The sequence below is a fragment of the Thauera propionica genome (genome assembly GCF_002245655.1).
Taxonomy (GTDB): Bacteria; Pseudomonadota; Gammaproteobacteria; order Burkholderiales; family Rhodocyclaceae; genus Thauera; species Thauera propionica.
Genome location: NZ_NOIH01000007.1, coordinates 1 through 57671, shown reverse-complemented (window position 1 = coordinate 57671; position 57671 = coordinate 1). Strand labels below are relative to the sequence as shown.

The 57671-nt window shown below is 68.0% G+C and carries 52 protein-coding genes (1 of these 52 running past the window's edge); 35 read left to right on the top strand and 17 right to left on the bottom strand.

Annotation, left to right across the window (positions count from 1 at the left end; translation table 11 throughout):
- A protein-coding gene (locus tag CGK74_RS06220; protein WP_094267635.1) for a sensor domain-containing diguanylate cyclase crosses the window boundary here: on the bottom strand, positions 1-326 show its 5' portion. 934 nt of this gene lie to the left of the window's left edge; the window shows 326 of its 1260 coding nt (coding positions 1-326); the start codon lies at positions 324-326; its stop codon lies beyond the left edge, outside the window.
- Positions 327-740: 414 nt separating this feature from the next.
- Between CGK74_RS06220 and CGK74_RS06215 the strand changes: the two genes are divergently transcribed.
- The 21 genes from CGK74_RS06215 to CGK74_RS06120 all read left to right on the top strand — a co-directional run bounded on the left by CGK74_RS06215 (position 741) and on the right by CGK74_RS06120 (position 24756).
- Positions 741-2300, top strand: a complete 1560-nt coding sequence (locus CGK74_RS06215; protein ID WP_094267634.1) for a phage tail sheath family protein — start codon at positions 741-743, stop codon at positions 2298-2300.
- Between the two features lie 12 nt (positions 2301-2312).
- Complete coding sequence (locus CGK74_RS06210; protein ID WP_048709282.1) at positions 2313-2837, top strand: phage tail protein; 525 nt, start codon at positions 2313-2315, stop codon at positions 2835-2837.
- A gap of 8 nt (positions 2838-2845) precedes the next feature.
- The gene (locus CGK74_RS06205; protein WP_094267633.1) at positions 2846-3553 is read left to right on the top strand and encodes a hypothetical protein; all 708 of its coding nucleotides are present in this window, start codon (positions 2846-2848) and stop codon (positions 3551-3553) included.
- 593 nt (positions 3554-4146) lie between these two features.
- Positions 4147-4353, top strand: a complete 207-nt coding sequence (locus tag CGK74_RS06200; protein ID WP_133091796.1) for a hypothetical protein — start codon at positions 4147-4149, stop codon at positions 4351-4353.
- Positions 4350-5660, top strand: a complete 1311-nt coding sequence (locus CGK74_RS06195; protein ID WP_094267631.1) for a Pvc16 family protein — start codon at positions 4350-4352, stop codon at positions 5658-5660. The genes CGK74_RS06200 and CGK74_RS06195 overlap by 4 nt, the downstream gene beginning before the upstream one ends.
- On the top strand, positions 5657-7594 hold the full coding sequence (locus tag CGK74_RS06190; protein WP_094267630.1) for an ATP-binding protein: 1938 nt from the start codon (positions 5657-5659) through the stop codon (positions 7592-7594). Before CGK74_RS06195 ends, CGK74_RS06190 begins: the two co-directional genes overlap by 4 nt.
- An 8-nt stretch (positions 7595-7602) precedes the next feature.
- Entirely contained in the window at positions 7603-7854 is a 252-nt protein-coding gene (locus tag CGK74_RS06185) for a hypothetical protein (protein WP_133091794.1), read from the top strand.
- Positions 7851-9029, top strand: coding sequence for an eCIS core domain-containing protein (locus CGK74_RS06180; RefSeq protein WP_094267628.1), 1179 nt, complete (start codon positions 7851-7853; stop codon positions 9027-9029). Before CGK74_RS06185 ends, CGK74_RS06180 begins: the two co-directional genes overlap by 4 nt.
- An 11-nt stretch (positions 9030-9040) precedes the next feature.
- Entirely contained in the window at positions 9041-9457 is a 417-nt protein-coding gene (locus CGK74_RS18670) for a hypothetical protein (RefSeq protein ID WP_106408398.1), read from the top strand.
- The gene (locus CGK74_RS18665) at positions 9454-10155 is read left to right on the top strand and encodes a YkgJ family cysteine cluster protein (RefSeq protein ID WP_106408397.1); all 702 of its coding nucleotides are present in this window, start codon (positions 9454-9456) and stop codon (positions 10153-10155) included. Before CGK74_RS18670 ends, CGK74_RS18665 begins: the two co-directional genes overlap by 4 nt.
- A complete protein-coding gene (locus tag CGK74_RS06170) occupies positions 10152-10805 on the top strand; it encodes a hypothetical protein (RefSeq protein WP_094267626.1) in 654 nt (217 codons plus the stop codon). Before CGK74_RS18665 ends, CGK74_RS06170 begins: the two co-directional genes overlap by 4 nt.
- The gene (locus CGK74_RS06165) at positions 10802-11164 is read left to right on the top strand and encodes a hypothetical protein (RefSeq protein WP_094267625.1); all 363 of its coding nucleotides are present in this window, start codon (positions 10802-10804) and stop codon (positions 11162-11164) included. The genes CGK74_RS06170 and CGK74_RS06165 overlap by 4 nt, the downstream gene beginning before the upstream one ends.
- A complete protein-coding gene (locus tag CGK74_RS06160; RefSeq protein ID WP_094267624.1) occupies positions 11157-12296 on the top strand; it encodes a hypothetical protein in 1140 nt (379 codons plus the stop codon). Before CGK74_RS06165 ends, CGK74_RS06160 begins: the two co-directional genes overlap by 8 nt.
- Positions 12293-12802, top strand: coding sequence for a phage baseplate assembly protein V (locus tag CGK74_RS06155; RefSeq protein WP_004252127.1), 510 nt, complete (start codon positions 12293-12295; stop codon positions 12800-12802). Before CGK74_RS06160 ends, CGK74_RS06155 begins: the two co-directional genes overlap by 4 nt.
- A gap of 1 nt (position 12803) precedes the next feature.
- Positions 12804-13124 carry a hypothetical protein gene (locus tag CGK74_RS06150; RefSeq protein WP_094267623.1) on the top strand — a complete coding sequence of 107 codons (321 nt, stop codon included), beginning with the start codon at positions 12804-12806 and terminating at the stop codon, positions 13122-13124.
- 2 nt (positions 13125-13126) lie between these two features.
- Positions 13127-13495 carry a GPW/gp25 family protein gene (locus CGK74_RS06145; RefSeq protein WP_094267622.1) on the top strand — a complete coding sequence of 123 codons (369 nt, stop codon included), beginning with the start codon at positions 13127-13129 and terminating at the stop codon, positions 13493-13495.
- Complete coding sequence (locus tag CGK74_RS06140; RefSeq protein ID WP_094267621.1) at positions 13492-16062, top strand: putative baseplate assembly protein; 2571 nt, start codon at positions 13492-13494, stop codon at positions 16060-16062. The genes CGK74_RS06145 and CGK74_RS06140 overlap by 4 nt, the downstream gene beginning before the upstream one ends.
- Positions 16062-18869 carry a baseplate J/gp47 family protein gene (locus tag CGK74_RS06135; protein WP_094267620.1) on the top strand — a complete coding sequence of 936 codons (2808 nt, stop codon included), beginning with the start codon at positions 16062-16064 and terminating at the stop codon, positions 18867-18869. The genes CGK74_RS06140 and CGK74_RS06135 overlap by 1 nt, the downstream gene beginning before the upstream one ends.
- Positions 18866-21046 carry a hypothetical protein gene (locus CGK74_RS06130; protein ID WP_094267619.1) on the top strand — a complete coding sequence of 727 codons (2181 nt, stop codon included), beginning with the start codon at positions 18866-18868 and terminating at the stop codon, positions 21044-21046. Before CGK74_RS06135 ends, CGK74_RS06130 begins: the two co-directional genes overlap by 4 nt.
- 12 nt (positions 21047-21058) lie before the next feature.
- A complete protein-coding gene (locus tag CGK74_RS06125) occupies positions 21059-24250 on the top strand; it encodes a DUF6519 domain-containing protein (protein WP_094267618.1) in 3192 nt (1063 codons plus the stop codon).
- An 11-nt stretch (positions 24251-24261) separates the two neighbouring features.
- The gene (locus CGK74_RS06120; protein WP_094267617.1) at positions 24262-24756 is read left to right on the top strand and encodes a tail protein X; all 495 of its coding nucleotides are present in this window, start codon (positions 24262-24264) and stop codon (positions 24754-24756) included.
- 29 nt (positions 24757-24785) lie between these two features.
- Here the strand turns inward: CGK74_RS06120 and CGK74_RS06115 are convergent, their stop codons facing one another.
- The 4 genes from CGK74_RS06115 to CGK74_RS06100 are packed head-to-tail and all read right to left on the bottom strand — an operon-like array spanning position 24786 to position 28861.
- Positions 24786-26126 carry a DASH family cryptochrome gene (locus CGK74_RS06115; protein WP_206186195.1) on the bottom strand — a complete coding sequence of 447 codons (1341 nt, stop codon included), beginning with the start codon at positions 26124-26126 and terminating at the stop codon, positions 24786-24788.
- 1 nt (position 26127) lies between these two features.
- Complete coding sequence (locus CGK74_RS06110) at positions 26128-26289, bottom strand: DUF2256 domain-containing protein (RefSeq protein WP_206186194.1); 162 nt, start codon at positions 26287-26289, stop codon at positions 26128-26130.
- Positions 26290-26305: 16 nt separating this feature from the next.
- Complete coding sequence (locus CGK74_RS06105; protein ID WP_094267615.1) at positions 26306-27826, bottom strand: cryptochrome/deoxyribodipyrimidine photo-lyase family protein; 1521 nt, start codon at positions 27824-27826, stop codon at positions 26306-26308.
- Positions 27827-27862: 36 nt separating this feature from the next.
- Positions 27863-28861: an NAD(P)/FAD-dependent oxidoreductase gene (locus tag CGK74_RS06100; RefSeq protein ID WP_094267614.1), complete on the bottom strand. Its 999-nt coding sequence runs from the start codon at positions 28859-28861 to the stop codon at positions 27863-27865.
- A 161-nt stretch (positions 28862-29022) separates the two neighbouring features.
- Between CGK74_RS06100 and CGK74_RS06095 the strand changes: the two genes are divergently transcribed.
- Positions 29023-29481 (top strand): DUF3429 domain-containing protein, encoded by a 459-nt coding sequence (locus CGK74_RS06095; RefSeq protein ID WP_094267613.1) that lies wholly within the window; start codon positions 29023-29025, stop codon positions 29479-29481.
- A gap of 10 nt (positions 29482-29491) precedes the next feature.
- On the opposite strand, the gene CGK74_RS06090 is transcribed toward CGK74_RS06095, so the two are convergent.
- Positions 29492-31453 (bottom strand): DNA repair helicase YoaA, encoded by a 1962-nt coding sequence (locus CGK74_RS06090; RefSeq protein ID WP_094267612.1) that lies wholly within the window; start codon positions 31451-31453, stop codon positions 29492-29494.
- Positions 31454-31659: 206 nt separating this feature from the next.
- On the opposite strand from CGK74_RS06090, the gene CGK74_RS06085 reads away from it, so the two are divergent.
- From CGK74_RS06085 to CGK74_RS06030, 12 genes are all read left to right on the top strand, one after another.
- A complete protein-coding gene (locus CGK74_RS06085) occupies positions 31660-32187 on the top strand; it encodes a type II secretion system protein N (RefSeq protein ID WP_094267611.1) in 528 nt (175 codons plus the stop codon).
- Positions 32188-32313: 126 nt separating this feature from the next.
- The gene (gene gspD, locus CGK74_RS06080) at positions 32314-34419 is read left to right on the top strand and encodes a type II secretion system secretin GspD (RefSeq protein ID WP_240498640.1); all 2106 of its coding nucleotides are present in this window, start codon (positions 32314-32316) and stop codon (positions 34417-34419) included.
- A complete protein-coding gene (gspE, locus tag CGK74_RS06075; RefSeq protein WP_094267609.1) occupies positions 34416-35891 on the top strand; it encodes a type II secretion system ATPase GspE in 1476 nt (491 codons plus the stop codon). The genes gspD and gspE overlap by 4 nt, the downstream gene beginning before the upstream one ends.
- The gene (gene gspF / locus CGK74_RS06070) at positions 35888-37087 is read left to right on the top strand and encodes a type II secretion system inner membrane protein GspF (protein ID WP_094267608.1); all 1200 of its coding nucleotides are present in this window, start codon (positions 35888-35890) and stop codon (positions 37085-37087) included. The genes gspE and gspF overlap by 4 nt, the downstream gene beginning before the upstream one ends.
- Before the next feature lie 8 nt (positions 37088-37095).
- Entirely contained in the window at positions 37096-37575 is a 480-nt protein-coding gene (gspG, locus tag CGK74_RS06065) for a type II secretion system major pseudopilin GspG (RefSeq protein WP_276206044.1), read from the top strand.
- A complete protein-coding gene (locus tag CGK74_RS06060) occupies positions 37563-38066 on the top strand; it encodes a prepilin-type N-terminal cleavage/methylation domain-containing protein (RefSeq protein ID WP_133091792.1) in 504 nt (167 codons plus the stop codon). The genes gspG and CGK74_RS06060 overlap by 13 nt, the downstream gene beginning before the upstream one ends.
- Positions 38063-38428 (top strand): type II secretion system minor pseudopilin GspI, encoded by a 366-nt coding sequence (gspI, locus tag CGK74_RS06055; protein ID WP_094267606.1) that lies wholly within the window; start codon positions 38063-38065, stop codon positions 38426-38428. The genes CGK74_RS06060 and gspI overlap by 4 nt, the downstream gene beginning before the upstream one ends.
- 3 nt (positions 38429-38431) lie before the next feature.
- The gene (locus tag CGK74_RS06050; protein ID WP_094267605.1) at positions 38432-39004 is read left to right on the top strand and encodes a type II secretion system protein GspJ; all 573 of its coding nucleotides are present in this window, start codon (positions 38432-38434) and stop codon (positions 39002-39004) included.
- A 47-nt stretch (positions 39005-39051) separates the two neighbouring features.
- Positions 39052-40260 carry a type II secretion system protein GspL gene (gspL, locus tag CGK74_RS06045; protein ID WP_094267604.1) on the top strand — a complete coding sequence of 403 codons (1209 nt, stop codon included), beginning with the start codon at positions 39052-39054 and terminating at the stop codon, positions 40258-40260.
- On the top strand, positions 40257-40769 hold the full coding sequence (gene gspM, locus CGK74_RS06040; RefSeq protein WP_094267603.1) for a type II secretion system protein GspM: 513 nt from the start codon (positions 40257-40259) through the stop codon (positions 40767-40769). The genes gspL and gspM overlap by 4 nt, the downstream gene beginning before the upstream one ends.
- Positions 40770-40918: 149 nt before the next feature.
- Positions 40919-42940 (top strand): PhoX family protein, encoded by a 2022-nt coding sequence (locus CGK74_RS06035; RefSeq protein ID WP_094267602.1) that lies wholly within the window; start codon positions 40919-40921, stop codon positions 42938-42940.
- A complete protein-coding gene (locus tag CGK74_RS06030; RefSeq protein ID WP_094267601.1) occupies positions 42940-43671 on the top strand; it encodes a type II secretion system protein GspK in 732 nt (243 codons plus the stop codon). Before CGK74_RS06035 ends, CGK74_RS06030 begins: the two co-directional genes overlap by 1 nt.
- A gap of 4 nt (positions 43672-43675) precedes the next feature.
- On the opposite strand, the gene zapE is transcribed toward CGK74_RS06030, so the two are convergent.
- From zapE to CGK74_RS05975, 11 genes are all read right to left on the bottom strand, one after another.
- Positions 43676-44788, bottom strand: coding sequence for a cell division protein ZapE (gene zapE, locus CGK74_RS06025; protein WP_094267600.1), 1113 nt, complete (start codon positions 44786-44788; stop codon positions 43676-43678).
- Between the two features lie 103 nt (positions 44789-44891).
- A complete protein-coding gene (gene lpdA / locus CGK74_RS06020; protein WP_094267599.1) occupies positions 44892-46316 on the bottom strand; it encodes a dihydrolipoyl dehydrogenase in 1425 nt (474 codons plus the stop codon).
- 84 nt (positions 46317-46400) lie between these two features.
- Positions 46401-47591: a 2-oxoglutarate dehydrogenase complex dihydrolipoyllysine-residue succinyltransferase gene (odhB, locus tag CGK74_RS06015; protein WP_094267598.1), complete on the bottom strand. Its 1191-nt coding sequence runs from the start codon at positions 47589-47591 to the stop codon at positions 46401-46403.
- A gap of 24 nt (positions 47592-47615) precedes the next feature.
- Positions 47616-50468: a 2-oxoglutarate dehydrogenase E1 component gene (locus CGK74_RS06010; protein ID WP_094267597.1), complete on the bottom strand. Its 2853-nt coding sequence runs from the start codon at positions 50466-50468 to the stop codon at positions 47616-47618.
- Between the two features lie 161 nt (positions 50469-50629).
- Positions 50630-51925: a citrate synthase gene (gltA, locus tag CGK74_RS06005; RefSeq protein ID WP_094267596.1), complete on the bottom strand. Its 1296-nt coding sequence runs from the start codon at positions 51923-51925 to the stop codon at positions 50630-50632.
- Between the two features lie 60 nt (positions 51926-51985).
- Complete coding sequence (locus tag CGK74_RS06000) at positions 51986-52222, bottom strand: succinate dehydrogenase assembly factor 2 (RefSeq protein WP_048709222.1); 237 nt, start codon at positions 52220-52222, stop codon at positions 51986-51988.
- 15 nt (positions 52223-52237) lie between these two features.
- Positions 52238-52948: a succinate dehydrogenase iron-sulfur subunit gene (locus tag CGK74_RS05995; RefSeq protein ID WP_094267595.1), complete on the bottom strand. Its 711-nt coding sequence runs from the start codon at positions 52946-52948 to the stop codon at positions 52238-52240.
- Positions 52949-52967: 19 nt separating this feature from the next.
- Positions 52968-54761: a succinate dehydrogenase flavoprotein subunit gene (sdhA, locus tag CGK74_RS05990; RefSeq protein WP_094267594.1), complete on the bottom strand. Its 1794-nt coding sequence runs from the start codon at positions 54759-54761 to the stop codon at positions 52968-52970.
- Between the two features lie 2 nt (positions 54762-54763).
- Positions 54764-55111 (bottom strand): succinate dehydrogenase, hydrophobic membrane anchor protein, encoded by a 348-nt coding sequence (sdhD, locus tag CGK74_RS05985; RefSeq protein WP_048709219.1) that lies wholly within the window; start codon positions 55109-55111, stop codon positions 54764-54766.
- A complete protein-coding gene (gene sdhC / locus CGK74_RS05980; protein ID WP_094267593.1) occupies positions 55105-55494 on the bottom strand; it encodes a succinate dehydrogenase, cytochrome b556 subunit in 390 nt (129 codons plus the stop codon). Before sdhC ends, sdhD begins: the two co-directional genes overlap by 7 nt.
- 111 nt (positions 55495-55605) lie before the next feature.
- Entirely contained in the window at positions 55606-56334 is a 729-nt protein-coding gene (locus tag CGK74_RS05975) for a GntR family transcriptional regulator (RefSeq protein ID WP_094267950.1), read from the bottom strand.
- Between the two features lie 235 nt (positions 56335-56569).
- On the opposite strand from CGK74_RS05975, the gene CGK74_RS05970 reads away from it, so the two are divergent.
- Entirely contained in the window at positions 56570-57559 is a 990-nt protein-coding gene (locus tag CGK74_RS05970) for a malate dehydrogenase (RefSeq protein ID WP_094267592.1), read from the top strand.
- Positions 57560-57671 lie beyond the last annotated feature (112 nt).

Genomic DNA, 57671 nt, shown 5'->3' with positions numbered 1-57671 from the left:
TCGTCGTCGCGGACAGGCGAGATGTTCCAGCGCACGATGTAGCTCGAGCCGTCCTTGCGGTAGTTGGTCGTGGTGCCCTCGAAGAACCGGGCCTCCCGCAGGCAGGCACGAAGATGGTCGATCACCGCAGGATCGGTGTCCGGCCCCTGGAGCATCTTCAGGGGCCGGCCCCGCAACTCGTCCAGCGAATAGCCCGTCATTGCGCAGAACGCCGGATTGGCGATCTCCACGCAGCACCCCGCCGCCAGGTCTGCGTCGGTGATGACGATCGCATTCCAGGACTGCATGACTGCCGACTGGAACAATTGCAGTTGTGAGGTACTCATTGCCACGCGGCCCCGAGTTCAAAGTGCAGGAGCTTAACAGCCCCTGCGGAGGTTGGCCGCGACGGGGATCGCCAGGATAGCGATCCAGGCATTTGCGGTCCGGGCAGCACCTTGAATTACTAATCCATCGACATAAGTGCAACCGCATTTGCATTCGTAATGACGTGATCTAGATTGGTAGCACTGACGGCCCCATCGGGCAGTCGAGCAGCAGCACCGCGCATGAGGTCCTGTTTCTCCCGCTCGACCTGCAGGAACGGCACCCCATGCTGGTTCCCCGTACGACCCGCAAGAGCAGCGGCCATCGCCGCAGTCGGGATCGATCGGGGTGTTTCGAGGCCGGCCCCGCCAACGCGCCCGATTCCTTGAGGCACGCGGCTCCGCCCGGCCATGCACAGCCGAGGAGTAGCGTCCATGCCGTCAGTCCTGAGTTACCCCGGGATCTATATCGAGGAGATTCCGAGTGGCGTACGCACGATCACCGGTGTCGCCACATCGATTACCGCCTTCATCGGTCGCGCCCTGCGCGGAGAGGTCGACCGCGCCATCCGCGTACAGAGTTTCGCCGAGTACAGCCGCCTGTTTGGCGGGCTGTCGCGTTCGAGCACGATGTCCTACGCGGTCAGTCACTTCTTCCAGCACGGTGGCCGTGATGCGCTGATCGTGCGCGTGTTCAATGGCGATGCCGACACCGACACCGCGACGATCACGCTGGCGACCACCTCCGGCAACCTGGTACTCGAGGCCGCGAGCCCCGGCACCTGGGGCAATCGCCTGCGGGCGCGGGTCGACCATCTCACCCGAGACACGTCGGACACGCTGCTGTTCAACCTGACGGTGGAGGAACTCGACCGCGCCGGCGGCACCACCGTGGTCGCCTCGGAACCGTTCCGCAACGTCTCCGTCAGCCCGGGCAGCGCGCGCTTCGTGGATACGGTGCTGAAGGCGCAGTCCGCCCTCGTCAGGGTAAGGACATCCGCCCCGGCCGACGAGAGTCCGGTCGATGGCACGGCGAACGCCACCACCACCGCTACCGACGGCGGCGCCATCATCGACACCCAGATCGCCGGTGACCGCGACGCGCGCACCGGGCTGTACGCGCTCGAGGCGGCGGACCTCTTCAACCTGCTGTGCATTCCGCCGCCCTCGTTCGACGCCGACCTGGTGGCCGCGACCTGGGCGACTGCCGCCGCCTACTGCCAGGAACGGCGCGCGATGCTGATCATCGATGCGCCAGCCGCATGGACCGCGAACGCGAGCACCGCGATCGCGACCGCCGAAACCGGCGTCAACGGCCTGCGCGCCACGATCGGCAACGACGATGCGATCAACGCCGCAGCCTACTTCCCGCGCCTGCGCATGCCCGACCCGCTCAGCGAGAACCGCCTCGCCGACTTCGCGCCCTGCGGTGCGGTCGCCGGCATCATCGCCCGCACCGACGGCCAGCGCGGCGTGTGGAAGGCGCCGGCCGGCCTCGCGGCCTCGTTCTCCGGGGTGCAGGGTTTCACCTACACCATGACCGACGCGCAGAACGGCGTGCTCAATCCGGTCGGACTCAACTGCCTGCGCAGTTTCCCGGTCACCGGCCACCTGTTGTGGGGCGCACGCACGCTGGCCGGCGCCGATGCACTGGCGTCGGAATGGAAGTACCTGCCGGTCCGCCGGCTGGCGCTGTACATCGAGGAAAGCCTGTTCCGCGGCACGCAGTGGGTCGTGTTCGAGCCGAACGATTCGCCGCTGTGGGCACAGATCCGGCTCAACATCGGCGCCTTCATGCAGGACCTGTTCCGCCAGGGAGCCTTCCAGGGCAGCAGCCCGCGCGACGCCTACTTCGTCAAGTGCGACGCCGAAACCACCACCCAGAACGACATCGACCGCGGCGTCGTGAACATCCTGGTCGGCTTCGCGCCGCTCAAGCCGGCCGAGTTCGTCGTCATCAAGATCCAGCAGATGGCCGGACAGATCGAAGCCTAAGGAGAGACCGTCATGGCACAGTTCAGCGTCAACGCGCAGCGCTTCGATCCCTACAAGAACTTCAAATTCCGCGTCAAATGGGATGGTCGCTACGTCGCCGGCATCAGCAAGGTGGGCGCCCTCAAGCGCAGCACCGAACTGGTCGAACACCGCGAGGGCGGCGACCCTTCGACCTCGCGCAAGTCGCCGGGCCGTACCCGCTTCGATGCGATCACCCTAGAACGCGGCGTCACCCACGACCGCGAGTTCGAGCAGTGGGCGAACAAGGTGTGGAACTTCGGTTCCGGCCTCGGTGCGGAAGTCTCGCTCAAGGACTTCCGCAAGGACCTGATCATCGAGGTCTACAACGAAGCCGGCCAGCTGGCGATCGCCTACAAGGTGTATCGCTGCTGGGTTTCGGAGTACCAAGCCCTGCCCGATCTCGATGCCAACGCCAACGCGGTCGCGATCCAGACGATCAAGCTCGAGAACGAGGGCTGGGAGCGCGACTACGAGGTCGGCGAACCGACCGAGCCCAGCTTCAACGAACCGGCCTGAGCATCACCATGCCCGCCCTGAGCGCCGCACAACTGCTGTCGGTCTGGGAGCATGGCGCTCGGCGTCATCCGCTGGACCGCGCACTGCTGCTGTTCGCGGTGGCCGAGCCGGGGCTGGCGCCCGACGCGCTTGCCGATGCGCCGCTGGGCGCCTGCAATGCCGCGCTGATGCGGCTGCGGCGCGACTGTTTCGGCGCTGCGATCCCGGCCTGGACCGACTGTCCGGCGTGCGGGGAACGCATGAGCTTCGAGCTCGACCTTGCGCAACTGCCGGCCATGACGCCGGTTCCCGATGTGATCGAGGTCGAGGGACATCGCTTCCGCTGCCCCGGTACGCGCCAGCTGGCCGCGCTGGCCGACTGCCCGGACGCTGACGAAGCCTCGCGCCAGTTGCTCCTCGGCTGTGTCGCCGGGGACGCGCGACTGACAGCGGACAACGCGATGCTCGACCAGCTGCTGGTGCATGCGGAGCATGCCATCGAAGCAGCCGATCCCTGGGCCGACCTGGCGGTGGGCTACCGGTGTCCCGCCTGCGGGCATGCGGGCGAGGCCGCCTTCGACATCGCCAGCTACCTGTGGGAGGAGATCGAAGCCCATGCCAGCAGGCTGCTCGACGAGGTTCATCTGCTGGCGAGCAGCTACGGCTGGCGCGAGGAGGAGATCCTCGCCCTCGGTGACCTGCGAAGGGCCGCCTACCTCGCACGGGTGACGCCATGAGCGGATCGGGCGGAGGGCTCTTCAGCCGGCTGGCAAGGCGGGCCAGCGGGACGCGCGAACCACGCCTGCATGCGCCCGCACGCCTGCCCTTCCACGCGCCGCCGGCACTGGCGACGCCAGAGGAAACTGCGGACGCTTCTTATGGAGCGCGTGCTGTTTCGGCCAGCGCCGAAACAGCCGGACACGCACGGACGGCCGGCGCGACGACGATCGCCGCACCGCAAGCCTCGTTTGCCCGCCCCGCCGCAAACACGGGCCGACGGGAATCCGTTGCCGCTTCCGAAAGTGATGCGTCCGGCAGCCTTGCAGCGTCGGTCACCAACCTCCCGCAGGGCCTTCCCGCCCCCTTGCTGGGCCCCATCGCGCGTAAGCCCGGACGTTCAACAGAGACTGCAGACGCCCCAGCGCAGTCACCCGGTGCTCGGTCGCCACGCCGCGAGTCGAGCGGGCAAGCGACTGCCCGGCCTGCCGCACCATTGCCGGAGGTCTCGGACCCGGCGTCGCTGCCCGCTTCAGGCGTCGCGCCTGGCGCCGGGCCGTGGTCGCGCATCGCGCCTGCGCCACCGAAACCGGCGCGTGGCGGCGGATTGCGCTTGCCAGGCGCGTCGTCTGCATTCGATGCTCGCCCGCAACCCGGTCAGGCTGGTCCGGCGGCCACTGACGAGATCCACATCCACATCGGCCGCATCGAGGTGACGGCGGTGCAGGAAGCGGCCACCCCCAGGGCCCGCGAGCGCGCCGCCACGGCGCCGATGTCGCTCCAGGACTACCTCGACCGCCGCAACCGGGGTGGCACATGAGCACCGCGCTCGCCATCGCCGGGGTCACCGCCGTGCTGCGCGACCGGCTCAACGATGGACTGGTCAACCACAACGTGGCGGGACTGATCGGCAACACGGTCACGGTAAGCGTACGCGCACCGGATCGCGTCGTGCCGGCCGACGGTGCCGAGTCGAGCCAGCTCAACCTGTTCCTGTATCGCGTCGCACCCAACGCTGCCTGGCGCAACGCCGGCCTCCCGGCCCACGATCCGGACGGACGCCATCGGGTCGGCAACCCGCCACTGGCGCTCGACCTCAACTACCTGCTTTCTGCCTACAGTGGTGGCGACTTGCACGCGGAGATCCTGCTGGGCTACGCAATGCAGTTGCTGCACGAGTTCCCGGTCCTCACGCGCGAGATGATCCGTGCCGCGCTGACGCCCTCGCCCGACGTCGGCGTGTTGCTGCCGCCGGCGCTGCGGGCACTGTCCGACTGCGGCCTGGCCGACCAGCTCGAGATGTTGCGCATCACGCCGCTGACGATCGACACCGAGGAGGTGTCGCGCCTGTGGTCGGCGACACAGTCGAGTTTTCGGCCCAGCGCCGCCTACCAGGTTTCGGTGGTACTGATCGAAGCGACCCGGTCTACGCGCGCGCCGCTGCCGGTGCTGACACGCGGCGAGCGCGACCCGATTTCCGGGCGCGAACGCGGCGTGGTGGTGACCCCCGATCTCGTCCCGCCGCTGCCCGCAATCGAGGCCGTGCTGCCGGCCGCCGGCCAGCCCGCGGCGCGACTGGGCGAGGCCGTCACCCTGCAGGGCCATCACCTGGATGGCAGCGCACGCGAAGTGCTGCTCGCCAGCGAACGCTTCGCCGTGGCGGAGACCTTGCCGGCAAGTGGCGCCAGTGAATCCGGGCGCATGGTGTTCAGCATCCCCGCATCGCGCGCGGCCGATTTCCCGGTCGGTGTCTATGAAGCACGCGCGCGGCTCGTGCGCGCGGGCGAGCCGCGCCCGCGTGACAGCAATCGCCTCGGCTTCACCCTCGCCCCGGACATCACCAACCTGCCGCAAACCGTGGCACGCAACCCGGCGGGCGATGTCCTCGTCACCATCACTTTCACGCCCGAGCTGCGCGCCGGGCAGCGCGCCACGCTCATCGTCGGCCAGCGCGAACTCGCCCCTCAGGCCTACACCGCGCCGACCGCCACCCTCGACTTCGTCATCGACAATGCCGAGACCGGCGCGCATCTCGTGCGGCTGCGCGTCGATGGCATCGACAGCCCGATCATCGACCACGGCGTCGTGCCACCCCGCTTCCTCGACCTTCGGCTGACAATCACATGAACGCGCCGCTCGACCTCGACTGGAGCACCGCCAACCAGCGACTGTTGGTACTCGAGTTCGCCCGCCTGCATGCCTTGCTGGGCGACGAGCCAGCCCGCGCCGACGAGCTCGATCGCCTGCAGGTCGAAGCCGACGCCCTTCGCGCCCGGCAGCCCGCGCCGCCGGCCATCGACGTGCTGGCGCAGCGCTTCGGCCTCAGCCCCTTCGAGCGCGACATCATCCTGCTGTGCGCCGGGTGCGAGATGGACGGCCGGCTCGCCGTACGCTGCGCCGAGGCCCAGGGGCAGGCCGCCCCCTGGCCCAGCTTCGGCCTGGCATTGGCAGCACTGCCCGAGCCGCACTGGAGCGCGCTGGCGCCCCAGGGTCCGCTACGGACATGGCAACTGGTCTCGGTCGACGACGGCGCCGGACTGACGAGCGGTCGGCTGCGCATTACGGAGAACGTGCTGCACTTCCTCGCCGGCCTCGGCGCCCTCGACGCCCGCCTGGCCCCGCTGCTCGAACCAGTTTCCCCGCCAGCGCTGATCTGCCCTGATCACGCCCTTCTCGTCGAACGCCTGCTCGCCTTGCAGGACGGGCGCGGTCGGCTGCCCGGCCCGATCGTCCTCCACGGCGACGACACCGACGGCCAGCAGGACGTCGCCGTGGCGCTCGCCGAGCGTCTCGGCCTAAGCCTGTTCCGCCTGCGCGCAGCAGACCTGCCGGCGATCGCCACGGAGCAGGACGCGCTCGCCCGCCTGTGGCAGCGCGACGCCATGCTGCTCGGCAGTGCGCTGTTGCTCACGCACACGGAGGGCGCCCCCGCGACAACGGTCGAGCGCTTCGTTGGCCGCAACAAGGGGTTTGGCGGTCTGGTCTGCATTGCCGGTCTCAACCCAGCACTAGCCGACGCCGAAGCCTTCGCCGTCAACCGCCCGGACGCACCGGCCCAATGCCGACTATGGCAGCAGGCGCTCGCCACGCGTCCCATCCCCCTCACCCAGACTGCCGCCTTCGATGCACTTGTCAGCCACTACCGGCTGAGCGCACGCCGTATTGCCGCACTTGCCGAACGGTCCGTGGCGATGTCCGACGATGCGCTGGCCGCCCGGCTGCGCAACGCATGCCGCAGCCAGGCGAGCGCCATGGGCTCGCTCGCTCAGCCCATCGAAGCGTGTGCGAGCTGGAACGACCTCATCCTGCCGGACGCCCAGCATCACGCCCTGCGGCAGATCGAGACGCACGTGCGCCATCGGCTCACGGTCCACCACGACTGGGGCTTTGCCGCACGCGGCTCGCGCGGGCTGGGCATCGCAACGCTGTTCTGGGGCGATTCTGGCACCGGCAAGACGATGGCGGCCGAGGTACTGGCCAACAGCCTGCAACTCGCGCTGTTCCGCATCGACCTGTCGGCGGTGGTCAGCAAGTACATCGGCGAGACGGAGAAGAACCTGCGCCAGGTCTTCGACGCCGCCGAGGAGTCGGGCGCCATCCTGCTGTTCGACGAAGCCGATGCCCTGTTCGGCAAACGCAGCGAGGTCAAGGACAGCCACGACCGCTACGCCAACATCGAGGTCAGCTACCTGCTGCAACGCATGGAGGCCTATCGCGGCCTTGCCATCCTGACGACCAACCACAAGACGGCGCTCGACAATGCCTTCGCCCGCCGGCTGCGTTTCGTCGTGCATTTCCCCTTCCCCGACGAGCGCCAGCGCGAAGCCCTGTGGCGCAGCGTGTTTCCACCGGCCACACCACTCGACGCGCTGGACTACGCGAAGCTCGCCCGCCTCGCGGTGCCGGGCGGTTCGATCCGCAACATCGCCCTCGCCGCCGCTTTTCTCGCCGCCGAGGCCGGCACCGCCGTGGGTATGTCGCACCTGCTGCATGCGGCCCATGCCGAAGCCGCCAAGCGCGACAAACCGGTATCCGAAGCCGAAACGCGGGGGTGGCTATGAGCCGGCTTGTGCTCCACATCGACCGTCTGGTCCTGCACGGCATCGACCCGAAGGACGCCGAGGCACTGGTCAGTGCCCTGCAGGAAGAACTGCAGCGCCAGCTCGGAACGAACGGCGAAGCCGACGCCCTTGCCGCACTGCGCGGGATCGTCGGCCGCAGTCGCATCAAGGCCCCACCGCTGCGGATCACCCGCAGCGCCCCGCCCGAAACACTCGGCCGCGCGCTCGCCGGCCCGATTCTGCGCGGAGTGAAATCATGAAGCACCACGCCCCCGCCCAAACCATGCAGGACCACACGGCCACCGTCCCCTCGCCCGCCAACCTGCTCGAGCGCGCCGCCAGCGAATCTGCAGAATCGATGCCGAACGCATTGCAGCATCGCATGCAGGCGCGCTTCGGCCACGATTTCGGCCACGTCCGCATCCATGCCGGCCCCGCCTCGGCCGCTGCCGCCGAGGCGCTCGGCGCGCGCGCCTACACAGTGGGCCGCGACGTCCATCTGGGTCGCGAGGTCCCGGCGCTGCCACCGGACGAACGCCAGCAACTGCTGGCACACGAGGCGATCCACACGGCGCAGCAGGGCGCCGGCGAGGTCCACCCGAGCGATGCCCTGAGCGTCAGCCATCCCGACGACGCCGCCGAGCGCGAGGCGCATACGCTGGCAGAGCACCTCGGCCACCGGCCCTCGCCATCGCTGGCGCTGCGCGACCGCGTGCTGGGGCCGTCGTCACCCGCGCGCATCCAGCGCTCAGTGGCACCGCATATACAGCGCGACCTCAAGGGCAAGCACACGGTCAAGGACGGCCACTTCGACGTCAACCTCAAGACCGAATCCCATCCCGGCGCCAAGAACGGCATGAGCGGCACAATCGAGTTCACCGCCAGCGACAAGGCGCCGGACTCGAAGAACATCCGCCTGCTGCAGGTGGTTCGCGACCAGAACCTGGAAACCGGGAAGGAATACCAATGGACCGGCGACGAGGCGGACCGCAACAAGATGATGACGAAGGCCACGAAAGGCAGTGGATTCCGATCCGGCTTCTTCGTCGACCACTCGGCTGCACTCGCGAACCCGAGGACATCGAAGGCGGATCCGGCCGTCTCGCCCTACTACCGCGATTACTGGCCGAACGCTGCCAGTAGCCAGGACGGCAGCAAGCAAGGCAAGACCGTCAAGGAAGCCTCCTTGTGGGACTACCCCGGCTCCTCGGGCAAACGCCGCTTCACGTTCGAGACTGCCGCCAAGGGGACGGATACCGGCTACATCTTCGCGACGCTGCGCTGGGGCTTCACGATCAGCGATCCCGCCAAGGGCAAGGTCACCAACGAACATGCGAAGGCTTATCGCGGGCCGTCGCGCACCTTCGTCCGCGCCGTGTCCGCCTTCAACGAGTTCTACAAGAATCCGGGCGCATCGACCGGGCCCACCAAGTAGAGGGGGCGCTGATGAACGCGAGCACCCACCACGACAGCACAGCCCCTCGCCCAGCAGCGGTGCGCGTTGCCGAGTTGCTGAAGCGCATCGACGAGGCCCCGGACGAACTGCACGTCGACCACACACCAGCCGCAAACGAGCTCGTCACGATCGGCCGCCCCGCCTTGCCCGGACTGCTGAACCTGATGGCCTCATCCAAGGCAGAAACCCGCCTGCACGCCCAGCGCGTCTTCGAGGGCATTCTGATGGCGGAGATGGGTTTCGTGCCGGGACGCGGCTTTTCCACAACCGATGGCGAGGACCGCTTCCGCGCATTGTGGGCCGCCCAGGGCAGCTACGACTGGAACGCGGACGAGGACGCGCGCGAGCGCAGCCTCGCAGCCTGGCGGGCATGGCTCGACAGGGAAGGCAGCAGAGCTTCGCCATGAACGCACCCACGCCCCTCTCGCTCCCCACGGCGCTCGCCGAGCTTGGCACCCAGCTCGAGCGCGGCAGTCTCTTCACCCACACCGCGCTGGGCGAGAACGCCGCACGCCTGGCCGAGCTGCAGGCCATCGTGCATGGCCTCGCCGATACCCTGCTCGCGCGCGGGATCATCGATGCCGAAGAACTCGCGACGGCGATGGCGCGGGCGGACGACGAACTGCACGCGCGTGGCGAACAGCTCGGCCCTGGCACGCGCATCCGTGTCGACGCGGACGACGCTGCACCGGCCCCCGAGGTCAGCGTCGACTGCGAAAGCCGCCTGCCGATCTGCCAGGCCGTGTGCTGCCGCCTGAATTTCGCACTGAGCGTGCCGGAGATCGAGGCCGGTCAGGTTCGCTGGGATCTCGGCCAGCCCTACTTCATCCGCAAGCGCGAGGACGGCCACTGTGTCCACCACGATGCCGAGACCCGGGCCTGCGGCGTCTATGCACATCGCCCCGGCGTCTGCCGACGCTACAGCTGCGCGCACGACGAGCGCATCTGGAGCGACTTCGAAGGCCGGGTGTTGAACACGGAATGGATCGCCGCCCATCTGGACACGGCCACCCGCCCCCGCGCCGAGGCGGTGCGCATGCATTTTATTCCGCAGCCTCCGGCCGAAGCCGACGACGTCGGCAACAACGAGGATGCCGCGCCATGACCCTGTCCTCATCCCCGCGCGTGGTCAAGGCCGGGCTGGTGCTGGTCGATCCGAAGTCGGCCCAGGTCCGGCGCGTGATCGCGCTGCAATACAACCCGGAAAAACTCACCCGCAGCCTGCAGATGCAGGGCATGGGCGAGCCGGTTGACCGCGCCGAGGCGCTGCGCCTGCGTGGTCCGGCGGTCGAGACCTTCCGCATCGAGGCCGAGATCGACGCAGCCGACCAGCTCGAGTTTCCCGATCGTCACGCCACCACCGTCGAGGCTGGCATCGCGCCGCAACTGGCGGTGCTCGAAGGGCTCGTCAATCCGGCGGCCGGCGATCTGCTCGCCTCACGCGCGCTGGCCGCCGCGGGCACGCTCGAGATCGCGCCGATGGAGTCGGCGCTGGTGCTGTTCGTGTGGGGCGCCAAGCGCATCGTGCCGGTGCGCGTCACCGATTTCTCCATCGTCGAGGAGGCCTTCGACCCCTTGCTCAACCCGATCAACGCCACCGTGACCCTCGGCCTGCGCAGCCTGTCGGTGGACGATCTCGGCTTCGATCACAAGGGCGGCGGCCTGTTCATGGCCTACCTGCAGTCGCGCGAACGGCTGGCGGGCAAGGCCGCCACCTTCGGCTTCGATGCCCTCGGGATAGGAGGACTGCCATGAGCGATCCGCTGAAAACCTTCATGCAGGCCAACGCGCTGACCTCGCCCGCGTTCGTCCCCGACAGCCGCTACCACGGCCTCGACACCGCGCAATGGACGGGGCCGGACGGCGAGCCCGTCACCTATGTGCGCCGCCGCTTCATCCCGCCGCCCGAGCATTTCGCCACGCTGCAACATCACACCGTGGCCGTCGGCGACCGGGTGGACAACCTCGCCGCCGGCTACCTCGGCGACGCCGAGCAGTACTGGCGCCTGTGCGACGGCAACGGCGCGATGCGCCCGGACGAGCTCACCACCACGCTCGGCCGCCGCATCCGCATCACCCTGCCCGCAGGCATACCGGGAGGCACGGATGTCTAGCGCCCTGCACCTGAGCCTGCTGATGGGCCCGATCGTTCCCGTGCCGGTCCCTGCGGCGCTGATCGACGCGTTCGACGAGGCGACGGTCACGCATGCCGCCGGCTCGGTGAGCGGCTTCCAGCTGCGCTTTCGCGTCCACAGCAAGTCCGCGCTGAACACAATCTTCCTCGTCGCCGTGGGGCAGAACACCAGCCTGGGCACGCCGCCGCTGCGCGTGGTGCTGATCGTGACGCTGAACGGTCGGCCGCAGCCGCTGTTCGACGGCGTCGTCACCCATGTCGAGGTCCAGTCCGGCCAGGACGGCCAGCCGGGCAGCATCACCGTGACCGGCGAGGATCTCACCAAGGTCATGGACCTGATCGACTTCAGCGGCCTGCCCTACCCGGCGATGCCGATCGAGGCACGGGTGGCGCTGATCTGTGCCAAGTACGCCGCGTTCGGCATCATCCCGCTGCCGATCCCGGCCCTGTTCCCCGACGTGCCGATCCCGATCGAACGCATCCCCGCGCAGCAGGGCACCGACCTCGCCTACCTGCGCGAACTCGCCGACGAGATCGGCCACGTGTTCTACATCGAGCCGGGCGAGGTGCCGATGACCAACGTGGCCTACTTCGGCCCGGAGATCAAGGTCGGTCCGCCCCAGCCCGCGCTCAACGTCGACATGGATGCGCACACCAACGTCGAGTCGCTGAACTTCAGCTTTGATCCGACCAAGGGCGTGCTCCCGGTCGTTTTCATCCAGAACGCCGCCACACGGGCGCCGATCCCCATCCCGATCCCGAACCTGAATCCGCTGCAGCCCCCCCTCGGCCTGCTGCCGGCGCCCCTGGCACACCTGAAGATGATGAAGCAGACGGCCAAGATGAACCCGATGCAGGCCATCTCGGCCGGTCTGGCGGAGGCCAAGAACTCGCAGGACGCGGTGAGCGGACGCGGCGCACTCGACGTGCTGCGCTATGGCCGCATGCTGAAGGCGCGCCGGCTGGTGGGGGTGCGTGGCGCGGGCATCGCCTACGACGGGCTGTACTACGTGAGCAGCGTCACCAGCACGATCCGCCGCGGCCAGTTCCGCCAGAGCTTCGAGCTGACGCGCAACGGGCTGATCTCCATCACGCCGAGGGTGCCGACATGAGCGAACGCTATTACGGCAAGTACCGGGGCATGGTGCTCAACAACATCGACCCGATGCAGCAGGGCCGGCTGCAGGTCCAGGTGCCGGATGTCGCCGGGCTGGCGCCGGCGTCGTGGGCCATGCCCTGTGTGCCGATCGCCGGGCTGCAGAACGGCATGGTCGCCCTGCCGGTGATCGGTTCCGGCGTATGGATCGAGTTCGAGCAGGGCAACCCGGAATTTCCGATCTGGGTCGGCTGCTTCTGGGGCAGCGCCGCCGAGATCCCTGCACTGGCGCTGGCGACGCCGCCGGGCCTGCCGGCGATCACCTTCCAGACGCCGCTGCAGAACGGCCTGACCATCTCCGACCTCCCCGGCCCCACCGGCGGCATCATGCTCAAGAGCGCCACCGGGGCGACGCTGATCGTGAACGACACCGGCATCTACATCCAGAACGGCAAGGGCGCCTCGATCACGCTGCTGGGGCCCAGCGTGACGATCAACAACGGCGCATTGATGGTGACCTAGCATGCCTGGCCCTCTCCTCCACGCCGGCGCCAGCGTGCTGTGCGCCCACGGCGGCACCGCCAGCCCGACCCAGCCCAACCCGCGGGTGCTGGTCGGGGGCATGCCGACGGCGACGATGAGCGCGCCCTACGTGGTGGCCGGCTGCCCGTTCAACGTCTCCGGCAGCCCCTCGCCCTGCATCAGCGCGCAGTGGGTGGTCGCGGCGCTGCGCGTCACCTCCGGCGGCCAGCCGCTGGTCCTGATGGACAGCCAGGCCCTGTGCGCCCCCAACGGCACGCCGCTGCTGCCGGTTTCGGCGCAGACACGCGTGATCGGGAGCTGATCATGGACACCCGCCTGCACTTCCCCTACCAGTTCGACGGCCGCGGCACCACGCGCACCGATGGTGCCGATGCCTGGATACGCGGCCTGATCGAGCAAGTGCTGTTCACCGCACCGGGGGAACGCGTGATGCGCCCGGACTTCGGCTGCGGGCTGCGCGAACTCGTGTTCGCCCCCAACAGCCCGGAACTGGCGGCCACCACGCAGTTCCTGGTACACGGCGCCCTGCAGCAGTGGCTTGGCGATCTCATCACCGTCGAGTCGGTCACGGTCGACGCGGTCGATGCGCGGCTCGCGGTGACGGTGCAGTACGTGGTGCGCCGTGACGAAAGCCGCCAGTCGGCGACCTTCCAGCGCGGAGGCGAGGCATGAGCGCGATCTACACCTGCTGCGAGGACAATCGCCGCACGGCGGTCGCCCAGCACCCCACGCTGAACGGCATCGATTACCTCGAAGTGCTCGATCTCGACGCACCGGCCGGCAGCCCGCGCCAGCGCACACTGATGATCCGGCTGCTGAAGCCGGTGCCGGCCGGCCTCACGCGCGACAACCTGCGCATCGACGGCGGCGAACGCATCCGCGAGGTCGGCGTCGAGTGGGTCGCCGCGGCCGACACCCCGCCACCTGCCGCCAACGCCGCCGAGCAGGCCTTCTTCACCACGCTCGACGCCGCCGACCACGTGCTGCTGGTGCGTACCAACAGCGAGGGCGACCACAGCCTCTACCGGCTCGCACTGGTCCTCGGTGTTGCCAGCGAGCACCCCCTGCCGGGTTTCGACCCGCGCCTGTCGAGCATCGACTTCCGCTTCAAGGTCGAATGCCCGAGCGACTTCGACTGCGCGCCGCAGCACGATTGCCCGCAGGGCGCACCGCCCGCGCCGGATCTCAACTACCTGGCACGCGACTACACCAGCCTTCGGCGGCTGCTCATCGACGGCCTGAGCCGCACGGTCCCCGGCTGGCGCGACCGCAGTCCGGCCGACCTGGCCACCACGCTCGCGGAGCTCATCGCCTACGTTGGCGACCTGCAGCACTACCAGCTCGACGCCATCGCCACCGAAGCCTACCTGGGCACCGCGCGCCGCCGTACCAGCCTGCGCCGCCACGCGCTGCTGGTCGACTATCCACTGCACGAAGGCTGCAACGCCAGAAGCTGGCTGCATCTGGACGTGGCAGGCGGTCCGTTCGCACTGCCAGCCGGCATCCGCTTCTACACCCGGGTGCCCGGCATACCGCCTCGCATCGACGCGGACTCGCCCGAGGAACGCAACGCGCTGCAGGCCAGACCGCTGGTGTTCGAGCCGATGCACGCACCGACCCTGCGCGAGACACACAACCGCTTCGAGCTCTACACCTGGGGCGATGCCCGCTGCTGCCTGCCGGCCGGCGCCACGGCGGCAACCCTGCGCGGCCACCATCCCGATCTTGCCGCAGGCGAGTTGCTGATCTTCCAGGAGATCTGCGGCCCGCTGACCGGTCTGCCCGAGGATGCCGACCCCGCCCGCCGCCACGCGGTGCGCCTGACGGTGGTGCTGGCGTTCGCGGGTAGCGACCCGCTCACCGATCCGCTCGACGGCAGCGAGATCACCGAGATCCGCTGGCACGCCGACGACGCGCTACCCTTCTCGCTCTGCCTTTCCAGCGAAACCGACGCCGCCCACGGCAGCCGGCAGATCGACGGGGTCAGCATCGCGCTCGGCAACAACCTGCTGGTGGACCACGGCCGCAGCATCGCCGGCGAACAGCTGGGCCGCGTGCCGGCACCGCGGCTGCACTATCCGCCACGCCGGGGCGATGCCTGCCAGCGCATCGAACCCGAACCCCTGCCACCGCGCTTCCGCCCGCAGCTTGCGGAGGGGCCGGTCACGCACCAGGGCACGGTGCTGCGCGTCGTGCCACATGACGGCGGCAGCCGCCACGAGCGGGTGACCTTCGACCCCGATGCGCCCGCTGCAGCGGCCGTGCGTTGGCGGGCGGCCGATGCACTGCCCGCGATCGAGCTCGCTGACGACAGCGGTCGGCCGTGGACCGCAAGGCGCGATCTGCTGGCCAGCCGCGCGTCCGATACCCATTTCGTACTCGAGACCGAGGACGATGGCAGCGCCCGCCTGCGTTTCGGCGACGACGTCCACGGTCGCCGGCCCGACAGCGGGATGGCCTTCACCGCACGCTACCGCATCGGCAACGGCCCGCAGGGCAACGTCGGCGCCGACAGCGTCGCCCATGCGGTGACCGGCGAGGGTCGCATCCGGTCGGTCACCAACCCGCTGCCCGCGCGCGGCGGCCTCGCACCGGAGACCGCCGCTGCGCTGCGCCGCGGCGCGCCGCAGGCCTTCCGCACCCAGCAGCGTGCCGTCACCCCGGCCGACTATGCGGAAGTCACCGAACGCCTCGACGATGTGCAGCGCGCCACGGCCACGCTGCGCTGGACCGGCAGCTGGCATACGGTGTTCATTGCCGTCGATCGCCGCGCTGGCCGCGCGGTCGATGCCGGCTTCGCCACCGACGTGCGCGCCCACCTCGAGCGCTTCCGCATGGCGGGCCACGACCTGCGCATCGACGAGCCGATTCCCGTGTCGCTCGAACTCGACCTGCTCGTCTGCGTGAATCGCGCGCACTTCCGCAGCGACGTGCGGCGCGGCCTGCTGCAGGCGCTCGGTAGCCGCAACCTGCCCGATGGCCGCCGTGGCCTCTTCCATCCGGACAACTTCAGCTTCGGGCAGACCGTCTTCCTCGGCCCGATCCAGGCCGCCGCACGCAGCGTGGCGGGCGTGGATTCGGTGCAGGTCACGCGCTTCCAGCGTCAGGGCCAGGCCGACCCGCGGCCGCTCGCCGACGGCTTCATGGCGCTGGGCCGGCTCGAGATCGCACGGCTGGCCAACGACCCCAACTTCCCGGAGCACGGCGTGCTGCGGCTCGACCTGCACGGAGGCAAATGATGAGCACCGACCGCTCCCGTCTGCCCGGCTGTGACTGCTGCAGCGGCACGGGCAGCGACACGCCGCAACGCATCGCGAACCCGCCGGGCCAGCCGAGCATCAGTTACCGCGCCGGGCGCCACGGCGACTTCCTCGCCTCGATCCAGGCCCGGCTGTCGAGCGCCGACTACCCGGCGCTTGCCGGCCTCGGCACGCGCGAGTCGAGCGACTTCACGCTCGCGCTGGCCGACGCGCTGGCGAGCTCGCTCGACGTGCTGTCGTTCTACACCGAGCGCATCGCCCAGGAGCACTACCTGCGCACCGCCACCGAGCGCCTGTCGGTGGGCGAACTGGCGCGACTCATAGGCTACCGCCTCGCGCCCGGCGTCGCCGCCGGCACACATCTCGCCTTCACCCTGCAGGACACGCCGGGGGCACCCCAGACGCCCACAACGACCACCACGATTCCGGCCGGCACCCGGGTGCAGAGCGTGCCCGGCCAGGGCGAGACCGCGCAGACCTTCGAGACCATCGCCGAGATCTGCGCCCGGGCAGAGTGGAACGCGATGCCCGCGCGCACCACCGAAGCGTGGTGGCCCCGGCGCGGCGATACCGAGCTGTGGCTGGAAGGCGTCGCCACCGGGCTGTCGCCGGGCGACGCGATCCTCATCGTCGGCCTGGAGCGCCAGCGCGACCCGGGCAGCGAGCGCTGGGACGTGCGCGTCCTGTCGGCGGTCGAGCCCGACATTGCCGGCGGCCGCACCCGCCTGCGGTGGACGCATCCGCTCGGCAGCGCCTTCCCGGCGATGACCCCGGCCAGCCTCGGCGCGGAGGTCCATGCACTGCGCCAGCGCACCGCGCTCTTCGGCCACAACGCGCCCGACGCCAACCTGTTCGGCAATGCCGATTCCAACATCGCGCAGTTGATCGACACCAGCAGCGCGCACTGGAACTGGAAGAACTTCGCGCTCGACCCAGCCGCCCTCGACCTCGACACCGACAACCCGAAAATCGTCGGCGGCAGCTGGATCGCGCTGGTTTCGAACGAGGCCGGACGAGGCAGCGCGGACCTGCCGGGTTACACCGAGCTCTACCGCGTCCGTGCGGTCGCGCATCGCAGCCGCAACGCCTTCGGCATTTCGGGCAAGGTCACCCGCATCACGCCGGACACCGCCGAGAACCTCACCGCCAGCCGTTTCCCGCTACGCCGTACGCTGGTGCTGGCACAAAGCGAACGCCTCACTCCCCACGCCCGTCCGCTGCGCCATCCGGTGCAGGACGAGCTGCTCACCCTGGGCGTGCGCGCCGAGGGATTGCAGCCGGGCCAGGCCATCGCGGTATCCGGCACGCGTCAGCGCATCGCCATCGCCGCCGGCGCAGCCAGCCTCGTGCTGGCGACAGACGACGGCGCGGCCGTGCCGCTGTCCGGTGGCGACGAACTGTTCATGCTCGCAGCGGCGGCGCGCCTCATCGGTGGCAGTGCCGTCGCACTCGATGGCGAGACCTTCGTCGCCCAACTGGGGCGTGCCACCACGCGCCTGCGTCTGCGCCTGCTGGACCGCGGCGGTCGCGCGGGAACGCTGGAAGCCAACGCCAGCGAACTGGCGCTTGCGCCCGCACGCAAGGACGACGCACGCGTGGCCGAAATCGCGTGGATCGCAGATACGGCCACCGCGGTCACGCACGACCGCGACGACACCACGCTGACACTGGCGGCACCGCTGAAGCACGTCTTCGCGCGCGCCTCGCTGCGCGTCAATGCCAACGTCGCCCCTGCCACGCATGGCGAAACCATCGAGGCAATCCTCGGCGACGGCGACGCAAGCCATGCGAACCAGCGCTTCCGCCTGGCGCAGGCCCCGCTGACCTACGTCAGCGCCAGCACGCCGAGCGGACGGCGGTCGACACTGGCCTTGCGTGTGGACGACGTACTGTGGACCGAACGTGCCAGTGTCTACGCCGCGTCGGCGGGCGCCCGCGCCTTCGAGACTTGGGAAGACGACGAAGGGCATACGCACATCCAGTTCGGCGATGGCATCGAGGGCGCGCGCCTGCCGAGCGGCACGGCCAATGTGCGCGTGCGCTACCGCAAGGGCATCGGTGCAGGCGGCAATGTCGGCGCGGGCACGCTCACCACCCTGCTGAGCCGCCCGCTGGGCGTCGGCGAAGCGAGCAACCCCGAAGCGGCCAGCGGCGGCGAGGACCCCGAGACGATCGACCACGCGCGTGACAGCGCACCGCTGACGGTACTGACGCTCGATCGCGCGCTGTCGATCACCGACTACGCCAACTTCGCCCGCGCCTTCGCCGGCATCGACAAGGCGCATGCGCTGTGGATTCCTGCGGGCCCGGCGCGCGGGGTTTTCGTGACGATTGCCGGCATCGGCGGCGCTCGGGTCGAAGCGGACAGTGACACCTACCGTCACCTCTTCGACGCGCTGCGCACCTGGGGCGACCCACTCGTGCCCCTGCGCCTGGAGAACCACATCGACGCCCGCTTCCGCTGCCGCGTGTTGGTACGCGCCCTCGACGGCTTCGAACCCGCGGCGGTGGTGGCCGCAGTGCGCGTCGCGCTTCTTGCGCGCTTCGCCTTCGCCGCGCGCGCCTTCGGGCAGACGGTGTCGCTCGACGAGATCGCGGCCGCGGCACAAGGCGTGCGCGGCGTCGAGGCGGCCCATGTTGCGCGGCTCCACCGCAGCGGCCAGCCGTCCGCCCAACACCCGCGCCTGTTCGCCACGCTGCCCCAGCCCTCGCTGACGGCGGTGCCGGCCCCGGCCGAACTGCTGACGCTGGCGACGAACGGCCTCGAGGTGGAGGTGCTGCCATGAGCTTCGACACCCGCAGCCTGTTCGAGCTGCTCCCCGCAATCCATCGCATCCGCGACGCCGAACTGGCGCAGCAGATGGGCGACAGCCTGCTGACCGTGGCCGAACGCACGGAACGCAATGCGCTGGCCGAACTCGCCGCGCCCAGCGCGGACGAGCGGCAGCGCCTCGCCGCCCTGAACGAAAAGGCCGCCCGCGGGCCGCTCGAATCGCTGATCGCCGTGTTCGCGGAGCAGATCGGCGCGATGGACGAGAACCTCGCCCAGCTCTACGACGACCTGTTCATCGAGACCTGTGCCGACTGGGTCGTGCCCTACATCGGCGACCTGATCGGCTACGAAAGCCTGCACAGCGTGGCGCCGAAAGTGGCCAGCCCGCGCGCCGAGGTGGCGCACACGATCGCATTGCGCCGGCGCAAGGGCACGGCGCTGGTCCTCGAACAGCTTGCGCGCGACGTCACCGGCTGGGACGCGCGCGCGGTCGAGTACTTCCAGCGCCTTGCCGCCACCCAGTACATGAACCACCCGCGCCCGCACGCGCTGCAGTCGCCGGACCTGCGCCGCGGGCGCGCCCTGGAGTGGCTCGGCACGCCCTTCGACACCAGCATGCGCACGGTCGAGGTGCGCCGCATCGAGCACGGCGGCGGGCGCTACAACATCCCCAATGTCGGCCTGCACCTGTGGCGCATCCAGGCCTTCCCGCACACCGCCAGCCCCGCGGCCCATGCGGGCGTGCGCTGCTACCGTGCCAGCCCGCTGAACCACGACCTGCCGCTCTACAACCGCCCCCTGGCCGAGGACGACATCAGCCACCTCGCCGGCCCGGACAACGTACCCTGGCCGCTGTCGCGCCGTCGCCTCGCGGTCGAACTCGGTCGCCACTATGGCAGCCGTCCCAGCGCCGGCGAAGCCGTCGACAACCCTGCGCTGGCGCTGCAGCTGTGGGTGGATGGGACCGCCATCGACCGCGACCGCATCCGCATCTGCAACCTGGCCGACGACGGCGCCGGCTGGGCCCATACGCCACCGCCCGACGGCGTGTACGCGATCGATCCGCAGCTCGGCCGTATCGCCCTGCCCGGCGACGCCCCCGACCCGGCCGACGTCCGCCTCGACTGGCGCGAAGGTTTCAGCGCCGAACTCGGTGGCGGCGAGTACGAGCGCGGCGACAGCCTGCCGACACCGCCGGGCGGCGTCCCCGTCGCCCACGTGCCGGCCGAGCACACCACGCTGGCCGCGGCGCTGGCGGAGATCGATGGCAACGGGCTGGTCGAGATCGCCGACAACCGCCGCTACGCCGAGACACTGGCGATCGACGTGGCAGCCAACGGCAGCATCGAGATCCGCGCCGCCAATGGCTTCCGCCCGGTGCTGGTGGTGGGCGGGCTGTCGATCCGCGGCGGAAACAATGCCGCCTGCACCCTCAACGGTCTGCTCGTCACCGGCGCGCCGCTGGTGGTGCCGGACGCGGGCGGCAATGCGCTTGCACGGCTCACGCTGCTGCACTGCACGCTGGTTCCGGGCATCGCCCTGGCGCCGGATGCCACGCCCCTGCAACCCGACACCGCCAGCCTGCGCCTGGAACTCGCCGGGCTCGAAACCACCCTCCTCCGCAGCATCGTCGGTGGCATCCGTGCCCATCCGCGCGCCCGCTTCACCGCCAGCGACAGCGTGATCGATGCCACCGGTCGCGCGCGCGTCGCCTTCGCCGGGCTGGATGACGCCTCGCCCGGCGCCGAACTCTCGCTCGCGGCCTGCAGCGTGATCGGCAAGCTGCACACCGCCGAGGTCGGCCTCGTCGCCAACAGCATCCTGTTCGCGGCACTCGGCAGCGGAGACACCTGGCCTGCACCGGTGCGGGCCGCACGCAAGCAGGCCGGCTGCATCCGCTTCAGCTGGCTGCCGCTGGACGCCATCGTGCCGCAACGCTACCGCTGCCAGCCGGCCTCGGCCGCGGACCAGCGCATCTCGCCACAGTTCGTGTCGCGTCGCTATGGCACGCCGGCCTACGCCCAGCTTGCCGTCCGTACCCCGGCCGAGATCCGCCGCGGTGCGGACGACGAGGGCGAGATGGGGGCGCTGCACCACCTGTACGCCGCGCAGCGCGAGACCAACCTGCGCATCCGGCTGGCTGAATACCTGCGGGTCGGGCTGTGCGCCGGCCTGTTCCATGAATCCTGACGGAGTCCGATCATGAGTTTCGATCTGAGCCGCATCCGCTTCGACGCCCGCCGCGACTTCCTGGGCGTCATCATGCAGCAGGGCCGCGTCCAGCTCGATGCGGACTGGAACGAATGGGTCGCCCAGCTTGGCCGCCGCCTGCAGGCCGGCACGCTCGACACCTTCGGCGGCTCGGTCGTGCCGCGCACCACGCCCGACGGTTTCCTGATCCAGGCGACGGGCGGCAGCTTCACCATCGGGCGCGGGCGCATCTATGTCGACGGCCTGCTGGCAGAGAACCACGGCGCCGGCGCAACCGCCTGGGACAGCCGCCTGGCGGAGCCCACCGGCAGTACGGCAGTGGACTATGCCGCCCAGCCCTACTACCCCGACCCGCCGGCCCTGCCCGCGGAGGGCCGCCATCTGGTTTATATCGACGTGTGGCAGCGCGACCTGACCGCGGTGCAGGCGCCGGACCTGATCGAGCAGGCGGTGGGTGTCGACACCACCGGCCGTCGGCAGACGGTCTGGCAGGTGAAGCTGCTGCCCGACATCGGCAATGCCGGCTGCAGCAGCGCGGACGAGGACGTGCCGGGCTGGGCCGCGATCACCGCGCCCTCGCCCGCACGCCTGAGTACCACGACCGGCACGCCGGACTTCACCCCCAACCCCTGCGAGGTGCCGCCCGCGGCGGGCTATCTCGGACTGGAGAACCAGCTCTATCGTGTCGAAGTGCATGCCGGTGGCGCACTCGGCACGGCGACCTTCAAGTGGTCGCGCGACAACGCCACCGTGGCCTCGCGCGTCACCCACATCAACGCCGCACGCACCCGCATCACGGTGGAGAGCGTCGGCCGCGACGATGTGCTGCGCTTCAACGATGGCGACTGGGTGGAGATCACCGACGACTGGCGCGAGCTGAAGAACCTGCCGGGCGAAATGCGGCGCCTGCGCGTACCGGGTGGCGTGGATGACACCGCGCGCACGCTGGAATTCGACACGCCGCTGCCGGCGGGCATGTTCCCCACCGATGCGCAGCACGCCACCCAGGCACAGCGCAACACGCGCGTCCGGCGCTGGGACCAGGCCGGCGCGGTTCGGCGTGAGGACGGCACCGTGTTCCAGGACCTGGACAACGCCGCGAGCCACGGCACGATCCGCATCCCGGCCGCCGGCACGCGCTTGTTCCTCGAACACGGCGTGCTGGTGGAGTTCGGCCTGGCCGCCGGCGGTGGGCATTTCCGCAGCGGCGACCACTGGGTGTTCGCCGCCCGTACCGTGGACGCCAGCATCGAGCGCCTCGACCACGCGCCCCCGCTGGGCATCCACCATCACTATGCGCGCCTGGCGGTCGTCACCTTCCCGTCCGGCGAGGATGACTGCCGTACCCTGTGGCCGCCTCTGCACGAAGGCGAAGGCTGCGACTGTAGCGTGTGCGTCAGCGCCGAAGGCCACAACAGCGGCGCGGCCACCATCCAGCAGGCCATCGACAGCATCAAGGACCACGGCGGCACGGTCTGCCTGGGCATCGGCGAGTTCCGCATCGCCGCGCCGCTGACGATCTCCGGTGCGCGTTCGCTGCGCATCCGCGGCCAGGGCTGGGCGACACTGCTGACCGGCGCGGCACCGGGCAGCCTCTTCGACATCAGCGCGTGCACCGGCGTGGCGCTGGAGAATCTCAGCGCGCTGGGCTCGGGCGGGAATTCGGGCACGACCGCGGTGATCGCCGCGCACAATGTCGTCGATCTGCGCATCGAACATGTGAATGTGCTCGGTGTCGCGGTGGGCGACGGCACCAGTGTCGGCATCGGCCTGTCCGGCTTCGCGCTGGCGGCCGCCGTTTGCGATTGCGCCATCGTCGCCGAACGCGGCATCGCCACGCTGGCGCGCGAGCGGCAGAGCCAGCTGTTGAGCGCCGAGCTGCGCATCACCGACAACATCCTGCTGTGCGGCCAGCGCGCCATCAGCTTTGACGCCACCACGCTGCACTACGGCACGACCCGCCTCGACCACAACCTGATGCTGCTCTGCGCCGATGCCAGCGTCGTCGCGACCGGCGGCGTGCTGCCCGGCTCGTCCGTCAGCGTGGCCGACAACGTGATGTACACAATGGGCGACGGCGTGCGTGCCGGCATCGACGGGCTCGCACTGGAACGCAACGAGATCACCGGTCTGGGCGCCCGCAATCGCAACGGCATCGTACTGCAGGAAGGGCTGGACCCGGTGGCACTCGACCGTGTGCGCATCGTCGCCAACCGCGTGAGCCTGATGCGTGGCAACGGCATCGCAATCCGCCACCGCGTGGAGGACGCCCTGATCGCCGACAACCTCATCGACGCCACGGGCCAGGCCGGCCTGCTGATGGAGGAAGGCGGCGCGGTCGGCTACCTGATGCTGCGCGGCAACGCGTTCCGCCGCCTGGGCCTGCTGCTCGAGGACGCCGAGCGCGGCTTCGCCGGCGTGCAGCTGGTGGACATCACCCGCGGCGACGTGCTCGACAACCTGATCGCCGACGTGGCCCGCGAGGCGGCCAACAGCCCGGGCGTTGATGGCCTGCGCGCCCTGGCGATCGGCGAGCTGCGCATCGCCGGCAACCGCCTTCACGGCATCGGCCCCGACCGCATCGGCGGGCCGGTCGCCGCGATCCGGCTGCTGCCGCCCTTCGACCGCGTTGCGATCGACGACAACACGCTCGACCGCGTCTCCGGCCCGGACCAGAAGCCGGTCATGGCGCAATGGTGGGCGCTGCTGGTCGCCATCGAACCCCGCGGTGCGGCCGGGGAACTGGCCACGGCGTCGAGCCATTACGGCATCTCGCACCTGGCCACCGCGGCAGAAAGCGCCTACCTGCTGACGACGAACCGCGTGCGGGCGATCGCCCTCGCCCCCTCGAACCTGTCGATCCGCGGCAACCGCATGTGCGGCCAGCAGAGCGCCGTCCCCCTGGTCCAGTGCCTGCAAATGGCCTACTGCCTGTTTGCCGACAACCACTGCGAGGCGCTGGGCGAAGGTGGCCGCGGGCCTGTCATCGGCCAGATCGGCGGACGCAGCCTGAACGCGAGCAACAACCACCTGCGCGGCCCCGACGAAACCGACACCCTTCACCTGCTGCCCGAACGCGAGCAGGCGGTCGTCATCGGCAACACCAGCAGCGGCAACATCCGCGTGCAGTCCGGCGCACCGGTGCCGGCCGACATCAGCCTGACCAACATCATCGGCCTCTGAGGGAGACATTCATGGCCATCGCAAGCTTCCGCGGCGAGAAGAGTGTCGCCGACCTCGCCGACAAGCTCTACACCAAGCTGACCCCACGCCAGCGCGAGTTGGCCGTCGACGCGATCCTGAAGGCCAACCCGCAACTGGCCGAGATCGACAAGGTGCCGCAGGGCACGCTGCTGAACCTCCCGGTACTGCCCGAACTGCGCGCGAAGGCCACGCGCAAGCTGGAAAGCCCCGACGACCAGATCGTCTCCCAGTTGCGCGATGCCCTGAACGCACATGGCAAGCGTCTGGCGGAGCGCAACCGGCAGGCACTGACTGCGCTCGAGGAAACCCGGCGCCATCTTGAAGACAAGGCACTGGCCGAAGCCATCCACAAGAACCCGGCCCTGCCGGAGGTCGTCCAGAGCATCGTGAAGGCCGGCGAAGTGCGCAACAAGGAACTCGCCGACCGGCAGAAGCGATTCGAGTTTGCGGTGGCGCAGATCCTGAAGGATCTCGACGGCCTCTGAGTTGGCCGCGCGACGCCAGCGGCAGCCTGTCAGGCGCCGGTCTCGCAGCCCCAGAGGCGGCGGTAAACACCGTCCGGATCATGCTCCTGCGCCTGCTTGTCCGGATTGAAGCGTCGCCCGCCGCGCGGATCGGTGCCGCGCCCGGCGATGTACAACCAGTTGCCCTGGTTGCTGCAGACGTCGTAATCGACCAGTTGCGCCTCGAACCAGGCCGCGCCGGCACGCCAGTCGCAGCCGAGGTCGTGCACCTGATAGCTGGCGACGACCTGGCGCAGGCGGTTGGACAGGTAGCCGGTGGCCGCCAGCTCGCGCATGCCCGCGTCGACCAGCGGCTGCCCGGTTTCGCCACGGCACCAGCGCGCGAAGGCCGCGGCATCGTGGGCGGGCGGCACGGCATGTTCGGCAATGCCGCTCGCACGGTACAGGCGCCGCCCGTGCTGCAGATGGAGGAAACGGAAATAGTCCCGCCACAGCAGCTCGAACCACAGCCAGTAGCTGCCGTCGCTCGCACCGTGTTGCGCCTCGAATGCACGCAGCGCGGCGAGGATGCTGCGCGGCGACAAGGCGCCCTGTGCCAGCCAGGGCGAAAGCTTGCTGGAGAAGTCGGCGCCAATCAGGCCGTTGCGCGTGGCCTTGTAGCGATGGGCGAGATCGCCCGCGAAATAGCCTTGCAGATGCGCCTGCGCCGCGGGCTCCCCGCCCTCGAAGGCCGGGGTCCAGTAGGGGAACGAGGCCTGCGCCGCCTGCGCGGCCGACAGGCCCGAGAGCCCGGATGGCGCAGGCCGGTGCTCACCTGGCGTTGCTGAATCTCCAACGATCTCCTCGAACCCTGGTGGCAGCGGCGGCAGGACGACGGGCGCGGGCAAGGGGTCGGCGGGCGCGCACCCCGCCGCCTCGACGACCTGACGGAAGGCGGTGAACACCGGCGGCAACCGCGACGGCTCGAAGGGCAGCGTCGCGGGATCGAGCAGGCTGGACTGCCACACGGTCTCCACCCGCAGTCCCGCCGCGCGCAAGGCATCGACAGCGGCCTGCTCCTCGGGCGCTGGGATGTCCTCGCACACGACAGTGTCTGCGCCAATCCGCCGCGCCAGTTCGACCATCACCTCCGCCGGCGCCCCGGCGCACTGCAGCAGGCGACTGCCGCGAGCATGCAGGGCTTCGTCGAGCGCGGCCAGGGCGGTTGCCTGGAACGCCCTTCGATGCGGTCCGCGGCGAACGAAGCCCCAGGGCGTCGGCTGGTCCTCACCAGAGTCGTGGACGAACACCAGCAGCAGCCGATCGGCCTGTGCGCAGGCTTCGCGCAGCGCGAGGTTGTCGGCCAGGCGCAGGTCGTTTCGGAACCAGAAGATCACCGTGCGCAGAGCCACTTCAGCCCACCTCCTCGCCGTGAGCTTCCGCGCGACGCTCGCGGCGGCAGCGCTCGGAGCAGTAACGCACGGCGTCCCAGTCCTTCTCCCAGCGCTTGCGCCACGTGAAGGGGCGACCGCAGCAGGCGCAGCGCTTGGTGGGCAGGTCGGATTTCTTGCGCATGCGCACGGTGGCTCCCTCAGAACTCGAATTGCAGTTGCCCAGCAGAGCCGGACGGCCTACGGCCCCGCCTCGCCGGCCGCTTGCGCGAACCGTGACGCTCGACGATCGCGGCCTTGGCCGCACGCACCTCGGGCCGGGCGCGCAGCGCATGCAGGCGGGACTTGGCCGCGCGGGTGGCGGACTCGAGCTCGACCGGCGGCGCAGGAATGTCCTCGCCGACGCGCACGCCGCAGCGCACCTGCAGGTCCGGTGGCATGCGCCAGGGTTCGAACAGCCAGGTGTCCGGCACGCGGCGCAGGGCCGGCAGCCAGCGCCGCACGAAGCGGCCTTGCGGATCGTGGTCGCGTGCCTGCTTGATCGGGTTGTAGACCCGCGTGGTGTTGATGCCGGTCGTGCCCGACTGCATCTGCATCTGGCTCCAGTGGATGCCCGGCTCGTAGTCGAGGAACTGCCGCGCCAGCCACAGGCCCACCGGCCGCCAGTGCAGCCACAGCGGATAGGCGGCGACCGAAACCAGCATTGCGCGCATGCGGAAATTGATCCAGCCGGTCTCGCGCAGCATCGCCACGCAGGCATCGACCAGCGGCCAGCCCGTGCGACCGGCGACCAGCGCCTCGAAATGCACCGGGCTCCAGTCGTTTTCGCGCAGGCCGTCGTAGCCGCGATGCAGGTTCTCGAACTCCAGCGCCGGTTCGCTCTCGAGCCTCTGGATGAAGTGGCAGTGCCAGTAGAGCCGGCTGACGAAGGCCGACAGGCCGGCGCGGCGGCGGTCGCCCTCGGGCAGGCGGGCGATGCGCTCGCGCGTGGCGTGCACCACCTCACGCAAGCTGAGCTGGCCCCACGCGAGATACGGCGACAGGCGCGAACAGGCGGTCGGCGCCGACAGCGGGGACGAGATGCCGCCCCGGTAATGGCCGCTGCGGACATCGAGAAAGTCGTGAAGACAGGCCAGCGCCGCCTCGCGCCCGCCGCGCTGACGCAGCGCCGGCTCCACCGCCGGCAGCCCGAGCGAGGCGGCAGCCGGCGCGCGCTCGGCCGGCCACGGCAAGGGGACGAAGACGGGCGCGGGCTGGAGCACCTGCGGTGCGCCGACATGCGCCTCCCACGCCGGCTGCCAACGGTCTCGGTCCGTGAGCCGGCGCACGACGCCGAACTGCGGGAACTCGTGCCAGCGCACGCCGTGTTCGCGACACCAGCGCGCCACGGCGCGATCGCGGGCGTAGCTGGCGCCGTTGCCGGTTTCCTCGTGGGAATACAGCGTGGAGAACGGCGCCAGTGCGTGCAGCCGGTCCAGCACCGCCGGCATGTCGCCGACGACGAGGTGCAACCGCCCGCCGAGGCGGCGCAATTCGGCATGCAGTTCGCGCGCGCCTTCGAGCATGAAGTGGTAGTGCTGGGTTGCCGCGTCGGGCTGCGCCCACAGCGAGGGCTCGACCACGCACAGGCACAGCACCGGTCCCCTGCGGGCGGCGGCCGCGAGTGCCGCGTGATCGACGACGCGGAAATCGCGCTTGAACCAGACGACGCCGTAGTCCATGCGCTACCCCTGATTTCTCGCCGCCCTGCCGTCCGATTACCGTGCCAGGGCCTGGAAGCTGCGAACCATCTCGCGACCGAGCGCACGACCGCTGAGCCACGCCCCCTCGACCCGGCCGCCGTTCAGCCAGTCGCCACACAGGCCAAGCCCCTGTTCGGGACACCACAGGCATCCGCCGTCAACCGCGGATTCGGTGATCGCGTAGCGCCAGCGGTGCGCCGACCAGCTTTGGGGCAGTTCGCCGCCCAGGGCAATGAAGGCATCGATCAGCGCCTGCGCGACCGTGTCGGCATCCGCTTCCAGGTTGGCTTCGCTCCACGCCGCGCTGGCGTGCAGGAGCCAGCTTTCCTGCCCCTCGCGCCCGGGCTTGCCGCTGTTACGGGCCACCCAGCGCAAGGGGCCGTCATTGACGAAGGCAGCGTCGAAAGGCAGGCCGAGCGCCTGGTCGAAGCGCAGCATCACGGACCAGCAGCCCTCCATCCTTGCGCGCGACGCCGCCGTCGCCAGCTTGGGAGACACTGGCGCGAGCAGCGGCACGGCTTGCGGGGCGGGCACCGCGAGAACCACGCCATCGAAGGTCTCATCGAGTTCGCCCTGCTCGGCACAGACGACGCGCCAGCCAGCGCCCTCTCGCCGCAGGCCGGTGACGGTCACCCCGGAACGCACCGGCAGTCCTTCCGCAAGGAGGCGGGCCGGCGCGGTCATCCTCGGCACGCCAACGAAGCGCTCGGTACGCTCTCCCGCCGCGCGGACACCTTCGGAATCCATGACCACGAGCCGCGGCGACCACAGAGCAGCCGCGCCCGCCTTCTGCCACCGGGCCACCTCGGCGCGAAACCCCGCGTCCCGCGCGGTGAAGTACTGCGCCCCATGATCGCAGACCCAGCCGTCGCTGCGCCGGGTGCTCATGCGGCCGCCCACACCCCGACTCTTGTCCACGACAGTGACGGAGAAGCCCGCCTCGCGCAGGATGCGGGCGGCAGACAGCCCGGCAAGGCCGGCGCCAATCACGAGGTAACGGGGATTCGGATTCATGAATGTGTGTCGGGGGAAAGTCGGGCACGGAAGCTGGTACCGGCGCGAACCGCCGGCCAGCGCAAGAATACACCATGTTTGTCCTGGACAAATACAGATACCCTGCCTAGCATTCCGAGAGAAACGAACTCCCGTCCCCTTCTCCAAACACCTTTGCACCCATGAACTCGCCTTCCCACGACCCCGTCCGTCGCGCCGCAGCCTGGCTGGGCTACGGTGGCCTGATCCCATTCATCGTGCTCGCCCCAGCGAGCCTGCTCGATCATCACCACGGCTGGACCTGGAGCGATGCGCTGTATGGCTACGGAGCGATCATCCTGAGCTTCGTCGGTGCGCTGCACTGGGGTTTCGCGATGAGCGCACCGGGGCTGAAAGAGGGCCGGCGCGTGCGCTGCCTCGTGTGGAGCGTCGTGCCCGCCCTGATCGCCTGGCCGGCGCTGCTGCTCGCCCCCGCAGGGGCCGCCGCGCTGCTGGTGTTCGGCTTCGTGGCGCACTATCTGCTGGACCGCCGGCTCGCCCGGCACATGGCCTTTCCGGCGTGGTATTTGCCCCTGCGTCTAAGGTTGACGACGGTCGCCTCCCTCAGCCTGATCCTCGGCGCCTTCGTGCCGCTCGGCTGAGCCGGGACGCTCAGTCGCCGCGCCGCGGCGGCGGCAGGGTCTGCAGGAAGGCCACGGCATCGTCCTCGGCGCGGGTGCGCCGCATCGGCGGCAGGCTGCGCCACACGACCTTGCCGTAGGACTTCTCGATCATGCGCGGGTCGCAGATGCACAGCACGCCGCGGTCGCGCTCGGTGCGGATCAGCCGGCCGGCGCCCTGCTTCATGTTGATGACGGTGCGCGGCAACTGGTGGTGGACGAAGGGGCTGAGCCCCTGCTTCTGCATGTGCTCAACGCGTGCGGCCAGCACCGGGTCGTCGGGCGGCGCGAAGGGAAGCTTGTCGATGACAACGAGCGACAGCGCGTCGCCCGGCACGTCCACCCCTTCCCAGAAACTCTGGCTGGCGACCAGCACCGCATTGCCCAGGCGGCGGAAGCGTTCGAGCAGCTCGGTGCGCGAGCCTTCGCCCTGCAGCAGCACCGGCAGTTCGTCGCCGCTCTGCTGCAGGCCGTCGACGATCAGCTCATGGATGCGACGCATCGCCCGCAGCGAAGTGCACAGCACGAAGGCGCGGCCCCGGGCGGCGCGGATCAGCGGCAACGCCACCCGAGCGACGCGCTCGGTGTAGTCGGGCGCGTTCGGGTCGGGCATGCCGGCCGGCGCATACAGCAGCGCCTGCTCGGCATAGTCGAAGGGGCTGCCCCACACGGCCGTCATCGGCGGCGGATCCATCCACGCCAGGCCGAGCTCGCGGCAGTAGTGGCCGAAGTCGGCCTTGCCCACCGCCAGCGTCGCCGAGGTGAACACCCAGGCACGCGGATGCCCTTCCAGCTGGCGCTTGAACACGTCCGACACATGCAAGGGCGTGGCGTTGAGCGCCAGCGACTGGGTGAATACCTCGACCCAGCGGATCAGATCGGTTTCGGCCGGATTGCGCCAGCGGGCAAGGCGCTCGGCCATCTCCTCCGTGCGGCGCAGGCAATTGGCGAGTCCTTCGGAGCGCTCGGCCTGGGTGTCCAGCACGGCGTGGAATTCGCCCAGCGTCTTTTCCAGTGCCTCGACCTGGGCGTCGAAGTTCTCGCGCTCGGAAGCCTGCGCGGCCGACAGCCGCGCGCTCTCGGTCCCGAACACGAGGCGCAGGTCGCGCGCGGCCTTTTCCAGGTTGCGCGTCTGGTCGATCATCGGCACGCAGTCGCGCGCCGCCGACACCGTCTCGGAGCGGGTGTCGCGCGCCAGCTCCAGCACCTGCGCGGTGGACACGCTGTCACCGAAGAACAGGCTCGCGGTCTCGGGCAGCTGGTGGGCCTCGTCGAAGATCACCGCGTTGCACGCCGGCAGCAGCTCGCCCATGCCCTCGTCGCGCAGCATCACGTCGGCGAAGAAGAGGTGATGGTTGACCACCACCACGTCCGCCTCCATCGCGTTGCGCCGCGCCTGCATGACGAAGCACTCCTCCTTGTAGGGGCAGTCCTGGCCAAGGCAGTTGTCGCGCGTCGAGGTGGCGGCAATCCAGGCCATCGAGTCCTCGCGCACGTCGGTGCATTCGGCCTTATCGCCGGTCTGCGTGAGCTTGGCGAAACGGGTGATGGCGCGCAGGTCGGCGGCGTCCTGCGCGGTGAGGAAGCGGCCGTCGCGGGCGTTACGCTCGAGGTGGTAATGGCAGACGTAGTTGGCACGGCCCTTCAGCAGCGCGATCGTCACCGGCACCTTCAACGCGGCGCGCACGGTGGGCAGGTCGCGGTTGAAGAGCTGGTCCTGCAGGGTCTTGGTGCCAGTGGAGATGATGACCTTGCCCCCCGCCAGCAGGGCCGGCACCAGGTAGGCAAAGGTCTTGCCGGTACCGGTGCCCGCCTCGGCCACGAGGATGCGGTTGGCCTTGATCGCCTCGGCGATCTTCTGCGCCATCTCGATTTGCTGCGGACGCGCGCGGAAACCGGGGATGGCAGCGGCGAGCGGGCCGTCGGCAGCGAAGATCGGGGTGGGGTCGGACATCGGGCCGCGGCGGTTCGGTGATCGGTTTGGTCATCGGCGAGGAAGGCCGCGATTGTACGTGCTCGGGCCGCTGCCCGCACCTGCGCGGACGAACACGCGGCCGGCGCCCTGCCGCGCAAGCTGTAACCCGAACGAAACATGACAGCTTCGAAAAAGCGTCACATTACTGTCGTAAAAAGCGGGCTTCATCAGACAGCCGGCCCAGCATGTCCTTCCGCCGCTTCATCACTCCGCCCAGCGCCTCCAACGTGCGCGCCAGTGTCATCACCGGACTGGCGTGGGCGATTGCCATCGCGGCACTTGCGGCCACCGGACTGCTCGCCCCGCTACTGATGGCGCCATTGCCTGAGCCTGCGCACCCGACAGCGACCGGCGAGATCGTCGACCCACGCGCGCTGGCCACGGCCGTGGCTCACAGCCAGCTGTTCTCGAATCAGGACAGCCAAGCGGACACCAACGCCGACCACCCCGGCAAACCTTCGGACATCGCCCTCGTCGGCGTCGCCACCGGGTTCGCCGGCGGGACGGGTTTCGCTCTGTTCGAGCACGGCGGCCAGAGCGTGTCGCACCGCATCGGCGAGACGGTGTTACGGGACTGGCAACTGCTGCGCATCCTGCCCGACCGCGTCGAACTCGGCGCCGGCTCGCAGCGGCTGGAACTGACCCTGCACACCAGCGCCCAGCGCCGCCTGTCCCCGCGCCCCGACGCCCCGGAACCACCCGAAGAAGACTGACCGATGCCCCACCGCCCCAGTTTGCCGTTTGGCAGCGCCGCCGATCACCCGGCCCCATGCCCCCATTTCTCCGCACGCCATCGACGGCGATGGCTGCCGCTTGCCTTGCTGGCGGGAGCGCTGCTCGTGCTCGGCCCCGCGCATGCGAACGTGGATCCCGACCGTGTCGAACTGAATTTCGCCAATGCCGAGATCACCTCGGTCATCAAGGCTGTCGGCCAGATCACCGGGCGCAACTTCATCATCGACCCGCGCGTCGAGGGCAGCCTGAACATCGTCACCAACACACCGGTGCCACGCACCCTGACCTACGACATCCTGCTGTCCGCGCTGCGCCTGCAGGGCTACACCGTTGTCGAATCGGGCGGCATCACACGCGTCGTGCCCGAGGCCGATGCCAAGCTGCACGGAGTGCCAGTGGCGACCGGTCGCATCACGCCCCGCGGCACCGGCCTCGTTACGCAGGTGTTCTCGCTTCGACACGAGTCAGCCGCCGGGCTCGTTGCCGCAATCCGGCCGCTGGTGAGTCCGAACAACGCCGTATCTGCCCTGCCTGCGACCAACACGCTGGTAGTGACCGACTACGCCGACAATCTGGCGCGCATCGCCCAGATCATCGGTTCGCTCGACGTTCCGCAGGGCGACCTGCTGGTCATCCCCCTCCAGCACGCCGCGGCGCGCGACCTGGCCGAAACCGTGATGCGGTTGCTGGGCAATGGTGGGCGCGGCACCGCCGACCCGCTGCAGGAGGTAACCGTCGTACCCGAGACCCACAGCAACAGCCTGCTGGTGCGTGCAGGCAGCCCGTCGCGGCTGGCGGCCGTTCGCCAGGTGGTCGCGTCGATCGACCGTCCCGGCGCGGGCGGCAACATCCGCGTGGTCTATCTGCGCAATGCCGAAGCCACCCGCGTTGCTGAAACCCTGCGTGCCATCCTGGCCAGCGAAGGCAGCGCGCCGGCGGCAGGCAACGGCCTCGCCGCCATGGCCGTTCCGGCACCTGCGACACCCCCGGCCACACCGGTCCGCTCGGGTGATTCGACCGGCGAGACACCCACCGCTGCGGCACCGGCCCCCTTCGCGGCCGCACCGCCGGGCACGGCCCTGTCCGCCGGCAGCATGATCCAGGCCGACGCGGCGAGCAACGCACTGATCATCACGGCGCCGGACGCCATCTACAACAACCTGCGCAATGTCATCGAGCAGCTCGATCGCCGCCGCGCCCAGGTCTACGTCGAGGCACTGGTAGCCGAGATCACCGCCGAACGTGCGGCCGACTGGGGCCTGCAGTGGGGCGCCGCGAGCAATCGCGGTTCGACCTCGATCATTGGCCTGACCGGATTCGGCAGCGGCAGCAACAACCTTCAGACCCTGGTGACCAACGCCGCCGCCGGCACGCCGACCCTGCCGGGCAACGGCATCAACATCGGCATCGGCACCGGTTCGGTGACCCTGCCCGGCATCGGCACCGTGCCCAGCCTCGCGGTGCTCGCACGCTTCCTCGAGAGCGACAGCAAGACGAACATCCTGTCCACGCCCAACCTCGTCACCCTCGACAACGAGGAAGCCAAGATCGTCATCGGCCGCAACCTGCCCTTCGTCACCGGCCAGTTCACAAACACCGGCGGCAGCGGCGGTGCGGTCAATCCATTCCAGACCATCGAGCGCCGCGACGTCGGGTTGACGCTGCGCGTTCGGCCGCAGGTCTCCGAGGGCGGCGTGGTCAAGCTCGCGATCTACCATGAGGCCTCGAGCGTGGTCGGCGGCGTAGACAGCGCCAACGGGCCGATCACCAACAAGCGCTCGATCGAATCGACCGTGCTGGTGGACGACGGCGCCATCATCGCGCTTGGCGGCCTGATCGAGGACAGCTACAGCGCCGACGAGGAAAAGGTGCCGCTGCTCGGAGACATTCCGGTGGCCGGCAACCTGTTCAAGTACAACGGCCGCAAGCGCACCAAGACGAACCTGGTGATCTTCCTGCGCCCGGTCGTGCTGCGCGACGCCGACAGCTACGCCGGGCTCACGGCATCGCGCTACGACTACGTGGTCGGCCAACAGCAACGCATCGCCGGCACGCTGCTGCCCGGCGAGCGGACGCCAGCGGAGCTGCCCGCCTTCGGGACCTCGCCGCCAGCTGTACCACGCACGCGCGAACTACCGGCCGAATGGATGGCCGGCACGCCGGCGGACGACCAGGCGCCGGCACCGCTCGAGGAGCGCGGTTGGCAATGAGCGCAGCCGGGCACCCGACGATCCCCTATGCGTTCGCACGCCGGCATGGCGTGCTGCTCGCGCGCGCGGCCGAGGACACGGCCGAGCTGGTGCTGCGGCCCGACGCGAGCCTGTCGGCGCTGGCAGAGGTGCGCCGCATGCTGGCCCGCCCGCTGCAGCTGACCCGCGTCGACGCGGAGTGCTTCGACTCGAAGCTCGCCGAGCACTATGGCGGCCAGGACGGCAGCACTGCCGAACTCGTTGCCGACATCGGTCAGGAACTGGATCTGGGCGCCCTGATGAGCGAGCTGCCCGCGGTCGAAGATCTGCTCGCCTCGCAGGACGAGGCCCCGGTCATCCGCATGATCAACGCGCTACTGACTCAAGCGGTGCGCGACGGCGCCTCGGATGTCCACATCGAGCCCTACGAACGAGACTCGGTGGTGCGCTTCCGGCGCGACGGCGTGCTGCACGATGCCGCCCGACCGCACCGCGGGCTGCACGCGGCGGTGGTGTCGCGCATCAAGATCATGGCCAGCCTCGACATCTCGGAGAAGCGCCTGCCGCAGGACGGCCGCATCGGCCTGCGCCTGGCCGGCCGCCAGGTGGATGTGCGCGTATCGACGCTGCCCACCGCGCATGGCGAGCGTCTGGTGCTGCGCCTGCTCGACAAGGGCGCTGCGCGTCTCGGGCTGGAGTCGCTGGGCATGGCCGAGGACACGCGCGCGCGCTTCGAGGCATTGCTGCGCCAGCCGCACGGCATTGTTCTGGTGACCGGCCCCACCGGGTCGGGAAAGAGCACCACCCTGTACGCCGCACTGCAGGGCATGGACGCCCGCCGCCTGAACATCGTCACCGTCGAGGATCCGGTCGAATTCGACCTGCCCGGCATCGGCCAGACCCAGGTCAATCCGCGTATCGAGCTCGATTTCGCCCGTGCGCTGCGCGCAATCCTGCGCCAGGACCCGGACGTGATCATGATCGGCGAGATCCGCGACCTCGAGACCGCGCAGATCGCGGTGCAGGCCAGCCTGACCGGCCACCTGGTGCTGGCCACGCTGCACACCAACGACGCCGCATCGGCCGTTACGCGACTGGTCGACATGGGTATCGAGCCCTTCCTGCTCGCCTCCAGCCTGCGCGGCGTCCTGGCACAGCGCCTGCTGCGGCGCCTATGCCGGGCCTGCCGCCGCCCGCACGCGATCGGCGACGAGGAACGCGCGCTGTTCGGCTCCGACGTGCCGGCGCGCGCCTGGGCCGCCGGCGACTGCCCCGCCTGCGCCCACACCGGCTACGCCGGCCGCACCGGCATCCACGAACTGATCACGGTCGATGCCGCACTGACGGCACTGATCCATGATCGCGCCGACGAAGCGGTGCTGCGTGCCGCGGCGCGTGCCGCCGGCGCCCGCGGCCTGCGCGACGACGGTCTGCGCCTGATCGCGGACGGCAGCACCTCGCCCGAGGAACTGTTGAGGGTGACGCGCGAATGAGCGCCTTCCACTATCGGGCCGTGGACCTGCAAGGGCGCGAGATCCAGGGCGTGCTCGAGGCCGACAGCAATCGCAGCGCGCGCGCCCTGTTGCGCGAGCGCGGGCTGTTTCCGCTCGACGTCGGCGCGGTCAGCGCGCATCGCGAAGGTGGCACCCGGCGGCGCATCGCCGAAGGCGCATTGGCACTGCTGACGCGGCAGTGGGCGACGCTGCTGGCGTCGGGCCTGACTGTGGAGCAGTCGCTGACGGCGCTGATCGACCAGGCCGAGAACCAGGATGTCGGACGCCTGCTTGCAGGCGTGCGCGCCGAGGTAATGTCCGGCATGGCATTGAGCGCTGCACTCGAGGCCTTCGCCACACAGTTTCCGCCGATCTACCGCGCGTCCGTGGCGGCGGGCGAGCGATCCGGGCGTCTGGCGGACGTGCTCGAGCAACTCGGCGGCTACCTCGAACGGCGCGGCAGCCTCCGCCAGAAGACGCTGCAGGCGCTGCTGTACCCTGCCATCGTCGCGGCGGTCGCATTGCTGGTGGTCACCGGGCTGATGACCTACGTGGTACCTCAAGTGGTCACCGTCTTCCAGCAGGGCAGCCAGTCACTGCCACCGCTGACGCGCGGCCTGATCGCGGTCAGCGACGTGCTGCGCAACTGGGGCTGGTTGCTGCCGCCGATGCTGCTGGGGATGCTGCTGGCCGCACGGGCCGGATTGCGCCAACCCGACCTGCGGCGACGCTGGCATGCGCGGTTGCTGGCGCTGCCGCTGCTCGGGCGCCACTTGCGCAACCTCGAAGCGGCCCGCCTGGCGAGCACGCTCGCCATCCTTTGCGGCAGCGGCGTGGCGTTGCTGCAGGCGCTGGATGCGGGCCGCAAGGTGCTGAGCCTGATGCCGCTGCAGGAGGCGGTTGCTGGCGCGACGGAGCAGGTGCGCGAAGGCCAGTCGCTCGCGCGCGCGCTGGGCGCCGCACGCCAGTTCCCGCCGCTGTTGCTGCACATGATCGCCAACGGCGAGGCCACAGGGCGCCTCGGCGAAATGCTCGACCGGGCCGCCCGCCTGCAGCAACAGGACGTCGAGAACCGCATTACGGCGCTCACCAGCCTGCTCGAGCCGGCCCTGCTGCTGCTGATGGGCGGCCTGGTGCTCCTGATCGTGCTCGCGGTGATGCAGCCGATCATCGAACTGAACACCCTGATGAACTGAGAGATGCCATGACCTGCCCGCCTGCCGACGCCTTTCCATTCCTCCGCCGTCCCGTGCAATCAACCGGTGCCACCCACCGCAGCCGCGGATTCACACTGATCGAACTGATGGTGGTGATCGTCATCCTGGGCGTGCTTGCCGCGCTGGTGGTGCCACGGGTGCTCAGCCGCCCCGACGAGGCCCGCGCGGTCGCTGCCAGGCAGGACATCGCCACGCTGATGCAGTCGCTCAAGCTCTACCGCCTGGACAACCGTCGCTACCCCACGGCCGAGCAGGGCCTGCAGGCGCTGGTCGAACCGCCCAGCGCCCCGCCGCGGGCGGAAAACTGGAAGGCCTATCTCGAGCGCCTGCCCAACGACCCCTGGGGTGCGCCCTACCAGTACCTGAACCCTGGCGTTAAGGGCGAAATCGACGTCTTCAGCTTCGGCGCCGACGGCAAGCCCGGTGGCGAAGGCGCCGAAGCCGACATCGGCTCGTGGAACCTGTGATCCAGGGCCTGAGCACGAGGACGCAACGCGGATTCACGCTCATCGAGGTGATGGTCGTGCTGACCCTGCTGGCGATGCTGGCGCAAGGGCTCTACATGAGCATCGGCGCGCTGCAGTCGCGCGATCGCGATCGCGCGGTGGAGGCGCTGCGACTCCGCCTGGTCTTCGCCGCCGAACGAGCCTGGACGCGGGGCCAGCCGCTGGCACTCGAGCGCACACCGCAGGGCTATCGCTTCCTCGCTCGCGACACCGCCGGAGGCTGGCAGCAGGTGTCCGACAGCAGCGTGCTGGCGGAACGCCGGCTGCCCGACGCGCTGCGCTGGTCCGCACTCGAGGTCGAGGGGCGAAACGGCACGGCGGAGACGCTGCTCATCCTTGGCCCGGACTCGCCGTCCTTTCGTCTCGAGCTCACCGACGCCAGCGGCTGGCGGGCGACCTTGGGCGACCGCAATGGCCGCGTGGAACTGCTGGCCGGGACAATGGGACCATGAACCCCGCGACGCGCGGCTTCAGCCTGCTCGAAAACCTGATTGCCCTCGCAATCATCGCCGTCGCGCTGAGCGCGGCGGTGCGCGCTGGCACGCAGGCAACCGACACCAGCGACGCCCTCGCACAACGCACGCTTGCACGCTGGGTGGCGCAGAACCGACTCGCGCAGCTGCGCGTCCGGCCGGTTCCGCCGCCACTGGGCCGGAGTGACGGCGAAGCGCTGCAGGGCCGCTACCGCTTCCGCTGGGAACAGACGGTCACCACGACCGCGGTACCGGCCTGGCGGGCCATCGACATCGTGGTCCGTGACGCAGGCGGGCACCCACGCGCGCACCTGGCCGGCCATGTGCTGGTTCAGCCCTGAGCGATGCCGATGCGCCGGCCACACACCCCACGCCCAATCCGCCCCGCGACAAGCGGGATGACGCTGGTCGAGCTGCTGGTGGCGCTCGCAGTCTTTGCCATCCTCGGCGCGTTGAGCTATCGCGCCATCGCGCAGATGAGCGATCTCGAACGCCATCTGGAATCCCAACACACGCATTGGCGCGATCTCGAGCATGCCGCGCACCGGATCGAGCATGATCTGCTCCGGCTAGCCATGCCACCGCCAGGAACAACGACCTTGAGCCTTCACGGCCCGCGCGATCACCAGGTCCTTCAACTGCTGGTCGATGAGCGCGTGCATGCCCGAATGCGGCCGGTGCAGTTCCGCCATGAAGACCGACGCCTGCTGCGAACAAGGCCTGATGCTCGCCCGGAACGGCGCGAGGTGCTGGCCGACGGCGTCGACCGGCTGGCCTGGCGCTTCATTCACCGTGGCCGCTGGTACACGAGCTGGCCGCCCGCCGGCACGGATCCGTCGGAGCTCCCCGATGCGATCGAGCTCACGATCGACGTGACCGGCATCGGACCGCTGATGCGGCTCATGCCCCTGCGCTGAAGCGTGCGTTCCCCTCAAACACGACACCTCTTTCAACAGACCCACCGATGCGTCCTTCATCCGCCCACCGACCGACCCTGCACGTACTGATCGACGAACACTGGCCCGCGAACGCCGAGGCCGACTGGGTCCTGACCGAGACCGACAGCACGCTCCGCGCGCATGGCTGCAGCACGCCCGACAGATGGCCCGGCGATGCCACGCTCGTCGTCGTCCTCGGTGCCAGCCAGAGCAGCTGGCATCGCGTCACCCTGCCGAAAGGGAAGGCCGCAACCGATCCGCGACTGATCGCCTACGCCCTGGAGGACGTCCTGCTGGATGCCCCGCAGGCGCAGCACATCACGCTGATCCAGCGCCACGACGCGGAGACCGGTTCGCAAGCGGACCTGATCGTCACCGCACGCGATCGTCTGCGCACGGTGCTGACCGCTCTGCGCACGGCGGGCCATGAACCGCGGCACCTCTACACCGAACTGCAGAGCGACGTGACGACCGCCGACGGCCGGCAGGAGCTGCAACTTTGCCTGCGTCCGGGACTCGCCGTGCTGCACCCGATCGAGGCGGGCCCAGTTGCCCTGCCCGACGATATCGACCAGCTCATGCCCTTCGTCGACGACGCCTTGCGCACGCGCAGACGGGACGAGATGGATTTCCCTCGCCTCCGACTGCACGCCGATCCCGGCTGCGAAGCGGAGGTGACGAGGATCGAGGCTGTGCTCGGGAGCGCGACGCTCCAGGCCTGTGAGCGCTACGCCTGGTGGCGGACTGACGCCGCCGCGGACCTTCTGCATGGCGAATTCTCCGTGGGCGCCGCTGGTGCCTCCCTCGCACGCAGCCTCCGGCTGCCCTTGGCCCTTGCCGCCAGTGCGTTGTTGGCGCTGGCGGGGATCATGTTTGCCGACATCCTGCGCATGCGCTCGGCCATCGATGCGCTTGACGCAGACATTGCGAGCCGGTTCGCCGCGGCACTGCCAGGCACGCCGCGGGTGATGCCCGAGGCGCAACTGCACCGCCGACTCGAAGACTTGCGCCGCCGCGCCGGTGCGGCCGGTGACGCCGACCTGTTGCCGCTGCTCGGCCGCCTTGCCGAAGCCCGCGACGATCTGGCTCCGACCGCATCCGTAACTGCCCTCGACTTCGGCGCCGGCAGGCTTTCAGTGGCGTTCGCCGGCGCAACCGCGGAAGAACTCGACAGGCTGCGCACGGCCCTCGCGCCGGCGATCGAGCTCACTCAGGCCCAAGGAGATGATCGATGAAGGCCGTTTTTTCCCGCCTGCAACGACTTCCCGTACTTACCGATCGCTGGCAGACCCTTTCTGCGCGGGAGCGGCGCCTGGTCGCGATCGGACTGGCATCGATCAGCGCCTTGGTACTGGTCTCCGTCGGAGAGTCCTTGGCCCGCGAACATGCGCGCCTGCGCGAGGCACTGCCGCGGCTGCAGGCACAGCAGCAGGCGGTCGCTGCCGCGGCAGCCGAGATCTCGAGTCTCCAGGCTCGTTCGCCTGACGCCGGCACCACCTCGGGCACGATCAATGCCCTACCTGCACTCGCCGAGCTGGCAGGCACTCGCGGACTGTCACTGGAGCTGGTGCGAGTTGCCGACGGCGAGCTCCGCTTCGAAGGACGCGGTGAAGCCACGGCGCTGCTCGACTGGCTGGCAGAAGCACATGCGACCTACGGCGCTCAGCCGATCGGCCTCGCAGTCCGGACACGCGAGGGCCCCGATGACATTAGCGGCCAACTCCGCCTGCACAGAAGCGATTGAACCCCTGGCAATGCATCGTTCATGCCGTTTTTCATCGCTTCGCGCAGTTTTGGATCCGATAAACATTGGCGCAATGCTGTCTTCATCCCTACGCAACCTGCGCTATCAAGAATGCGCGCTCCCAGCCATCCCCTCAACGGAGCACGTAGATGAGCTATTTCGACCAGGACGACCTGCCGAGCAACCTGTCCGACAACGAACACTTCCAGCAGATCGTCGACCGCACCGTGTCGCGCCGCGGCTTCCTCAAGTCCGGCGTGGGCCTTGGTGCCGCCGCCTTCCTGGCCGCGCCGCTGGCTGCAAACGCTGGCAAGCATGCCCATCAGCACATGGATCATGGCCGTGGTCACGGTCCGAAGAAAGGTCCGCGCATCGGCTTCACCCCGATTGGCACCTCGAGCGCCGATACCATCGTCGTCCCCGAGGGCTACCAGGCCCAGGTTTTCGCGCGCTGGGGCGACCCCCTGTTCATCGACTCGCCGGCCTGGCGTCCGGACGGTACCAACACCGGCGCCGATCAGGCCCGCCAGATCGGCGACAACCATGACGGCATGCACTTCTTCCCGCTGAGGGGCAAGTCGGACAAGGAAGGCCTGCTGGTCATGAACCACGAGTACACCAACTACGAGTACCTGTTCGGTGCCGAGTTCATGACGCCGTGGACCGCCGACAAGGTGCTGAAGGCGCAGAACGCGCACGGCATCTCGGTGCTGCACGTGCGCCAGCACAAGGGCAAGTGGGACATCGTCCGCAACTCGAAGTACAACCGCCGCATCACCGGCAACACGCCGATGCAGATCAGCGGTCCGGCAGCCGGCCACAGCCTCATGCGCACCAAGGCCGACCCGAGCGGCAAGCGCGTGCTCGGCACGCTGAACAACTGTGCCAACGGCTTCACGCCCTGGGGCACCTATCTCACCTGTGAAGAGAACTTCAACGGCTACTTCGGCACCACCAGCGGCGCGGACACGCGCGATGAAATCATGCGTCGCTACGGCATCAGCGCACGCGGCACCGGCTATCGTTGGGAAGAATTCGACGAGCGCTTCGACTACGCCAAGGAGCCGAACGAGTCGAACCGCTTCGGCTGGGTGGTCGAGATCGACCCCTACGACCCGCGTTCGACGCCGGTCAAGCGCACCGCGCTGGGCCGCATCAAGCACGAGAACTGCGCCTACGCTTTCACCCGCGACCGTCGCGTTGTCGTCTACATGGGCGATGACCAGGCGAACGACTACATCTACAAGTTCGTCTCCGACGGCCGCTTCGTACCGGGCAAGGACGCGCAGAACCGTCGCCTGCTCGACAACGGCAAGCTGTACGTGGCGAAGTTCTCGGACGGCGCGGCCAGCGGCGACTTCATGGGCACCGGCGAATGGCTGCTGCTGGACAAGCGCGCCAACGCCACGCTGGCTGCAGACGGCCGCTTCGCCGACCAGGCCGAAGTGCTGATCAAGACGCGCCTGGCCGCCGACGCCGTGGGCGCGACCAAGATGGACCGTCCGGAATGGATCACCGTGCATCCGGACACCAACGAGGTGTACTGCACGCTGACCAACAACAGCAGCCGCAGCGTCACCGACGACGCCAACCCGCGCACGCAGAACCGTTTCGGCCAGATCATCCGCTGGCGCGAAGCCGGCAACGATGCCGCTGCGATGCGCTTCGAATGGGACCTGTTCGTCGTCGCCGGCAACCCGATCGCCTACCCGGACCGCAGCGACCTGCGCTCGGGCTCTGCCGCGATCACCGCCGACAATACCTTCAACAGCCCTGACGGCATCGGCTTTGACGCCGACGGCCGCCTGTGGATCCAGACCGACGGCAGCTACAGCAATAGCGGCGTGTATGCCGGCCAGGGCAACAACCAGATGCTGTGTGCCGACCCGGTCAGCGGCGAGATCAAGCGCTTCCTGGTGGGTCCGTCCGGCTGCGAGATCACTGGCCTGACCTTCACCCCGGACGGCAAGACGATGTTCATCAACGTCCAGCACCCGGGCGAAGCCAGCGGTCACCCGAACTCGCCGACACCGCCGGCCGGCCAGTCGATGGACCAGTTCATCGCAGCCAACCCGCTCGCCTTCAGCCAGTGGCCGGAAGCCAGCGGTGGCCGTCCGCGTTCGGCGACCGTGATCGTCACCAAGAAGGACGGCGGCGTCATCGGTACCTGATGCCCGTCGTACGCAAGCCACCCCGCAGGGGGCGGCATCTCGAGCGACCGCGAGGCGCGGCGATCATCGTCGCGTTGCTCGCGGTCGCTGTCGTTGCGGCACTCGCCACGACCATGCTGGCCCGCCTTGACGCGCGCATAGAGCTCGCCTCGGATCGGGAGGATCTGGCTCAGGCACGCCAACTCGCGTTGAGCGCAATCGATCTCGCCCGCATCACGCTCGATGCCGACGCACGCGCGACGCGTATCGATTGGCTTGGAGAACCCTGGGCGCAGCCACAACAGCCGGCGCCACACCCTGGGGCCCGCATCCGCTTGACGATCACTGATGCGTCGGGGGACGCGGCGCTGAACGAGATGCTCCGTGCGCCCGCGCGAGGCGAACGCGGCGTCGCCACGCCGCAGCCAGACACACCCGCCCCTTTGCGCGTGCCCGTCAACATCAACACCGCGCCGACAGAGTCCCTTCAGGTGATCCTCCCTGGATCGACGCCAGCGCAGGCGCAGGCCGTGGCGCGGATGCTGAGGATGGAGCCCGCCACGAGCATCCGGTCGCTCGGTGAGCGCCTGCCCGAGGGGCTGGATCTCCCGGCTGCCGATCGGGTCGGCGTGTCCAGTGACTACTTCATCGCCGACGTGGTGGTGGAGTATGGGGTCGCGGTCTCCACGCTGGAAGCGTTGCTCGTCCGTACCGGAGAGCGCGTGAACGTACTGTCGCTCAGGTCGCGCTAAGACCCTATTCCACCCGGTGCGGCTCGGCCAGGTAGTCGCGCGTACGCATCTCGATCAGGCGACTGACGGTGCGCACGAACTCGTGGGCGTTCTGCCCTTCGACGTACAGCTCGTAGGCCGGCACCTCGGCGCTGACGATGAGCTTGACGCGGTGGTCGTAGAGCACGTCGATCAGCCAGGTGAAGCGACGCGCCTCGGCGGCGTTGCCGGGCAGCATCTTCGGCACGTTCGACAGCACCAGCGTATGGTGCTCGCGTGCGATCTCCAGGTAGTCGTTCTGCGAACGTGCGCCTCGGCACAGGGTCTCGAAGTCGAACCAGATCACGCCCGCCGCCTTGCGGATCACCGGGAGCTTGCGCTCCAGGATCTCGACCTCGCCGGTCTCGCCCGGGCCGGCAGCCAGGCGGACGAAGTCGTCCTCCAGCTTGCGCTCGGCCGACGCATCGTGCGGCACCAGGTAGATCTCGAGGGCTTCGAGCGTGCGCAGGCGGTAATCGGTACCGTCGTCGACCTCGATGACGTCGAAGGTCTTCTTGATGAACTCGATCGTCGGCAGGAAGTTCACCCGCATCAGGCCGTTGGGATAGAGCCCGTCGGGCGGGTAGTTCGTGGTCATCACGAAGATCACGCCGCGCGCGAACAGCGCCTCGAGCAGGCGACCGAGGATCATCGCATCGGCGATGTCCGAGACATGGAACTCGTCGAAGCACAGCAAGCGGGTCTCCGCCGCGATGCGGTCGGCGACCTTCTGCAGGGGATCGGGTTCGTGATTGTGGTTCTTCAGGTCGTTCTGCACTTCCTGCATGAAGGCATGGAAATGCACCCGGCGCTTGCGCTTGTACGGCACCGAACTGAAGAAGCAGTCCATCAGGAAGCTCTTGCCACGCCCGACGCCGCCCCAGAAGTAAACGCTGCGCGGCTGGGCGGGGCGCGCGAACATCTTGCGCAACCTGGAGCGGCGCGCAGCCTTGAAGCCGATGAGTTCGGTGTAGAGAGTTTGCAGGCGTTTGGCCGCAGCACGTTGCGCGGGGTCGGCGGTGAAGCCGCGGGCCTTGAGCTCGGCCTCGTAGGCATCGAGCATGCCGTGCTCGGCCACGTTGAGGATGCGGTGGGGCATGGTGCGAAACGACTCGTCGAGAAACAGAAGGGTTGACGGAAAAACGGGGTGAGTCGAGAGGGGTCGCCCCCTCCTCCCTCACCCCGTGCGGCTCAGGCGTCGGTCAGAAGTGCAGCGGACGCTTGTCGCAGGCCAGCGCGGCCTCGTGCACCACTTCCGACAGGGTCGGGTGCGCGTGGCAGATGCGCGCGAGGTCTTCCGAGCAGCCGGCGAATTCCATCGCCACCACAGCCTCGGAGATCAGTTCCGAAGCATTGGCGCCGATGATGTGCACGCCGAGGATGCGGTCGGTGTTGGCGTCGGCCAACATCTTCACGAAGCCGGTCGGGTCGCCCATGCCCAACGCACGTCCGTTGGCGAGGAAGGGGATCTTGCCGACCTTGTAGGCCACGCCGGCGGCCTTGAGCTGCTGCTCGGTCTTGCCGATCCAGGCGATCTCCGGGCTGGTGTAGATGACCCAGGGTATCGTGTCGAAGTTGCAGTGACCGGCCTGGCCCGCCATCAGCTCGGCGACCATCACCGCCTCTTCCATCGCCTTGTGCGCCAGCATCGGGCCGCGCACCACGTCGCCCACCGCCCACACGCCGGGCAGATTGGTGCGGCAATGGTCATCCACCTCGATCATGCCGCGCTCGGTGATCTTCAGGCCGACAGCCTCGGGATTCAGCCCCTCTGTATTGGGCACGCGACCGACGGACACGATCAGGCGGTCCGCTTCCAGCTTCTGGTCGGCGCCGTCCTTGTCCTTGTAGGCGATGGTCACGCCCTTCTTGCCGATCTTGACCTCGCCGATCTGCACGCCGAGGTTGATCTTCAGGCCCTGCTTGGTGAAGACCTTCAGCGCTTCCTTGGCAACGTCCTGGTCAGCGGCAGCGAGGAAGTCGGGCATGGCCTCGAGCACGGTCACTTCCGCACCCACGCGGCGCCACACCGACCCCATTTCCAGGCCGATGACGCCCGCACCGATCACGGCGAGCTTCTTCGGCACCGCATCGATGTCGAGCGCGCCGACGTTGTCGCACACGATCTTGTTGTCGACCGGAATGCCCGGCAGGTGGCGCGGTGCCGAACCCGTGGCGACGATGACCTGCTTGGCGACGACGAGTTCGTCACCGACCTTGACGTGCCAGCCGGCGTCGCCCTTGCCGGCGAAGGAACCGTGGCCGTTCAGCAGCGTGACCTTGTTCTTCTTGAACAGGCCCTTGATGCCGCCGGTGAGCTGGTCGACGATGCCGCTCTTGCGCGCGATCATCTTGGCCACGTCGATCTTCGGCGTACCGACGCTGATGCCCTGACTTTCGAAGCTGTGGCCGGCTTCCTCGAACAGGTGCGAAGTGTGCAGCAGCGCCTTGGACGGGATGCAGCCGACGTTCAGGCAGGTGCCGCCGAGGCGCGGCTCACCCTTGGGGTCGGCGTAGGGGTTGGATTCGCAGCAGGCGGTCTTGAAGCCGAGCTGCGCCGCACGGATGGCCGCAACATAACCGCCAGGGCCACCGCCGATGACGAGGACGTCGAATTCTTTGGACATTCATCTCTCCCAACAGGAAAACGGGGCGCAGACCCGTCGCGCAGGCCACAGCCTTGCAACGGAACGCGCCCCGGCACGGATCGTTTAGACGTCGAGGATCAGGCGGGCCGGATCTTCCAGCGCTTCCTTCATGGTCACCAGACCCAGCACGGCCTCGCGACCGTCGATGATGCGGTGGTCGTAGGACATCGCCAGGTAGTTGATCGGACGGATGACGATCTGACCGTTCTCGACCACCGGACGATCCTTGGTGGCATGGATGCCGAGAATGGCCGACTGCGGCGGGTTGATGATCGGGGTCGACATCATCGAGCCGAAGACGCCACCGTTGGAGATCGAGAACGTGCCACCCGACAGGTCTTCCAGCGACAGCTTGCCGTCCTTGGCCTTCTGGCCGAACTCGGCGATCTTGAGTTCGATCTCGGCGATCGACATCGACTCCGCGTTGCGCAGGATGGGCACCACGAGGCCACGCGGCGAACCGACCGCGATGCCGATGTCGATGTAGCCGTGATACACGATGTCATTGCCATCGACCGAGGCGTTCAGGATCGGGAACTTCTTCAGCGCGGCCACGGCTGCCTTGACGAAGAAGCCCATGAAGCCCAGACGAACGCCGTGCGCCTTCTCGAACTTGTCACCGTACTGCTTGCGCAGTGCCATGACGGGCGCCATGTTCACTTCGTTGAACGTGGTCAGGATGGCGTTTTCGTTCTTCGACTGGATCAGGCGCTCGGCGATGCGGGCGCGCAGGCGGGTCATCGGCACACGCTCTTCGGCACGGTCGCCAACAGCCGCGATCACGGCCGGCGCGGCAGCGGCAGCCTTGGGCTGGGCAGCCACGGCGTCTTCCTTGGTCACGCGACCGCCGCGGCCGGAGCCTGCGACGTCGGCGGCCGCGACGCCCTTCTCGTCGAGGATCTTGCGCGCGGCGGGGCTGGCGGCGCCAGCGGCGGAAGCAGCGGCCGGGGCAGCCGGCGGCGGAGTGACGGCCTGCACCGGTGCGGCGGCCGGGGCGGACGCGCCCGCGGCCTTGGCTTCGGTGTCGATCTGCGCGATCAGCTCACCCGAGGTCACGGTGTCGCCATTGGTCTTGATGATCTTGACCAGCACGCCATCAGCCGGCGCGGGCGTTTCGAGCACGACCTTGTCGGTCTCGATGTCGATGAGGTTCTCGTCGCGCGAGACGGCGTCACCTTCCTTCTTGTGCCAGGCGACTAGCGTGGCTTCGGAAACGGATTCGGACAACTGCGGTACTTTGACTTCGATCAGCATGGAGTTCTCTCCCTAGTTGTTCTATCAGTTCGGGGACTGCGGCGTGGTGTCCTGAATCGGACCGAAAGCATGCTCGAGGATGGCCTTCTGCTGCTGGTTGTGCTTGGCGTAATAGCCAACCGCGGGCGAGGCCGAGGCCGGACGGCTGACCAGCAGGAGCTTACGCTTGGTGCCGAGCACGTTGACCAGATGCTGGCGCGACGCGAGCCAGTACCAGGCGCCCTGGTTGCGCGGCTCTTCCTGGCACCAGACCACTTCCTTGGCGTTCGGGAACTGCTCGATCGCCTTGGCGAAGTCGTCCGCCGGGAAAGGGTACAACTGCTCGACGCGGACCAGCGCGGTGTCGGTGATCTTGTTCTCGCGGCGATGGGCCAGCAGTTCGTAGTAGATCTTGCCCTGGCACAGGACGACGCGCTTGACCTTCTTCGGGTCGAGGTTCTCGACCTCGGGGATCACGGTCTGGAAGCGGCCATTCGCCAGCTCGTCGATGGTCGAGATCGCTTCCTTGTGACGCAGCAGCGACTTCGGCGTGATGATGATCAGCGGCTTGCGCAGCTTGCGCATCATCTGGCGGCGCAGCAGGTGGAAGATCTGGGCCGGCGTGGTCGGAACGCAGATCTGCCAGTTGTTCTCGGCGGCCATGTTCATGAAGCGCTCGGGACGGGCCGAGGAATGCTCAGGACCCTGCCCTTCGTAGCCGTGCGGCAGCATCATCACCAGACCCGACAGACGGCCCCACTTGGCCTCGCCGGAGCTGATGAACTGGTCGATCACGACCTGGGCGCCGTTCACGAAGTCGCCGAACTGTGCTTCCCAGACGACGAGCTCATCGGGTTCGGTCGTCGAGTAGCCATATTCGAACGCCAGCACGGCCTCCTCGGACAGCACCGAGTCGAACAGCTGGAAGCCGGCCTGGCCGTCCTGGATATGCTCGAGCGGCTTGTAGCTGCCCTCGTCCCAGCGCTCGCGCTTCTGGTCGTGCAGGACGGCGTGGCGGTGGAAGAAGGTGCCACGGCCGACGTCCTCGCCCGAAATGCGCACGGCGTAGCCCTGTGCCAGCAGGCTGGCGTAGGCGAGGTTCTCGCCCATGCCCCAGTCGAGCGGCAGCTCGCCGCGGCCCATCGCGGCGCGATCGTCGATGATCTTCTTGACGCGCGAATGCAGCGTGAAGGTGGACGGAATGTCGGTCAGGCGCCCGGCGAGACGCTTGATCTCCTGCACCGGCACGGTGGTGTCGCACTCGTCGGTGTAGGACTGCTTCAGGTAGGGCGACCAGTCGGCTGCGAACTGGCGATTGTGGCCCGAGAGAACCGGGTTGTAGAGCAGCTCGCCGCGGTCGAGATGTTCGCGGTAATCGGCGATCATCTTCTCGGGCTCGTCGGACTTCAGCGTGCCCTCGGCGACCAGGCGGTCGGCGTAGAGCTTGCGCGTGCCCGGATGCTGCTGGACCTTGCGGTACATCAGCGGCTGCGTGACCATCGGCTCGTCCTGCTCGTTGTGGCCGAGCTTGCGGTAGCAGACGATGTCGACGACGACATCCTTCTTGAATTCCTGACGGAACTCGACCGCCAGCGCGGTCACGAAGGCGACCGCTTCGGGATCGTCACCGTTCACGTGGAAGATCGGCGCCTCGACCATCTTGAAGATGTCGGTGCAATACAGCGAAGAGCGATAGTCACGCGGATCGGAGGTGGTGAAGCCGATCTGGTTGTTGATGACGAAGTGCACGGTGCCGCCCGTGCCATAACCGCGGGTCTGGGAGAAGTTCAGCATCTCCTGGTTCACACCCTGGCCAGCGACAGCCGCATCGCCGTGGATGAGCACCGGCAGCACCTGGGTCTTGTTCGCGTCCTTGCGACGAACCTGGCGCGCATACACCGAACCGGCGACAACGGGGTTGATGATCTCGAGGTGCGAAGGGTTGAACGCCAGGGTCAGGTGCATCGGACCGCCCGGGGTCATCACGTCGCTGGAGAAGCCCATGTGGTACTTGACGTCACCGGCGCTGAGGTCGGATGCCGCCTTGCCCTCGAACTCGGAGAACAGCATCGACGGCGACTTGCCGAGGGTATTGACCAGCACGTTCAGGCGGCCTCGGTGGGCCATGCCGATCACCGTCTCGCTGACGCCGAGGCTGCCCCCGACGCGGATCAGTTCGTCCATCGCGACGATGGCCGATTCGCCGCCTTCGAGCGAGAAGCGCTTCTGGCCAACGTAGCGGGTGTGCAGGTAGCGTTCGAGCGTCTCGGCCGCGGTCGTGCGCTCGAGGATGCGCTTCTTCATCTCCGCCGAGAACTTCGGCGTGCCACGCACGCTCTCGAGGCGGCTCTGGATCCAGCGCTTCTGACCGATGTCGGTCATGTACATGTACTCGGCGCCGATCGAGCCGCAATAGGTCTGGCGCAGTGCTTCGAGGATCTCGCGCAGGCTGGCGTGCTCGGTCGAGAAGCCGTGGAAGGAGCCAACGTTGAAGCTCTTCGACAGGTCGGCTTCGGTGAAGCCGTAGTAGGACGGCTCGAGCTCGGCGATCTGCGGACGCTCGGTGCGCTTGAGCGGGTCGAGGTTGGCCCAGCGGTTACCGAGGAAACGATAGGCGTTGATCAGCTGCAGCACCGAAACCTGCTGCTTGTCCTCGCCGCCGCCGGAGACGACGGTGCGGACCGGTCCGCGCTTGGCCATCTGCTCGAAGGCGGCGATGACCGGACCGTGCGCGACATCGCGCGCGGCGGCACCCGCCTGGTTCTGCAGCTGGTCGAAATAGGCACGCCATTCTTCCGACACCGAGGCCGGATCGGCGAGGTAATTCTCGTATTGCTCTTCAATGAACGGCGCGTTCGCGCCGAACAAGTGCGATGTCTGTTCGAGTTGCTTCATCATGATGAAAGCCACCTGTGTTTTCTGTTGCCCTGCTTACGGGTATTACGGTGGTCGGAGAAACCTGGATCCGATCCCTTAAGGAAAAACGGGATGACCGCGCAGGCGCAGCCACCCCGTTTTCGTCAGAGTCGGCGGAAACTCCCTCCCCTCTCCATCGTCTCTTACGGACGTTGTTCCATCGCGGGAACGTCGCGTCGCGCAGCACCGATATAGAGCTGACGCGGACGGCCGATCTTGTATTCCGGATCGGTGATCATTTCTTCCCACTGAGTGATCCAGCCCACCGTGCGCGCCAGCGCGAAGATGCAGGTGAACATGGAGGTCGGGATACCCAGGGCCTTCTGGACGATGCCCGAGTAGAAGTCGACGTTCGGGTACAGCTTCTTCTCGACGAAGTATTCGTCTTCCAGCGCAATGCGCTCGAGTTCCTTGGCCAGCTTGAACAGGCGGTCGTTCTCGAGGCCCAGCTCGCCCAGAACGTCGGCGCACACCTTGCCCATGAGCTTGGCACGCGGGTCGAAGTTCTTGTAGACGCGGTGGCCGAAACCCATCAGCTTGAAGCTGTCGTTCTTGTCCTTGGCCCGCTTGATGTACTCGCCGACGCGCGACACGTCGCCGATTTCCTCGAGCATGTTCAGGCAGGCTTCGTTCGCACCACCGTGCGCCGGGCCCCACAGGCAGGCGATACCGGCCGAGATGCAGGCGAACGGGTTGGCACCCGACGAACCGGCAAGGCGGACGGTCGAGGTCGAGGCGTTCTGCTCGTGGTCGGCGTGCAGCGTGAAGATGACGTCCAGGGCACGGACCAGCACCGGGTTCGGCTCGTACTTCTCGCACGGGGTGCCGAACATCATGTGCATGAAGTTCGCGGTGTAGTCGAGGTCGTTGCGCGGGTACATGAAGGGCTCGCCCTTGTTGTACTTGTAGGCCATCGCAACGATGGTCGGCAGCTTGGCGATCAGGCGGTTGATCGAGACGCTGCGGTGCTCGGCGTCGGAGAAGTCCATCGCCTCGTGGTAGAAGGCCGACAGGGCCCCCACGACACCGACCATGACTGCCATCGGGTGCGCATCACGACGGAAGCCCGAATAGAACTTCGTCATCTGGTCGTGCAGCATCGTGTGATTCTTGATGGTGCTTTCGAACTCGGTCTTCTGAGAAGCGTTCGGCAGCTCGCCGTTCTTCAGCAGATAGGCGACTTCAAGGAAGTTGCACTTCTCGGCCAGTTGTTCGATCGGATAACCGCGATAGAGCAGTTCGCCCTTGTCGCCGTCAATGAAGGTGATTTTCGACTTGCAGCTCGCGGTCGACAGGAAGCCAGAGTCGTAGGTGAACAGACCAGTCTTGCCGCCCAGGGTGCGGATGTCGATGACATCCTGGCCGTGGGTGCCGGTCATCACCGGGAATTCGACGGTCTTGCCATCGACGGTTAGCGTTGCCGTGCGTTCAGTGCTCATAGATCGTCCCTTCTACTTGCCGGTTTAACTGCTTGTCGTGTTGCAGTCGTACCCGCCGCGTCAAGTCTGACGCAGCAGGCCGACCATCTCCTTCCAGCGGTCCACCTCACACGCCTTGCTGCCATTGACCATCGCCCAGATGTCGTAGTCGTCGCAGCGCAGCAGGTCATCCAGATCCGCCAGCTGATCGTCGGTGAGACGATCGAAATGCCGCTCCAGGAAGCGCGTGAACACGAGATCGAGCTCGAGCAGCGCCCTACGGCACTGCCAGCGCACACGCCCCCTGTTGATGCTCATAAGTCTGTCTCGCCCTTATACCGCACGACGGACCATCATGTCCTTGATCTTGCCGATCGCGCGGGTCGGGTTCAGACCCTTCGGACAGACGTCGACGCAGTTCATGATGGAGTGGCAACGGAACAGGCGATACGGATCCTCGAGGTTGTCGAGACGCGCGTTCGTATCCTGATCGCGGGTGTCGGCCAGGAAGCGATACGCAGCCAGCAGGCCGGCCGGACCGACGAACTTGTCCGGGTTCCACCAGAACGAGGGGCACGAAGTCGAGCAGCACGCGCACAGGATGCACTCGTAAAGCCCGTTCAGTTCCTCGCGGTCTTCCGGCGTCTGCAGGCGCTCGCGCTCGGGGGCCGGATCGTTGTTGACCAGATAGGGCTTGATCGAGTGGTACTGCTTGAAGAACTGCGTCATGTCGACGATCAGGTCGCGAATGACGGGCAAGCCCGGCAGCGGACGCAGCGTGATCGGCTGCTGCAGGCTGTCGATGTCGGTCAGGCAGGCCAGACCGTTCTTGCCGTTGATGTTCATTGCGTCCGAACCGCACACGCCTTCGCGGCAGGAGCGGCGGAACGACAGCGAATCGTCCTTGGCGCGCAGGCGGACGATGGCGTCGAGCAGCTTCTTGTCGGAAGCCTCGAGCTCGACCGAGATGTCCTGCATGTAGGGCTTCTCGTCCTTGTCCGGATCGTAGCGGTAGATCTTGAAATGAACGGTACGCTTGGTCATGAGTATTTCTCCCGGGCGCTCAGTAGGTGCGCTTGGCGAGCGCGATCGGCTCGACGTCGTCGGACAGCGGCTTCAGGTTGACCGGCTTGTAATCCAGACGGTTGCCTTCGCTGTACCACAGGGTGTGCTTGAGCCAGTTGGCATCGTCACGGCCGTTCGGGTTTTCCGGCGTATCCGGCGCGTCGTCGCGCACGTGCGCACCACGCGACTCCTTGCGGGCCTCGGCCGACACCATCGTGGCACGGGCGACCTCGATCAGGTTGTCGAGTTCGAGCGCTTCCATGCGGGCCACGTTCCAGACCTTGGACTTGTCCTTGATCTCGGTACGCTTGGCACGCTCGGCGACCTCGCCGATCTTCTGCACGCCTTCCTTGAGCAGTTGATCGAAACGGAACACGCCCGCGTGCTTCTGCATCGTGCGGCGCATTTCCATGCCCACGTCGAACACGCTTTCGCCGTTGGTTTGCGACTCCAGGCGCGCGAGGCGGGCCAGGGAGACGTCAGCGGCGTTCTCGGGCAGCGGCTTGAGGGTCAGCTGACCGGACCTGAAGTCCTCGACCACGGTCTCGCCCGCGGACTTGCCGAACACCAGCAGATCGAGAAGCGAGTTGGTGCCGAGGCGGTTTGCGCCGTGAACCGACGCGCAGGCACATTCGCCGGCCGCGTAGAAACCCTGCACCGGGGTGTTCGGGCTGCCGTCCTTCGGCACCACGACCTGCCCCTTGTAGTTGGTCGGGATGCCGCCCATCTGATAGTGGCAGGTCGGCACGACCGGGATCGGCGCCTTGATCGGATCGACGCCAGCGAACTGGATCGCGATCTCGCGAATGCCAGGCAGGCGCTTCATGATCGTGTCGGGCGACAGGTGAGTGATATCCAGCAGCACGTGATCCTTGTCCGGACCGGCACCGCGACCTTCGTTGATCTCGGTGGTCATCGCGCGCGAGACGACGTCACGCGAAGCCAGATCCTTCAGGTTCGGCGCATAGCGCTCCATGAAACGCTCGCCCGAGGCGTTGCGCAGGATGCCGCCCTCACCGCGGACACCCTCGGTGATCAGCACGCCCGCTCCGGCCACACCAGTCGGGTGGAACTGCCAGAACTCCATGTCTTCCAGCGGGATGCCGGCACGCGCCGCCATGCCCACGCCGTCACCGGTATTGATGAAGGCGTTGGTCGAGGAATAGTAGATACGGCCGGCACCGCCGGTAGCGAAGACGGTGGCCTTGGCGTGGAAGATCGAGACCTCGCCGGTCTCCATTTCCATCGCGGTCACACCGAGCACATCACCGTCGGCGTTGCGGATCAGGTCCAGCGCCATCCACTCGACGAAGAACTGCGTGTTCGCACGGACGTTGCGCTGGTAGAGCGCATGCAGCATGGCGTGGCCGGTACGGTCGGCAGCAGCACAGGAGCGCATCACCGGCGCCTGGCCGTAGTTCATCGAGTGACCACCGAACGGGCGCTGGTAGATCTTGCCGTTATCGGTACGATCGAAAGGCATGCCGTAGTGTTCGAGCTCGACGACGACTTCGTTCGCCTTCTTGCACATGAACTCGATGGCATCCTGGTCACCCAGCCAGTCCGACCCCTTAACGGTGTCGTACATGTGCCAGTGCCAGTTGTCCTCGGTCGAGTTGCCGAGCGAGGCGGCCACGCCACCCTGCGCCGCAACCGTGTGCGAACGCGTCGGGAAGACCTTGGTCAGGACGGCCGTCTTCAGGCCGGCTTCGGACAGTTGCAGAGCCGCGCGCAGACCTGCACCACCCGCGCCGACGATGACTGCATCAAAGGTACGCTTAGCGACGTTCACGCTTACAGCCTCCAAAGAATCTGGGCCGCCCAGCCGGCGTAGCCGACGAGCAGGAAGAGAGTGACGAGGTGCAGCGCCAGGCGCACACCGGTCGGCTTGACGTAGTCCATCCAGATGTCACGCACGCCAATCCAGGCGTGATAGAACAGCGACAGGAAGAACAGGAAGCTCAGGAACCGGAACAGGCCGGCGGAAAACAGCCCGGACCACGCTTCGTAGCTGAACTCCGGCAGAGCCAGCGCACAGACGGCGAAGATGATCGTGTAGATGGCCATGAAGACCGCAGTGGCACGCTGCGCAATCCAGTCCTTCAGACCGTAGTGCGCGCCGACAGGTTGACGCTTCACCATAGTTTCACCCCGATGATGACGGTAAGCACGATGCTCACGATCAGGACGATGCGCGAGGAGTTACGGGCGGCTTCGAGCTCCAGACCCTTGTGCATGTCGAGCAGCAGGAAGCGGATGCCGGCACAGAAGTGGTGCATGTAGGCCCACAGCAGACCGATGAGCAGCAGCTTGACAAGCGGATGACCGACCACGGCACTGAAGGTCTCGAAGGTCTCGGGCGAGCCGAGGCTGCGATCGAGCAGGAACAACAGGAAGGGCAGCAACAGGAACAGGCCTGCCCCGCTGATCCGGTGAAGGATCGACACGATACCCGGCAGCGGCAGCCGGATCTGGTTCAAGGCCAGGTGCTTCGGCCTCGGTTTGCGCACAGTCACATCTGACATGAAGACTCCCCTCTGCATGCACGACGAAAGATTCGCCGCGGACTTTCAAAATTACGTACGGCGTTATACGTAATTCGTAATTATAGCGCCGTCTCGCAGCGCACCATTACGTCAACTCAACTCGTTCAGATAAAAGTGCTCGGCCGTCGAATACAGCCCGCGGCGCCACTCCACCGGCTTGTCGCCGTATGTATAGGTGACGCGTTCGACAGACAACAGCGGCGTACCCTCGGCCACTTTCAGCGCTTCGCTCGCATTGCGGTCGGCGGCCACGGCGCGGATGCGCTCCTGGGCGCGGATCATGCGCAGCCCGAAGCGGGTCTCGAACAGGCTGTAAAGCGAACCACTCCAGCCCTGCAGGACTTCCGCGGTCAAACCCTGGAAGATCTCACCCGACAGATAGATCTCGTCGATGACGACCGGCTTGTTTGCAAACTTGAGCAGGCGACGAACGATGATGATGGGCGCACCAAGCTCGATGCCGAGCATGCGCGACGCCTCCTGCCCTGCCTTAGCGCGCCAGCAGTCGAGCGGCACGCTTTGCGGATGGGACAGATCACCATCCATCGGCACGAGACGGAGAAAACGGAAGAGAGCCCGCGGATCGTTGTGCGAGGCAACGTAAGTACCTTTGCCCTGCTTGCGCACGAGCAGGTTCTCGGCAGCCATTTCGTCAATCGCCTTGCGAACGGTTCCCTGCGAAACACTGAAGCGGCCTGCCAGCTCCTGCTCGCTCGGAATCGCCTGACCAGGACGCCACTCACCGGACTCAAGTGCCTGAAGAATCAAGGCCTTGATCTGCCGGTAGAGCGGGCTGAAAGTGGGGGCTTCCTGTGACATGCGCGCCATTTGATCACAAAAATCCGGAATCGTCCACGCGGTGTCTTATGTCTTATATAAGATATATTGCATGATTTGACACCGTACGGGTTTGATCTTAGTATCTCCGCGCCCGAGATGCACGCGCCGTGAGACTGAAAACGGTGGAATTCGCCGCCAGCTCCCCAGCGCGCACCCGAGCGTCGAATTCTCGATACCGACATCACCGACCGTCTTCTTTAGAGGGAGTATCCACATGAGCAAAGCCCCCGTCCGCGTTGCAGTCACCGGCGCCGCCGGCCAGATCGGCTACAGCCTGCTGTTCCGCATCGCCAGTGGCGAAATGCTGGGCAAGGACCAGCCCGTGATCCTGCAATTGCTCGATCTGCCCCAGGCCCAGAAGGCGGTGAAGGGCGTGATGATGGAACTGGACGACTGCGCCTTCCCGCTGCTGGCCGGCATGGTCGCCACCGACGATCCGAACGTCGCCTTCAAGGACGCCGATTACTGCCTGCTGGTCGGTGCCCGTCCGCGCGGCCCCGGCATGGAGCGTGCTGACCTGCTGACCGCCAACGGCGCCATCTTCACGGTTCAGGGCAAGGCGATCGCCGAGAACGCCAGCGAGAACGTCAAGGTGCTGGTCGTCGGCAACCCCTGCAACACCAACGCCTATATTGCCCGTGCCGCCGCCATCAAGGTCGGCCGCACCAACCCGGCCAACTACCACGGCATGCTGCGTCTGGACCACAACCGCGCCCTGACCCAGCTGGCCCAGAAGTCTGGCCGCTCCGTGTCGAGCCTGAAGAAGATGGTCGTGTGGGGCAACCACTCGCCGTCGATGTACGCCGACTACCGTTTCTGCACCTCCAACGGCGACTCGATCAAGGATCTGATCAACGACCACGCCTGGAACAACGACGTGTTCCTGCCGACCGTCGGCAAGCGCGGCGCCGCCATCATCGAGGCCCGTGGCCTGTCGTCGGCTGCGTCGGCCGCCAACGCCGCCATCGACCACATGCGTGACTGGGCCCTCGGCTCCGACGACTGGGTCACCATGGGCGTGCCGTCCGACGGTTCCTACGGCATCCCCGAAGGCGTCGTGTTCGGCTTCCCGTGCGAGTGCAAGAACGGCGAATTCAAGATCATCCAGGGCCTTGAAATCGACGAGTACTCGAAGGGCAAGATCGCCAACACCCTGAAGGAACTCGAGGAAGAGCGCGCGGCCGTCGCCGACATGCTGAAGTAAGCGACGAGAGCGCGGCGTCGAGCCGCCTTCGCGAGAGGCCACGGGGGTAAAATCCCGTGGCCTTTTTATTGGTTCATCGCGCCTTTCCGGGGAAGGCGGCCTTGATCTTCAG

Excerpts from the sequence above, each read along its gene's own strand:
- CGK74_RS06215 (WP_094267634.1), top strand. The coding sequence starts at position 741 with ATGCCGTCAGTCCTGAGTTACCCCGGGATCTATATCGAGGAGATTCCG.
- CGK74_RS06210 (WP_048709282.1), top strand. The coding sequence starts at position 2,313 with ATGGCACAGTTCAGCGTCAACGCGCAGCGCTTCGATCCCTACAAGAAC.
- CGK74_RS06205 (WP_094267633.1), top strand. The coding sequence starts at position 2,846 with ATGCCCGCCCTGAGCGCCGCACAACTGCTGTCGGTCTGGGAGCATGGC.
- CGK74_RS06195 (WP_094267631.1), top strand. The coding sequence starts at position 4,350 with ATGAGCACCGCGCTCGCCATCGCCGGGGTCACCGCCGTGCTGCGCGAC.
- CGK74_RS06190 (WP_094267630.1), top strand. The coding sequence starts at position 5,657 with ATGAACGCGCCGCTCGACCTCGACTGGAGCACCGCCAACCAGCGACTG.
- CGK74_RS06180 (WP_094267628.1), top strand. The coding sequence starts at position 7,851 with ATGAAGCACCACGCCCCCGCCCAAACCATGCAGGACCACACGGCCACC.
- CGK74_RS18670 (WP_106408398.1), top strand. The coding sequence starts at position 9,041 with ATGAACGCGAGCACCCACCACGACAGCACAGCCCCTCGCCCAGCAGCG.
- CGK74_RS18665 (WP_106408397.1), top strand. The coding sequence starts at position 9,454 with ATGAACGCACCCACGCCCCTCTCGCTCCCCACGGCGCTCGCCGAGCTT.
- CGK74_RS06170 (WP_094267626.1), top strand. The coding sequence starts at position 10,152 with ATGACCCTGTCCTCATCCCCGCGCGTGGTCAAGGCCGGGCTGGTGCTG.
- CGK74_RS06165 (WP_094267625.1), top strand. The coding sequence starts at position 10,802 with ATGAGCGATCCGCTGAAAACCTTCATGCAGGCCAACGCGCTGACCTCG.
- CGK74_RS06160 (WP_094267624.1), top strand. The coding sequence starts at position 11,157 with ATGTCTAGCGCCCTGCACCTGAGCCTGCTGATGGGCCCGATCGTTCCC.
- CGK74_RS06155 (WP_004252127.1), top strand. The coding sequence starts at position 12,293 with ATGAGCGAACGCTATTACGGCAAGTACCGGGGCATGGTGCTCAACAAC.
- CGK74_RS06150 (WP_094267623.1), top strand. The coding sequence starts at position 12,804 with ATGCCTGGCCCTCTCCTCCACGCCGGCGCCAGCGTGCTGTGCGCCCAC.
- CGK74_RS06145 (WP_094267622.1), top strand. The coding sequence starts at position 13,127 with ATGGACACCCGCCTGCACTTCCCCTACCAGTTCGACGGCCGCGGCACC.
- CGK74_RS06140 (WP_094267621.1), top strand. The coding sequence starts at position 13,492 with ATGAGCGCGATCTACACCTGCTGCGAGGACAATCGCCGCACGGCGGTC.
- CGK74_RS06135 (WP_094267620.1), top strand. The coding sequence starts at position 16,062 with ATGAGCACCGACCGCTCCCGTCTGCCCGGCTGTGACTGCTGCAGCGGC.
- CGK74_RS06130 (WP_094267619.1), top strand. The coding sequence starts at position 18,866 with ATGAGCTTCGACACCCGCAGCCTGTTCGAGCTGCTCCCCGCAATCCAT.
- CGK74_RS06125 (WP_094267618.1), top strand. The coding sequence starts at position 21,059 with ATGAGTTTCGATCTGAGCCGCATCCGCTTCGACGCCCGCCGCGACTTC.
- CGK74_RS06120 (WP_094267617.1), top strand. The coding sequence starts at position 24,262 with ATGGCCATCGCAAGCTTCCGCGGCGAGAAGAGTGTCGCCGACCTCGCC.
- CGK74_RS06110 (WP_206186194.1), bottom strand. The coding sequence starts at position 26,289 with ATGCGCAAGAAATCCGACCTGCCCACCAAGCGCTGCGCCTGCTGCGGT.
- CGK74_RS06105 (WP_094267615.1), bottom strand. The coding sequence starts at position 27,826 with ATGGACTACGGCGTCGTCTGGTTCAAGCGCGATTTCCGCGTCGTCGAT.
- CGK74_RS06100 (WP_094267614.1), bottom strand. The coding sequence starts at position 28,861 with ATGAATCCGAATCCCCGTTACCTCGTGATTGGCGCCGGCCTTGCCGGG.
- CGK74_RS06095 (WP_094267613.1), top strand. The coding sequence starts at position 29,023 with ATGAACTCGCCTTCCCACGACCCCGTCCGTCGCGCCGCAGCCTGGCTG.
- CGK74_RS06090 (WP_094267612.1), bottom strand. The coding sequence starts at position 31,453 with ATGTCCGACCCCACCCCGATCTTCGCTGCCGACGGCCCGCTCGCCGCT.
- CGK74_RS06085 (WP_094267611.1), top strand. The coding sequence starts at position 31,660 with ATGTCCTTCCGCCGCTTCATCACTCCGCCCAGCGCCTCCAACGTGCGC.
- gspE (WP_094267609.1), top strand. The coding sequence starts at position 34,416 with ATGAGCGCAGCCGGGCACCCGACGATCCCCTATGCGTTCGCACGCCGG.
- gspF (WP_094267608.1), top strand. The coding sequence starts at position 35,888 with ATGAGCGCCTTCCACTATCGGGCCGTGGACCTGCAAGGGCGCGAGATC.
- gspG (WP_276206044.1), top strand. The coding sequence starts at position 37,096 with ATGACCTGCCCGCCTGCCGACGCCTTTCCATTCCTCCGCCGTCCCGTG.
- gspI (WP_094267606.1), top strand. The coding sequence starts at position 38,063 with ATGAACCCCGCGACGCGCGGCTTCAGCCTGCTCGAAAACCTGATTGCC.
- CGK74_RS06050 (WP_094267605.1), top strand. The coding sequence starts at position 38,432 with ATGCCGATGCGCCGGCCACACACCCCACGCCCAATCCGCCCCGCGACA.
- gspL (WP_094267604.1), top strand. The coding sequence starts at position 39,052 with ATGCGTCCTTCATCCGCCCACCGACCGACCCTGCACGTACTGATCGAC.
- gspM (WP_094267603.1), top strand. The coding sequence starts at position 40,257 with ATGAAGGCCGTTTTTTCCCGCCTGCAACGACTTCCCGTACTTACCGAT.
- CGK74_RS06035 (WP_094267602.1), top strand. The coding sequence starts at position 40,919 with ATGAGCTATTTCGACCAGGACGACCTGCCGAGCAACCTGTCCGACAAC.
- CGK74_RS06030 (WP_094267601.1), top strand. The coding sequence starts at position 42,940 with ATGCCCGTCGTACGCAAGCCACCCCGCAGGGGGCGGCATCTCGAGCGA.
- zapE (WP_094267600.1), bottom strand. The coding sequence starts at position 44,788 with ATGCCCCACCGCATCCTCAACGTGGCCGAGCACGGCATGCTCGATGCC.
- lpdA (WP_094267599.1), bottom strand. The coding sequence starts at position 46,316 with ATGTCCAAAGAATTCGACGTCCTCGTCATCGGCGGTGGCCCTGGCGGT.
- odhB (WP_094267598.1), bottom strand. The coding sequence starts at position 47,591 with ATGCTGATCGAAGTCAAAGTACCGCAGTTGTCCGAATCCGTTTCCGAA.
- CGK74_RS06010 (WP_094267597.1), bottom strand. The coding sequence starts at position 50,468 with ATGATGAAGCAACTCGAACAGACATCGCACTTGTTCGGCGCGAACGCG.
- gltA (WP_094267596.1), bottom strand. The coding sequence starts at position 51,925 with ATGAGCACTGAACGCACGGCAACGCTAACCGTCGATGGCAAGACCGTC.
- CGK74_RS06000 (WP_048709222.1), bottom strand. The coding sequence starts at position 52,222 with ATGAGCATCAACAGGGGGCGTGTGCGCTGGCAGTGCCGTAGGGCGCTG.
- CGK74_RS05995 (WP_094267595.1), bottom strand. The coding sequence starts at position 52,948 with ATGACCAAGCGTACCGTTCATTTCAAGATCTACCGCTACGATCCGGAC.
- sdhD (WP_048709219.1), bottom strand. The coding sequence starts at position 55,111 with ATGGTGAAGCGTCAACCTGTCGGCGCGCACTACGGTCTGAAGGACTGG.
- sdhC (WP_094267593.1), bottom strand. The coding sequence starts at position 55,494 with ATGTCAGATGTGACTGTGCGCAAACCGAGGCCGAAGCACCTGGCCTTG.
- CGK74_RS05975 (WP_094267950.1), bottom strand. The coding sequence starts at position 56,334 with ATGTCACAGGAAGCCCCCACTTTCAGCCCGCTCTACCGGCAGATCAAG.
- CGK74_RS05970 (WP_094267592.1), top strand. The coding sequence starts at position 56,570 with ATGAGCAAAGCCCCCGTCCGCGTTGCAGTCACCGGCGCCGCCGGCCAG.